General features: G+C 45.6%; 44 protein-coding genes and 1 pseudogene (1 of these 45 running past the window's edge). 9 read left to right on the top strand and 36 right to left on the bottom strand.

The window, feature by feature from the left end:
* Positions 1-19 carry the 3' portion of a hypothetical protein gene (locus tag NNC77_RS07125; protein WP_153084220.1) on the top strand. 401 nt of this gene lie to the left of the window's left edge, so 19 of the gene's 420 nt are visible here — the last part of the coding sequence; its start codon lies beyond the left edge, outside the window; its stop codon occupies positions 17-19.
* Here NNC77_RS07125 and NNC77_RS07120 read toward each other — a convergent pair.
* From NNC77_RS07120 to NNC77_RS07070, 11 genes are all read right to left on the bottom strand, one after another.
* Entirely contained in the window at positions 3-1433 is a 1431-nt protein-coding gene (locus NNC77_RS07120; protein ID WP_118081741.1) for an AAA family ATPase, read from the bottom strand. The genes NNC77_RS07125 and NNC77_RS07120 overlap by 17 nt on opposite strands.
* Positions 1434-1724: 291 nt before the next feature.
* Entirely contained in the window at positions 1725-2996 is a 1272-nt protein-coding gene (gene uxuA / locus NNC77_RS07115) for a mannonate dehydratase (protein WP_006847799.1), read from the bottom strand.
* Positions 2997-3029: 33 nt separating this feature from the next.
* A complete protein-coding gene (locus NNC77_RS07110; protein WP_254970618.1) occupies positions 3030-4619 on the bottom strand; it encodes a mannitol dehydrogenase family protein in 1590 nt (529 codons plus the stop codon).
* Positions 4620-4924: 305 nt separating this feature from the next.
* Positions 4925-6238, bottom strand: coding sequence for a DNA recombination protein RmuC (locus tag NNC77_RS07105; protein WP_254970616.1), 1314 nt, complete (start codon positions 6236-6238; stop codon positions 4925-4927).
* 192 nt (positions 6239-6430) lie between these two features.
* Entirely contained in the window at positions 6431-8749 is a 2319-nt protein-coding gene (locus NNC77_RS07100; RefSeq protein WP_118154673.1) for a glycoside hydrolase family 3 N-terminal domain-containing protein, read from the bottom strand.
* 51 nt (positions 8750-8800) lie between these two features.
* Positions 8801-9799 carry a hypothetical protein gene (locus NNC77_RS07095; RefSeq protein ID WP_254986866.1) on the bottom strand — a complete coding sequence of 333 codons (999 nt, stop codon included), beginning with the start codon at positions 9797-9799 and terminating at the stop codon, positions 8801-8803.
* Between the two features lie 77 nt (positions 9800-9876).
* Entirely contained in the window at positions 9877-11664 is a 1788-nt protein-coding gene (locus tag NNC77_RS07090) for a SusD/RagB family nutrient-binding outer membrane lipoprotein (protein ID WP_006847804.1), read from the bottom strand.
* Positions 11665-11688: 24 nt separating this feature from the next.
* Positions 11689-14865: a SusC/RagA family TonB-linked outer membrane protein gene (locus NNC77_RS07085; RefSeq protein WP_254970613.1), complete on the bottom strand. Its 3177-nt coding sequence runs from the start codon at positions 14863-14865 to the stop codon at positions 11689-11691.
* Between the two features lie 28 nt (positions 14866-14893).
* Positions 14894-16114, bottom strand: coding sequence for a glycoside hydrolase family 5 protein (locus NNC77_RS07080; RefSeq protein ID WP_254970611.1), 1221 nt, complete (start codon positions 16112-16114; stop codon positions 14894-14896).
* Between the two features lie 179 nt (positions 16115-16293).
* Complete coding sequence (locus NNC77_RS07075; protein ID WP_254970609.1) at positions 16294-19974, bottom strand: ATP-binding protein; 3681 nt, start codon at positions 19972-19974, stop codon at positions 16294-16296.
* Between the two features lie 2 nt (positions 19975-19976).
* Complete coding sequence (locus NNC77_RS07070; RefSeq protein ID WP_254970607.1) at positions 19977-20426, bottom strand: two-component regulator propeller domain-containing protein; 450 nt, start codon at positions 20424-20426, stop codon at positions 19977-19979.
* 124 nt (positions 20427-20550) lie between these two features.
* Here NNC77_RS07070 and NNC77_RS07065 point away from each other — a divergent pair, with 124 nt between their 5' ends.
* On the top strand, positions 20551-21837 hold the full coding sequence (locus tag NNC77_RS07065; protein WP_254970606.1) for a M18 family aminopeptidase: 1287 nt from the start codon (positions 20551-20553) through the stop codon (positions 21835-21837).
* Between the two features lie 148 nt (positions 21838-21985).
* On the opposite strand, the gene NNC77_RS07060 is transcribed toward NNC77_RS07065, so the two are convergent.
* The gene (locus tag NNC77_RS07060) at positions 21986-22396 is read right to left on the bottom strand and encodes an AAA family ATPase (RefSeq protein WP_119238567.1); all 411 of its coding nucleotides are present in this window, start codon (positions 22394-22396) and stop codon (positions 21986-21988) included.
* Between the two features lie 305 nt (positions 22397-22701).
* Here NNC77_RS07060 and NNC77_RS07055 point away from each other — a divergent pair, with 305 nt between their 5' ends.
* A complete protein-coding gene (locus NNC77_RS07055; RefSeq protein ID WP_254970604.1) occupies positions 22702-23856 on the top strand; it encodes an ATP-binding protein in 1155 nt (384 codons plus the stop codon).
* Positions 23857-24107: 251 nt separating this feature from the next.
* Here the strand turns inward: NNC77_RS07055 and NNC77_RS07050 are convergent, their stop codons facing one another.
* The 7 genes from NNC77_RS07050 to NNC77_RS07020 form a co-directional block, all read right to left on the bottom strand.
* Complete coding sequence (locus NNC77_RS07050; RefSeq protein ID WP_118190073.1) at positions 24108-24737, bottom strand: GNAT family N-acetyltransferase; 630 nt, start codon at positions 24735-24737, stop codon at positions 24108-24110.
* A complete protein-coding gene (locus tag NNC77_RS07045) occupies positions 24734-24895 on the bottom strand; it encodes a hypothetical protein (RefSeq protein ID WP_153112973.1) in 162 nt (53 codons plus the stop codon). The genes NNC77_RS07050 and NNC77_RS07045 overlap by 4 nt, the downstream gene beginning before the upstream one ends.
* A 250-nt stretch (positions 24896-25145) precedes the next feature.
* Positions 25146-25313, bottom strand: a complete 168-nt coding sequence (locus NNC77_RS07040; RefSeq protein ID WP_254970600.1) for a hypothetical protein — start codon at positions 25311-25313, stop codon at positions 25146-25148.
* Positions 25314-25337: 24 nt separating this feature from the next.
* Positions 25338-27608, bottom strand: a complete 2271-nt coding sequence (locus NNC77_RS07035) for a BspA family leucine-rich repeat surface protein (protein WP_254970598.1) — start codon at positions 27606-27608, stop codon at positions 25338-25340.
* A 39-nt stretch (positions 27609-27647) separates the two neighbouring features.
* Positions 27648-27908 (bottom strand): hypothetical protein, encoded by a 261-nt coding sequence (locus tag NNC77_RS07030; protein WP_022120788.1) that lies wholly within the window; start codon positions 27906-27908, stop codon positions 27648-27650.
* A gap of 117 nt (positions 27909-28025) precedes the next feature.
* On the bottom strand, positions 28026-28316 hold the full coding sequence (locus NNC77_RS07025; RefSeq protein ID WP_254970596.1) for a helix-turn-helix domain-containing protein: 291 nt from the start codon (positions 28314-28316) through the stop codon (positions 28026-28028).
* Entirely contained in the window at positions 28289-28420 is a 132-nt protein-coding gene (locus NNC77_RS07020; protein ID WP_254970594.1) for a hypothetical protein, read from the bottom strand. The genes NNC77_RS07025 and NNC77_RS07020 overlap by 28 nt, the downstream gene beginning before the upstream one ends.
* Positions 28421-28548: 128 nt before the next feature.
* Here NNC77_RS07020 and NNC77_RS07015 point away from each other — a divergent pair, with 128 nt between their 5' ends.
* Both NNC77_RS07015 and NNC77_RS07010 read left to right on the top strand, forming a co-directional pair.
* Complete coding sequence (locus NNC77_RS07015; RefSeq protein ID WP_147347541.1) at positions 28549-28809, top strand: hypothetical protein; 261 nt, start codon at positions 28549-28551, stop codon at positions 28807-28809.
* Positions 28806-29219 (top strand): type II toxin-antitoxin system VapC family toxin, encoded by a 414-nt coding sequence (locus NNC77_RS07010; protein WP_118082166.1) that lies wholly within the window; start codon positions 28806-28808, stop codon positions 29217-29219. Before NNC77_RS07015 ends, NNC77_RS07010 begins: the two co-directional genes overlap by 4 nt.
* A 97-nt stretch (positions 29220-29316) precedes the next feature.
* Here NNC77_RS07010 and NNC77_RS07005 read toward each other — a convergent pair whose 3' ends face one another.
* The 5 genes from NNC77_RS07005 to NNC77_RS06985 form a co-directional block, all read right to left on the bottom strand.
* Positions 29317-29460 (bottom strand): hypothetical protein, encoded by a 144-nt coding sequence (locus NNC77_RS07005; RefSeq protein ID WP_254970591.1) that lies wholly within the window; start codon positions 29458-29460, stop codon positions 29317-29319.
* 22 nt (positions 29461-29482) lie between these two features.
* Positions 29483-32962: a BspA family leucine-rich repeat surface protein gene (locus tag NNC77_RS07000; RefSeq protein ID WP_254986865.1), complete on the bottom strand. Its 3480-nt coding sequence runs from the start codon at positions 32960-32962 to the stop codon at positions 29483-29485.
* A gap of 39 nt (positions 32963-33001) precedes the next feature.
* Positions 33002-33262: a hypothetical protein gene (locus NNC77_RS06995; RefSeq protein WP_153118910.1), complete on the bottom strand. Its 261-nt coding sequence runs from the start codon at positions 33260-33262 to the stop codon at positions 33002-33004.
* Between the two features lie 116 nt (positions 33263-33378).
* The gene (locus NNC77_RS06990) at positions 33379-34530 is read right to left on the bottom strand and encodes an AraC family transcriptional regulator (RefSeq protein ID WP_254970584.1); all 1152 of its coding nucleotides are present in this window, start codon (positions 34528-34530) and stop codon (positions 33379-33381) included.
* A gap of 477 nt (positions 34531-35007) precedes the next feature.
* Positions 35008-36330, bottom strand: a complete 1323-nt coding sequence (locus NNC77_RS06985) for a RagB/SusD family nutrient uptake outer membrane protein (protein ID WP_254970583.1) — start codon at positions 36328-36330, stop codon at positions 35008-35010.
* Positions 36331-36635: 305 nt separating this feature from the next.
* Between NNC77_RS06985 and NNC77_RS06980 the strand changes: the two genes are divergently transcribed.
* Positions 36636-38996 (top strand): TonB-dependent receptor, encoded by a 2361-nt coding sequence (locus tag NNC77_RS06980; RefSeq protein WP_254970582.1) that lies wholly within the window; start codon positions 36636-36638, stop codon positions 38994-38996.
* 12 nt (positions 38997-39008) lie between these two features.
* Entirely contained in the window at positions 39009-39605 is a 597-nt protein-coding gene (pnuC, locus tag NNC77_RS06975) for a nicotinamide riboside transporter PnuC (protein WP_254970577.1), read from the top strand.
* 145 nt (positions 39606-39750) lie between these two features.
* Here the strand turns inward: pnuC and dnaA are convergent, their stop codons facing one another.
* The 5 genes and pseudogenes from dnaA to NNC77_RS06950 form a co-directional block, all read right to left on the bottom strand.
* Entirely contained in the window at positions 39751-41166 is a 1416-nt protein-coding gene (gene dnaA, locus NNC77_RS06970) for a chromosomal replication initiator protein DnaA (RefSeq protein WP_153082260.1), read from the bottom strand.
* 310 nt (positions 41167-41476) lie between these two features.
* Positions 41477-42376: an MlaD family protein gene (locus NNC77_RS06965; protein WP_118139295.1), complete on the bottom strand. Its 900-nt coding sequence runs from the start codon at positions 42374-42376 to the stop codon at positions 41477-41479.
* A 50-nt stretch (positions 42377-42426) separates the two neighbouring features.
* Positions 42427-43767, bottom strand: coding sequence for an N-acetylmuramoyl-L-alanine amidase family protein (locus NNC77_RS06960; RefSeq protein WP_254970575.1), 1341 nt, complete (start codon positions 43765-43767; stop codon positions 42427-42429).
* Positions 43768-43822: 55 nt separating this feature from the next.
* Positions 43823-44200, bottom strand: coding sequence for a dihydroneopterin aldolase (folB, locus tag NNC77_RS06955; protein ID WP_254970573.1), 378 nt, complete (start codon positions 44198-44200; stop codon positions 43823-43825).
* A gap of 66 nt (positions 44201-44266) precedes the next feature.
* Positions 44267-44725: pseudogene (locus tag NNC77_RS06950) on the bottom strand (adenosylcobalamin-dependent ribonucleoside-diphosphate reductase); the annotation flags it as partial.
* Positions 44726-45092: 367 nt separating this feature from the next.
* Between NNC77_RS06950 and NNC77_RS06945 the strand changes: the two are divergent.
* Positions 45093-45830, top strand: coding sequence for a nitroreductase family protein (locus NNC77_RS06945; protein WP_118190082.1), 738 nt, complete (start codon positions 45093-45095; stop codon positions 45828-45830).
* A gap of 229 nt (positions 45831-46059) precedes the next feature.
* On the opposite strand, the gene NNC77_RS06940 is transcribed toward NNC77_RS06945, so the two are convergent.
* The 6 genes from NNC77_RS06940 to NNC77_RS06915 form a co-directional block, all read right to left on the bottom strand.
* The gene (locus NNC77_RS06940; protein WP_254970571.1) at positions 46060-47523 is read right to left on the bottom strand and encodes an MFS transporter; all 1464 of its coding nucleotides are present in this window, start codon (positions 47521-47523) and stop codon (positions 46060-46062) included.
* A gap of 110 nt (positions 47524-47633) precedes the next feature.
* Positions 47634-48599, bottom strand: coding sequence for a 5-dehydro-4-deoxy-D-glucuronate isomerase (kduI, locus tag NNC77_RS06935; RefSeq protein ID WP_254970570.1), 966 nt, complete (start codon positions 48597-48599; stop codon positions 47634-47636).
* Between the two features lie 27 nt (positions 48600-48626).
* Positions 48627-49982 (bottom strand): PTS galactitol transporter subunit IIC, encoded by a 1356-nt coding sequence (locus NNC77_RS06930; RefSeq protein ID WP_117695507.1) that lies wholly within the window; start codon positions 49980-49982, stop codon positions 48627-48629.
* Positions 49983-50220: 238 nt separating this feature from the next.
* On the bottom strand, positions 50221-52698 hold the full coding sequence (locus NNC77_RS06925) for a bifunctional UDP-N-acetylmuramoyl-tripeptide:D-alanyl-D-alanine ligase/alanine racemase (RefSeq protein WP_254970568.1): 2478 nt from the start codon (positions 52696-52698) through the stop codon (positions 50221-50223).
* A gap of 27 nt (positions 52699-52725) precedes the next feature.
* Positions 52726-53547 carry a GSCFA domain-containing protein gene (locus tag NNC77_RS06920; protein ID WP_118063692.1) on the bottom strand — a complete coding sequence of 274 codons (822 nt, stop codon included), beginning with the start codon at positions 53545-53547 and terminating at the stop codon, positions 52726-52728.
* Between the two features lie 15 nt (positions 53548-53562).
* Positions 53563-56070: a YfhO family protein gene (locus NNC77_RS06915; protein WP_118190090.1), complete on the bottom strand. Its 2508-nt coding sequence runs from the start codon at positions 56068-56070 to the stop codon at positions 53563-53565.
* A gap of 239 nt (positions 56071-56309) precedes the next feature.
* Here NNC77_RS06915 and NNC77_RS06910 point away from each other — a divergent pair, with 239 nt between their 5' ends.
* Positions 56310-56987, top strand: a complete 678-nt coding sequence (locus tag NNC77_RS06910) for an outer membrane beta-barrel protein (protein WP_254970567.1) — start codon at positions 56310-56312, stop codon at positions 56985-56987.
* Here NNC77_RS06910 and NNC77_RS06905 read toward each other — a convergent pair.
* The gene (locus NNC77_RS06905; protein WP_254970565.1) at positions 56984-57085 is read right to left on the bottom strand and encodes a BRO family protein; all 102 of its coding nucleotides are present in this window, start codon (positions 57083-57085) and stop codon (positions 56984-56986) included. The genes NNC77_RS06910 and NNC77_RS06905 overlap by 4 nt on opposite strands.
* Between the last annotated feature and the right edge of the window lie 586 nt (positions 57086-57671).

The following is a 57671-nucleotide window of genomic DNA, read 5'->3' as shown; positions in this document are numbered from 1 at the left end:
GCTTAAAACAAATCATTAAGCACCACTTCATTCTGGGCAATGCCCGAATACATATTCCGCTGAAGACCGTAACTGCTGATAAACGTCAGCTGTATCGACTTTCGGGTCTTTGTTTCCTCCCTAAAGCGGACAATCTTGTTTCTCAGAATCTTCTCGTAATCCTTATTGATGGCAAACTCACTTTCCGAAAACTTCATTTCACAAAGATTAATGGTATTGTCACCACGCTCTATCACCATGTCTATCTGGGCTGCCCGCTCCGCCGCCCCGGCATCACTCTTGCTTCGCCAGGAATATAACTGGGTAGACACACCAGAAATTCCCAACCGCTGCTTCACCTGGTCGATATGATTCATCGCCAATATCTCGAAAGAGACTCCAGCCCAGGCATAAAAACGGGGCGTGCGCTGCAACTTGCTCCAATACAGAAGATTACGGAATGAACTATCGCGCAGGAAACGGAAATAGAACAAGGTGAAGAAATCTACCAACTGATAGAGAGACTTTCGGGTAGAACAGCCATAGTTGACATACTTTCTGATGAAACCGCAAGATTCCAGATTGTCGAGAATCGTAGTCAACGATTTGCCCGACTTCATCCCTGTAGCATCGGCTATTTCCGAGCGCATCATACCATAACCACGCTCGTTCAGGCATTCTACCACCTTGACGTATGCCTCAGAATCCTTAAACAGAGAGCGATAGAGAATCGTAAACTCATTGTACAACTGACCATTGGGATTGAACAGCAGACGGTCTATATTCTGAGCCAAACTTAACCGCTCGTCCAAAAGATTCAGGTAATACGGAATTCCTCCTAATATCATATAAAGTTCAGCCAGTTCATATCTGGACAACATCATCCCCTTGGTCTTCAGAAATGCTTCCGACTCCCCAAGAGAAAAAGGCTGCAGGAAAAGACGATGAGTAAGACGACCATAAAGTCCGCCATGGTTATTGATAAGTTTATCCATCATCCAGGAAGTGGCAGAGCCGCAGACAATGAGAACGATGTCGCGACGTGCAGAGGCCCATCCATTCCAAAAATGCTCCAGGGCAGAGATAAAATTAGAGCCTGCAGTATCCATCCAAGGCAGTTCATCAAGAAAAATCACCTTACGTTCTATCCCGTTTAAAGAATCAAGATAAGTGATAAGCATTTCGAAAGCATCGAGCCAGTCGTGGGGAACAGAGGTTACATTCCTATCATAACGTCGAAGCGTATAAAAGAAGTTTTTCAACTGCTCCTGTGTGTTTCCGCCCGCCAATCCTGATGTCTGAAACACCATTTCCTGCTCAAAATATTCGCGCACAAGAAACGTTTTCCCCACTCTGCGGCGTCCGCATACTGCCACAAATTCCGACTGCCTTGACTCGTATATACGTGCCAAGGTATCCTGTTCACTCTTTCTGCCTATGATATTATTCTTCATTTCTTATTCTCCTGCTTTAATTTCTAACCATTTGCAAAAATAGCAAGAAAAAAGTAATTATTGGCTATTTCTTATATAATTTTCAGCCAATAATACCTATTTTTAAGCATTATTGGCTAAAATGAGCGGCATATTTAGCCAATAGCCAAAAAATCAGCACAAAAAAGGCTAGCATGCAAAAACGCACACTAGCCTTTTCGTATTTTATCTAACCTGAATTTCAAATCACTTAATAGCCTAAGCCTATAACTATAAATTATAAACTATAAACTATAAACTATAAGCTATCAACTAATCATAGAATCCCGGCTGCTTGTACTCAATGCCCAGTTCATCATCTACTGTTGCGATGACACCCTGAATCTGCCCCATGGCAAACATACGGCCGAGGAGAGTGTAACCGGCATTGTGACCATGATTGCTCTCATCGAATACGCCACCTGGCTCATCAGTGAAGGTCATACCGTGGTCTACTCGCATTGGCAATCGACGGCCGGAATTGCACTTGCCTTCCTGCTCTGCCTTCTCGAAGATGCGGCAAAGTTCAATGAGATGGCCGCGACCACCCAAGTGAGAAGCCTCTGTAAAGTTGCCGTTAGGAAAGATGTAGCAAGAGCGCAGATGAACAAAGTGAGTGCGGTCAGCAAACTGCTTTGCCATCGCCACACAGTCGTTGTGCTCGCCGGCAGAGAATGAACCTGCACAGAAAGTCAAACCATTGTGCTTGTTTGGCACAGCATCGAGCATCCACTGGATATCCTCGGCACGACCGATGATTCTTGGCAAACCGAATACAGGATAAGGAGGATCGTCTGGGTGAACACACATATTGATATCGTACTCATCGCAGATAGGCATGATAGCCTCCAGCCAGTACTTCATGTTCTCCTGCAACTTCTTCTTGTCGATGCCATCATAAAGTTTCAACAGGTCGCGGAACTTCTGGACAGGAGCTGAATCGCCCTCGCTGAAGTTACCGGATACGAAGCCCTGGGTCTTGATGATGATGTTCTCTACCAAGGCATGATCCTGCTCTGGTGTAGAAGTCTTCTTGATTTCATCAGCCTCAGCCACGAGGTCTCTGCCCCACTTGTGCTCCTTAGAGAACTCAGCCCAATCCTCACGAGCGCCTTCACGCTGCAGGATATAGATATCAAAGTAGGCAAACTCGCCCCAGTTCATATAGAGGTTGTTGGCTCCGTTAGGATTGTCGTGAGACAAATCGGTACGTGCCCAATCCAAGACTGGCATGAAGTTGTAGCAGATGCATTTGATGCCTTCCTCGCCCAGGTTGCGGAGACTTTCCTTGTAAACCTCAATCTGATGATCACGGTCAGGACCGCCATATTTCAGGGTTTCAACCACAGGCAAAGACTCTACCACGCTCCATTTCATACCATAAGACTCGATGTACTCCTTGAGTTCATGAATCTTCTCGCGTGTCCAAACCTCGCCCAGAGGAACATCGTGCAATGCGGTAACAATGCCCTCAACACCTATCTGTTTCAACTGTGCAAGAGTGATCTTATCTTTCTTGCCAAACCAGCGCCATGTTCTTTCCATATATATTATATAATGTATAAGTTTAAAAATGAATTATCTTGCAGAAACATATTTATGCAATGTCTGTCTTACGGCACCCTTGCCGGCAAAGAGTTCCTTCACCATGCCCTCAATCTGCTCGCCGAAGCCAGCCTCGTAGAGATCGAGTCCGAATACATCCTTGCGGGAATAGAGATTCTTCAGGCAAGAATAGTCCTGATCTGCCTTGCCTACCTCCAGAGGAGCTACGATGGCCTGTAGCTCTGCCAACAATGGGTCAGAAGATGGCTCGAATGGCTTCAGGTTATCATCCAATGCCTTGAGATAACGGGCATAACCTGCCAATACCAAAGGAATCAACACGAGATTGCTCTTGTCGAGACCGCGGTCGATATACTTCTTGATAGTCTCACCGAAACGGATAGAGAGTTTCTGGCTGGTATCGGTAGCGATACGCTGAGGAGCATCTGGCATGAATGGGTTAGGCAGACGCTTGTTGATAACAGTGCCGATAAACTCGTATGGGTTCAATACACCTGGATCTGTTACTACTGGCATTGCCTCGATATAACCGATCTTCTGGATGAAGGCACGAAGGTCCTCATCAGCCATCTCGGCAGAAATCAAGGTATAGTCGAGCATGCAACCATAGATTGACATCGCTGTATGGAGAGGGTTCAGACAGGTGGTTACCTTCATGGTCTCAACCTCATCCACGGTCTTGCGGGTGGTATAGAGCGCACCGCCCAACTCCAATGGCGGACGACCGTTGGTATAAGTATCCTCGCAAACGAGATACTGCACTTCCTCGGCATTTACGAAAGGAGCGGTGAAAGTATGCTTCTCGGTGATAATCGTATTGTTATCCTCGAAACCATCCTCAGCGAGCATCGCCTGTACCTTCTCGTGTGGACGAGGAGTAATCTTATCAATCATAGACCAAGGATAGGTTACCTTGCTGCTATCGTTGATATAATCTACGAAACCAGCCTCTACGATACCATCCTGTGCCCAGCGCTCAGCATAAGCCTTTACGCCAGCCTTAACATGGTCGCCGTTGTGAGAACAGTTGTCGGTAGACTGAAGAGTAAGTGGCAACTTGCCTGCCTTATAACGCTCATAGAGAAGAGCGGTAAGCTTACCCATAGCAAATACTGCATCAAGACCACGTGCCAAATCGGCATCATTGAAAGAATATCCCTTCTCTGTGATGGTGAAAGTTACCATCTGCAGACTTGGAGCCTGGAAAATCTGAACCAATCGGGCCCAGTCCTCACCAAACTGCTTATCCGCCTTGAGGCTTTCTGTGATAGAAGCGATGACCTTCTTCTCGATGGTTCCGTTGCTCTGGAGGCTGACGAGAAGAGAGAGATTATTGTAAGGGCGATAAGCCTTGTCGATAATTTCGTAGTCGAAGCTTTCTGCAACAATAACACCCCGATCGTACTTGCCGGTGTTAAGTGCATCGTTAAGAATAGCAGCAGGGAACGCACGGAAGATATTACCTGCACCGAAGTGAACCCAAGTAGGCTCGTCGTGAGTCTTCTTAGCTACGGCTGCGATGTCATACTTAGGAAGCTCATAACCCTTAGCTTCCCATTCTGCAGCATTAAAGCTGTCTGAAAGAATTTCGTTCAGTTTCATGATTATACAGTTTTTTTGATTGTTTCATGTACTCGCCTATCTTTCCAAATAGGCGTGGCAAAAATACAAAGAAAAATCGAAACCCGCTCATTTTAAAGGCTATAATTTCATAAAATGAACGATTTGCAAATATATTTGAACGAAAAGGCAAACGTCACGGATCAGATGAACCAGTTTTTAACGATTATGTTACATCAAATAAAAAAGGGTTACATCAGAAAAACAGAAAAGAGGACGTAAGTTCTCGCCCCCACATCCTCTTCTTTTTATATTTTCCTCTTCTTCCAGCGATTTAATCTGCTTTTCTATTCTTCCAGCGATTTGATTTGTTTCTTCGGCGTAACGCCAAGTCCCTTCAGGCTTTCCACTCTTCTCATCACATTTCCTGTTCCGTCGTAAAGTTGCTTCTTTGCCTTGTCGAAGGTTCCGGACAGACGGGTTATCAAATCGCCGATGCCCAGGAAAGTATCTTCGAAGCCAGCCACCTTATCATACAGGTCAGCAGCCGTCTTTACGATTTTCTCCACATTCTTGTTCTGCCGGTCATACTGCCAGAGATTATAGGCAAGCTGGAGTGCCATGAGCAGATTGCTTGGTGAGATGATGATAATCTTCTTCTGATAAGCATAACGGCTGAGGTCAGGCTGCTGCTTCATGGCTGCGATATAGCTGGTCTCGTTAGGAATGAACATCAGTACGAAGCCGATGGCATCATCCACCAGTTTGGAATAGTCTTTGGCTGCCAGTTCATCGATGTGCTTTCGTACGCTCAGCGCATGTGCCTTCATCAGGCGTTCCTGTTCAGCCTCATCTTCAGCTGCCAGAGCATCGGAATAGGCGGTAAGCGAAACCTTGGAATCGATGACCACACTTCTGCCTTCCGGGAATCTGACGATGACATCCGGACGATAGTTCTTTCCCTCTTCATCTTTCGTATTCTCCTGAATGAAGAATTCCTCATCTTTACGAAGTCCGCTGTTCTCCAGGATGGTTTCCAGCACCATCTCGCCCCAGTCGCCCTGCATCTTGCTGTCGCCCTTCAATGCCTTGGTCAGGTTAGCAGCATCGGAGCCAATCTTCTCGGTCTGCTCCTTCAGGTTCAGTACAGCCTGCTGCTGTTCCTGCTGGAAGAGTTTCATCGTTGCCTCGAAGGTGTTCTGCAGTTCCTTCTTGTTCACCTCGTTCTGGGTTTTGCTCTCCTCTACCGATTTCTTGAAATCAGCAAACTGTTCCTTGATAGGTTTCAGGAGTTCATCCATCTGCAGACGGTTGTTTTCCTGCAGAGCCGACTGCTTGGCAGCCAACTGCTCAGCCGCCACCTTCTGCTGTTCTATCGTCATTCGCTGCATTTCCTGCTTCAGGCTCTCGAGTTTCTGTGCCCACTGCTGGTCGCTTTCCGCCCTGAGTTTCGCCGCATACAGCCGCTCGTTCTCCATTTGAGATTTCATTGATTGAAGCTCAGAAGCATGATGTAGTTTTATCTGTTCAATGTTAGCCGCCAGCACCTGAGCCTTCGCTACGAGCTGTGTTTTCTCCTCTCCCGCACATTTTGCTTCCATCAGTTTTCCTACGAAGAATCCGATGGCAAGCCCTATGATGATTCCAATTACTATTTCCATTTATCCTTGTTTTGAATGATTCTGTAAATCTGCAAAAATTATGATTTGCAAAAGTAATCATTTCAAGACATAACACCAAACATCATGGGGGATTCTTGTAGATATTTAACTCTTCTGCATTTTACGATGCAAACAAAAAGAGCGCACCACTCCTGGCACGCTCTTTTCTTTAAATCATCTTTTAAATATACATTATCGGTTGGCAGTAGGCCACTGATAAGTATCAGTGCAATGGATATCAGCACTCTGGTCGGCTATCATCAACTTGAAGTCGCCTTCCTCCAATCTCCATTTGCCATTCCAACCTACGAAGGCCAAATCGTCTGCCTTCAATTCAAATATCATGGTCTTGGTCTCACCAGGCTGAAGTTCCACCTTGTCGAAGGCACGGAGACGACGGCCATCAGGCACCATACTAGCGATGAGATCGCTACTGAACAGGAGAACACTCTCCTTGCCTGCCACCTTTCCCGTATTCTTCACATCCACGCTCACCTTGATGATGTCGCCGTGGCGGAAATCAGACTGAGAAACCTTCAGGTTGCTATATTTGTAAGAGGTATAGCTCAAACCATATCCGAAGCCCCACTGCTGGGTAATCTTCGCATTGTAGTCGTAAGCACCTTCCATCGTACCCACCTCCTCACTCTTCTTGAAGTCATAGTTGGCGAGCGAATTGATTTCCTTAGGATAGGTGTAAGGCATCTTGCCGCTGAAGTTTGACTTGCCCGATACCAGGTTTGCCAAGGCATCGCCGCCCATATTGCCAGGGATAAGGATGTTGACGATGCCCTGTGCCAATGGTTCGATGTCAGCAATGAGACGAGGACGGCCTTCATTCAGCACCAAGATGACAGGCTTGCCTGTCTGAGCCAAAGCCTTGACCAGATTGCGCTGGTTCTCTGAGAGCCAAAGGTCGGTCAGGTTGCCCGGAGTCTCTGTATAAGAGTTCTCGCCAATGCAAGCCACGATGACGTCGGCATCCTTCGCTGCAGCCACCGCCCCCTGAATCTGAGGTTCGTTCTCCTCCCAGTATTTTCCCTTCTCATTATAGGTAACACCCTGGTTCAAGATGACATTCTCCTTGCCATACTCATTACAGAATGCCTCATAGATGGTATTGTACTTGCCGGCAAACTCATCGGCACGATGTCCCTGCCAGGTATAGCTCCATCCACCGTCCAGGCAGCGCATCTGATTGGCATTAGGACCCGTAAGGAGTATCTTCTTGCCATGCTGCAAAGGAAGGATATTACCCTCGTTCTTCAGGAGCACCATACTCTCGGTAGCTCCCTCCAAGGCGAGCTTGGCAAACTCCTCACCACCAAACTTAGGATAATTCTTCAGTTTCTGGGTTGGGTTCTTGAAGAGGTCGAGACGGTACTTCATGCGAAGCACACGGCGACAGGCATCGTCGATGCGACTCATCGGAATCTTACCTTCCTTCACCAGTTCTACAAGATAGCCACAAGCATCACAAGAATAAGGTTCCATAATCATATCGATACCGGCATTGATGGCAATGCGGAGCGCATCCTTCTTGTCCTTTGCCACCATCTCACGAGTATAGAGATTGTTGATGTCTGCCCAGTCGGTGATAAGCACACCATCCCATCCAGTCTCTTCCTTCAGCCATCCTGTCAGGATGTCCTTGTTGGCATGCATCGGCATACCGTTGACGGAAGCGGAATTCACCATCACGGTCAAGGCTCCAGCCTGCAGACCCGCCAGGAAAGGAGCGAAGTGCTTCTCTCGCAAGTCGGCAGGAGAGATATAGGCTGGCGTACGGTCTTTACCGGTCCAAGGCACACCATATCCCATGAAGTGCTTCATTGAAGTAGCAATGTGATACTGGTCGATGTTGTTTGGGTCCTCACCCTGAAAACCATAGACCATCGCCTTGCCCATCTCTGAACTGAGGTAGCAATCTTCACCAAAGTTCTCCCAGATGCGAGGCCAACGGGCATCACGACCGAGGTCAACGGTAGGACTGTAAGTCCAAGGTATGCTCACTGCACGAGTCTCATAAGCGGTAGCCTCAGCCGAACGGCGAGCTATCTCACGATTGAAAGTGGCAGCCACATTGATGTTCTGAGGGAAGAGGGTTCCGCCCTGTGTATAAGTAGAACCATGATTCTGGTCGAGACCGAAGACACAAGGGATACCGATGCGCTTCATCGAGATCTTCTGGATTTGCGCGATGTACTTCTCCCACTGCTTGGCGGTTGGTGCGCAGGTATTTGGAGCGTTGAGGATAGAGCCGATCTTATAGCGGGAAAGGATAGAATCGGTCTTGTGCTCGTCGATATAGAACACACCGTTCTTGTCGTTGGCACCGAAGAGGTCGGTCACCAGCTCCATCATCTGACCTATCTTTTCCTCCAAGGTGAGTTTCTTCAGGGTTTGTTCTACCTGAGCCTCAATCTTAGGGTCGCTCTTGATAACCGGAACATTGGCACTGGCTGTATAAGCCAATGCCAACAATGAAATAGATAATAAAATTTTCTTCATAAATTCAAAGGTTTGACGTTTTATGTTAAAAACGGAAATCTTTCTAATATATTATTCAATAGTTACTTTATCTACATAATAGCCATGTCCCACACAGATGAACCCATCCTCTGCAGCCATCTTGTCGAGTGCATCCTGGGTCAACTCAAACTTCACGACATTGCCCTCACCAAACTCGTATGGAGAAGTCAAGTCGGTCCACCAGCCGGTGGCAAGCTTGATCTGATGGTAAGCATCGTCATCCTTCATCGAGCAGTAAACTCGGAGGGTCTGCCCCTCCTTCCACTTAGCTACCTGGTCCTTAGTGATGAGGTTGAAGCTCTTGTTAGGGTCACCATCTCCCAATTCCCAAGATACATAGTGATGACCTTCCCAGAGCACATTCTCCATAGAAGGCTTAGGCTCGGAGGTTACCTTGATGGTGCCGCCAGGGAACTCCACTCCATCGCCATCCACGAGCGTGATGGCATAGTCGCCATTCTCCAAATCGGCAGGAGCGGTGAGCTTCATGGCTGTGCCCTCTTCCAAGATTTCGAAGGCCACTTCCTTGCCGCCCACGAATACCTTGGTGATGGTACCGAGATTGCTACACTTGTGGATGGTGGTCTCCTCACCTGGAGCCACCCAAAGCTCGCTGGCATTGGTACCCAAAGCTGGGTCATCGGCAGCAGGAGTCACGGTAACTTTCAAGGTGCGGGATGTGGTCTTATTCTTGGTGGTGGTTGCCACAATCTTCAGTTCATGATCACCTAAAGGCAAAGGCTGGTCGATAGTAGTACCTTCGGCAATCTGAGTGCCGTCGAGCAACCATGTCACAGTGGTGTAGTGAACAGGAGTCACCTTGATTTCCAACTTATAATTAGTCTTGCGGTCTATCTTGGAATCAGCCAAGTCGGTGTTCAAGATACGTGGATTGTCATCTTCGCTGACAGTGAAGTATGGTTCATCGTCAGAAGAGCAAGAAGACAGTGTAGCAGTGCCTGCGAGTGCGAAGCTAATGGCGAAAAGCATCATCCATGACTTCAACACCTTACCCATATATTGATTCATTATCTTTTTCATCTTAATAATATTTATTCATAAAGGCGTCAGCCCCTAATTATTAATTCTTAATTATTAATTCTTAATTACTTAATGTAGCCCTTGCCGTAAGGAGGATTGAAGTCGCCCTGTACGTTGACATCCGACTTATCCCACCACAACTTCTTGTGCCAGTCATCAGTACCACCCATGCGCTCGATGGCAGCCTTATAGTTCACACTGTTGTACTGACCTTCCAACTCAGGATAGCGCAAGCGAGTAGGCATTGACATATTAGGGTCGTCATATACGAAACCATCACCAGGGAATGTCGCCAAACGACTGCGATCCAACAAGGCAGGATAGTCGGAGCGACGCATGTTCGCCCAAGCCTCAGATGGGTTCATCATGTGGAGAATCCAAGCCTGTGTGTTGATGGTTTGCTTTGGATTTTCGCCCAACTGATTGTTGGCGATAAACGCATTGATTTCATCCTCAGAAATCTTATTGGATGTAAGATAATAATTGTTGAGCATCTCCATGGAAGCACGCACACCAGCCTCGTAATGGCTCTCGGCATCACCGCTTACGTTCCATCCCTTGGTCTTAGCCTCAGCCAAAAGGAAATCCACCTCGGCAGAAGTGATGAGGATACCAGGGCATGAAGGCATCTCGAAATCGATGTTCAAGCAAGGACGCATCAAGCGGGCACGATAGTCGGAGTTGTCATAACTGTTGGCATCCTGCTCAGCAAGTTTTGCCAAGGTAGGGAACTCAGCAGCATCAGCAACATTCATCCAGTTCTCATACCACGCCGAACCTGTATTACATGGCTCCTCACCGATATTGTTGCGCTGGAAATAAGCCAACACCTCATCGGTAAGGTCGATGTTCTGCTCCTTGTCAGGCTTCACCTGGCTACGCTTGATATTGTAGTAGTGACGGCAGATGCGATAGAGACGAGGGTCGCCTGTATTCTGCAACTGATAGAACAATGTCGAGCTGACGAAAGTTGGCGACGATGGATCCTGACCATAGAGAATCTCGCCCAAGGCATTGGTACGGAAGTCGTAGTCGTTGGCACCATCATAATAGGTATAAGGTGAATCAGCATACTTGATATAAGCATCGTCAGCAGCTGATGCAATATAGCCATCGGCATGGTTCATCGCCTTCTCAAACTCTTCCTGGCCCTTGCTTGGATTTACATCAGAGATACGCATCGCATAACGCATACGCAGAGAGTTGGCATATTTTTTCCATTTAGCCACATCACCACCCATGCTGGTAACATCGCCAGAGATATGGTCGGTACCAGTACCCAACTGTTGCTCGCAAGCATCCAACTCGGTGAAGAACCAACCATACAAGTCCTCTACGGTATCATACTTAGGATTGGAAATACCTGAGATGTAACCCAAACCTGCCTCTGAAGCAGGAATGTCACCATAAGTATCTGCCAATACAGAAAGTAGATAGACACGATGGATGCGGAGGGCAGCATTCAGGTTAGCCTTGTCCTCAGATTTGTGGATGGCATCTACGAGATTCTTGATAGCCACCTCATAATAACGGTCCCAGATACGGCGGGCAATATCATCCTCATGATGTACGGCACCTGCGTAATTGGTCACATTCCAACCACCAGCAAAATGCTGAGTGAAACCAGTGATATAGTTACGATAGGTATCCATCAAACTAAAGTCACCATAAGTCTGCAACAAAGATGTTGTCAACTGCGCATTAGGGTCCAGCTGGTTCACCTTGGTCTTATCGGTGTTGGTGCGCTCCATCATATCGTCTGAGCAAGAAGTCATCACACCGCCAGTAGCCATCAACAGCATAGCCATGGCGAAACCGCCTTTGCCTATATATTTCTTGATTATATTGTTCATTTTTTCTTGTCTTTTAAAATAAAGTTAGAACTTCACATTCACGTTGATACCATAGCTCTTGCGAGATGGCAAAGAACCATACTCCAAACCGAGTCCAGAAGTATTATAACTTGAGTCTGGGTCGATGTTAGGAATGTTCTTCCAAACAATGAATGGGTTACGTGCCACGAAGGAAACATTCAAGCCCTTGACCCACTTGCCCAACAAACTCTCAGGGAAAGTATAACCGAAGGTAATCTCACGACACTTCACGTAAGAGTTGTCATATACAAAGGCACTCTGCACATTGTTGGCAATAGCCTTCCAATAAGTCTCTGGGTTGACTGCGATATCGTTTGGACGATAAGTTCCATCACCATTGTCGATGACACCTGGAGCCACAAAGCCCTTGGCATTGCCAGCAGCACGCCACTGCTCATCTGTCATACCAGCAGCCTCACGAGCTTCCTCAGAAGCATACCACTCATCACGACCAGCCAAGGTCTGCTTTGCCTTACCAGTCTTATAAGCAGAGTTCATAGACATAGAATAGATGTCGGCACCCACCTTCACATCGAAGGATGCAGAGAGTCGGAAGTTCTTGTAAGAGAATGTGGTATAGAAACCACCTGTCCAATCCCAAGAAGAGTTACCGATGGTCTTCACTGTTTGGTCAACCTCTGGCAAACCGCTTGTTGGATTGATAATCACCTGTCCATCAGCAGTGCGCTTAAAGTCCTTACCACGGATAGCACCATAATTCTCTCCTACCTCGGCACCTACAGATACGCCGCACCAGGTAGCTTTAGCCAACTCGAAATAGTCCATGCCATCTACAAGCGACTTCACCTTGTTGGTATTCTTGGAGAAGTTGACACCCATGTCCCAACCGAAGTCCTTGATCTGGAGCAGACGACCATTGAGGGCAATCTCGATACCCTTATTCTGAATCTCACCGGCATTTACCAAGCGGTAAGAGTAGCCAGAAGTAGTGGTAGAGGCAAGGCTCAAGATCTGGTCCTTGGAGTTCTGATTATAATAGGTGGCATCCAAGCCCAAGCGACCATTGAAGAACTTCATCTCCAAACCCAACTCATAAGAGCCTGTCATGGTTGGTTTCAAGTCCTTGTTTGGCTGGGTAGCATTGCTAATCATACCGATGGTATAGCCAGCATAGCTGTACTTGCCTGTGGAGTAGTTGAGTGCAAGCTGATAAGGGTCGGTATCGCTACCTACCTTAGCCCAAGATGCACGTACCTTACCATAGTTGATAATCTTCTTGTTCTTGATGAACTCAGAGAATACCAAGCTACCTGATACAGATGGGTAAACGTATGTATTATTGCTGGTAGGGAGCGTAGATGACTTATCGCCACGGATGGTTCCCTCCAGATAGTAAGTATGCTTGTAGCCGATGCTTGCGCTGGCATAGAGAGAGCTAATCTGCTTCTTGTACATGCTCTCACGAGTGTTCTGCTCCTGATAGTTCATGATGTTCTTGATGCCATTCATCTGCTGGTTGAGACCGGTGTTGGTGATGGTCTTGTTGTTCACCTTGAAGATGTTACCACCAGCTGTGGCATTGACATCGAAGTCGCCCCATGAATTGTTGTAGAGGGCGAGGAGCTCCGCATTCAGTGTGCGGTTATTGAAGATTTGGTCGGTAAGCTTTCCTGCAGGTGTACCAGGAGTGGTCTTGGCGATGAAGTCCTCGAAGTTCATATTGGTGATGTCAGTACCGATGGTACCCTGCAACTTCAAGTGCTTGTCGATGTTCCAGATAGCTTTACCTGTCAAGCGGAACACATCCTTCTTAGATGTATTGCTGTTCTTATAGAGATCCCAATATGGGTTCTTGTTATACTGATCGTTACCATTCCAGTTCTGGTAGTTGCCATCGGCATCCTCATAGTTCTTGAGCCATGCCTGGTTGTATGTACCAGCCAAAGTCATGAGGTTCTTACCTACATTGCTCTGAGAATCACCCAAGGCAGGACGGTTCTTTACATCCTCACGGGTATAGTTGGCAGTGAAATCGAAATCCACAGGACCAGCTGATGTGTTGACACGCAGGTTGAAGTTGTCACGACTCATGTTGGTGTTAGGCAGGATGTCCTTGTTGCGCATATCTGTGAAAGAGAAACGCATACCAGTCTTACCAGAGTTAACAGAGAGGATGGCTGAGTTCTGAGCGGTCAAACCAGTGCGGAAGAAATCAGAGGCATTATTAGGATACATCATGAAAGCATGCTCCTGACCATCAAAATACTTATAAACAAAGTCATCCGCCTTAGGTCCCCAACTGGAGTTGGTTCCAGAAGTACTAGAAGTAGGCAACTTGCCACCATATCCCATACCATACACTTCCTGGATGTCGTTCCACTTAGCCAACTGGGTATCGATGGTGAAAGAGCCATTATATTCTACAGCCACCTTATCCTTCTCCGCCTTCTTGGTAGTAATCAAGATAACACCGTGGGAAGCACGGCTACCATAGAGGGCAGAGGCAGCAGGACCTTTCAATACGGTCATCGTCTCGATGTCGTCAGGATTGATGGCAGAGATACCATCACCGAGGTCATAACCACCAGCTTCACCAGCACTGCCAAAGTTGGTATTATCCAAAGGCACACCATCCACCACGTAGAGAGGCTGGTTATTGCCTGCCATTTCTGTATTACCACGAAGAAGCACGCGGGTAGAACCAGAAGCACCGCCAGCGGTGTTCTGCACAACGAGACCAGCCACCTTACCTGAAAGAGAGTTGATGACGTTGGTTTCCTTCGCCTTGGTGAGTTCCTCACCTTTAACCTCCTCCAAGCCATAGCCCAAAGCCTTGCGGTCGCGCTTGATACCAAGGGCGGTAACAACGACCTCATTCAAGGCCTTACCATCCTCTTGCATCGTGATTTTCATGCCATTAGCAGCTTTCACGGTCATCGTCTTGTAACCGATGTAGCTCACTTCGAGCGTTACTCCAGGCTTGCAGTTCAACGTAAAGTTACCATCTATATCGGTAACGGCACCGTTGGTTGTACCAGCCACCTTCACGCTAGCGCCAATCAAGGTTTCGCCAGTGGCATCCACCACTGTACCCTTGATGCCTTGGTTCTGCTGAACGCTCATCGCAGCATTGTTCATCTGGGCAGCGAGAATGGCAGAAGCAGGCATCCACATCAAACCTGCACCGAGCAGGCCGAGAAACATAGTTTTCTTTCTCATAATTGATATTTTTGTTTTTAGTTTAACATTATTCTTTCCCAAAGATTCCTTCGAGAATCCAAGGAGCATTCACCTTCATACTCTTGAAACGGTCGAAGATGCCATACTTCTCAGAGCCGTTGCCGAAGTGGTTGTTGTCCCAAACGAAAGTAGAGAAGCCTCGTTTGCGAGCCTCCGTAGTCAAGAACTTACAGTAGTAGGTCATGTTTTCATGCACTTTCTCTGAGTTTGACTTATAGTGATCGGTTACTCCCCACTCTCCTATTACGATACCCAGTCCTTTGTTGCTCCAGGTATTCACCGCCTTGTCGAAGAAATCCGTCATCGTCTTCTCATTTTCTGCAGGTATCTTGCCAGCATCCTTATAGGCATCACCCCAGTAATCGTAGGTGCAATCGCCGGCGTAGCTCCATGGCTGATAGTAGTGAAATTCCACACTCATATAGTTGTTGCCATTGCCTTCGGCATCCTTCGGAATGATGAAATCTCCATTCTCGATGCCAAACCATGGGTTACAAACGTAAGTCTGTAAGATGAGGTGGCGCTTGACATTGTTGCCGCCTGTGGCACGAACCACATCCACGAATATCTGATTGTAAGCATTCTGCACTTCGAGGTTCTCGGCAGTAGGTTTGCCCCAGTTATCTTTGATATGCACTTCGTTAGTTCCTGCGAAAGCAAGACGATAATCATAATTGGCAAACTCAGAGGCGATATTCATCCAAAGAAGCGCAAGCTTCTGGCAGTTTTCTTCCTTATATTGATAGGTAGGACGACTTTCGAGCCATTTTTCATGATGCACATTGATGATAACCTTGAGGTCATTATCCAGGCACCAGCCCACCACCTCCTTGATGCGAGCAATCCAAGCCTTGTCGATGCTCATCGCCTGAGCGTTGGTAATGTGGCACTGCCAACGGATTGGAATACGGATGGCATTGAAACCAGCCTTCTTCACGGCTTGTATCATCTTCTTGGTAACAACGGGATTGCCCCAGGCTGTCTCTGCATGGATAGAACCATCAGGGTTGCCAATCTGCATCGACTCACCATCCTGTCCAGGAGCTGAGCACTCGAATTCATTGCCAAGATTCCACCCCACAACATCTTTATTCCATTGCTGGGCAGTAGGTATGGATTCGCCTACACCATCAGAACTGCTGGATGAGGGCAACGTACTTGCTTCGCATGAGAAACATGTGAAGACGCCTATTAAAAAGAGGCTAATTTTCAAAAAGTTCCTTTTCATTTTTATGTTTATATTGTTATTGTTTCGTTTTTTAAATAACTGTTTGACTTACTTAACAGAATCTGGTTGCAAAGATAAAGAAAAGGAACTTTCAGAGGGTTAGATAACAAACAAAAAAAGGTTTCAATTCAGACATATCGTCTAAGCAGAAACCTTTTCTTTGAATTTAAAACTCTAATTTACAGATACTTACTTGGAGAAACTCCAAAGTGCTTTTTAAATACAGTACTAAAGTACTTCACATTTACAAAACCGGCTTTCACAGATACATCCAGCACACTATCCCCCTGTTTCAGGAAGATTGCAGCCTGCTCCAGACGTATCAAACGCATAAAATCCTGCGGACTTTGACCCGTAAGAGTCTTCAGCCTACCATAGAAAAGCGTTCTGCTCATCGCCATCTCTCTACAGAGTCGGTCGATATTAAAGTCTGTGTCGCTCAGATGAGCCAACACCAAACGGGTAGCTTTATCTACAAAAGCCTGGTCTTGCGGATCCAGAACAGCTTCTGCCACATTTTCGAATGTCTGGCCTTGCTTATTCAAGATAGTATCATCCTTTTTCTCTTCAGAAGCTCCAGTAGGTTTCAATTGTTCATCGGAAGAATCAGAACCCACAATCTGCTCGGAAGAAGCAGACTCAGAAGCAACCTCTCCTCTAACAAGAGCAAGGCTTCTGTCCATATAATACAGACTCAACCGGCGACGATTCTTCAAAATACTGGCAACCTTACTCGCAAGAATAGCAGTATCGAATGGCTTGGCTATATAGTCATCAGCACCAAGTCCAAGTCCCTCTATCATAAAGTCACGACCAGCCTTAGCAGTCAGCAGGATAACAGGCAGCCATGATGTTTCCTTATTTTCCTTGATGCTGCGACAGAACTCATCTCCGTGCATTCCCGGCATCATGACATCAGAAACAACGATATCACATACCCCGCCCTCTTTCAAATATTTCAAGGCAGCCTCTGCACTCTCCACATCAACTACCTGATAAGAATCACCAAAAGTCATTCTGATATATTTGCGAAGATCTTCATTGTCATCGACAAAAAGAAGTGTATCCGTTGAAACATCAGCATCCTGCAGAACCGCAGAAGACACAGTCTGGCAAGTTTCATCATGCTTATCTTCAGCTAAAGAAGATTCAGTTGCAATATTTTTCTTTTCTTCTACAAGCCGAACTGAAGAATCTGTTACATGACCTAATGGCATCTTCACACAGAAAGTAGTACCCTTTCCTTCCTCACTTACGAAACTAAGCTTTCCTCCTAATTTCTCTACAAGCTTCCGTGTAAGCATCAGTCCTAATCCACTTCCCATTTCCTGAGAATTTATCGCATTAGAAGCCCTGAAGAAGGTCTTGAAGATACTCTTAATTTCGGCCTTTGGAATACCTATACCTGTATCACATACATGAATCATAGCCATCTTACCTTCAACAGAAGCCGACAACGTAACCTTTCCACCTTGAGGTGTATATTTGATAGCATTCGAGAGAAGATTTTCCAAAATCAGATCCATCATTTTGACATCAGAATGAATCTGTTGCTGCGGACACGTTTCAATACACAGTTGAATATGCTTCTCCTGAGCTGCCAATACAAACTTTTCCAACTGCACACGTAAAAGCATCGGCAATTCTATATCTTGCAGGCGAACCTGTTCGGCAGACTGCTCTACCTTTTGGAAGTCAAGCAATTCTGTAACCATCTTCAATAGTTTGTTGCCGTTGCGATGCGCCATATCCAAGAATCCACGGCTTTTCTCACTCAAACTGGAATCATTAGCCAGATTATCAAGAGGAGCCAACACGAGACTCAAAGGAGTACGTATGTTATGGGCTGTATTAACGAAGAAATTGATTTTCTCATCATAATACTTTCGCTGTAAGCGCTCTTTGTAATACTGCCAGACAAAATATAAGATGGCAGCAAAAATACAGAGATAGATAATCCATGCCCACCAGGTATTCCACCAAGGCTGGGCTATATGAATTTCCAAAGTTGTTTCTCCCAATTCTCTACCATTACTTCTGCAGATAGCCTTTACATGAAGCACATAGCTGCCCGAAGGCAAATTTACAAATCGTGCCAACTGATTAGAAGATGGTTTACTCCAATTACGGTCGTATCCTTCCAAATAATATTGATATTGAATATCATACTGGTATTGATAATTGATACTCTCGAAAGAAACAACCAGCGTATTCTCATTATGGCTAAGTTTCAATTTGCCTTCCTTCAACATTTCAAAGAGACATTCATTCCAGTAATCGGAACGTTCGACACCTTCAACCTCAACACTATGAATACGAAGTGGAGCGGCATAATTCAAACCTTTGGCAAACATAGGAGTCAAAGCGACAACTCCATCGTTGCTGCCAAAAAGCACCCTGCCATCTGAAGTACACGCAACAGACATCCGGTTATACTCACGTTCCATTCCCTTAAAGATGTTGAGGTTTACTATCTTCCCCTGTTTCATGAACGCCAATCCTTTATCCGTACTGATCCACAAATTGCCATTAATACCTTTTATAAGTCCATAAACAGTATTAGAAGGCAAAGCGTCCTGATTCGTATAACGCTTAAACTTCTTTGTCAGGAAATCATAATCATAGAGTCCTCCTCCATCCGTTCCAATCCAGATATGACGGGAATCCTGAAAAGACATACTGTTGACAAACAAATTAATGTCTTTACCGGGATACTGTTCAGGATAAAAGAAACGACGAGGATGCAAAGGTTCACGCTTATCAATCAAATAGCCTCCATGCGAAGTTCCTACAGCTATAAAACGCTTATCCAGTGATTCCGTGATGCATTGCACTTCGTTGACAGGCAGATAGAATACCGACTTTCCCGTTCCATTCAAATTATATTTATCTGAAGGGAAACAAGCCATATCTCCATCCAAACATCCCACCCAAATATTACCATCGCTATCAGTAAAAAGACTGAATACGTAATCACTCTTCAACATTCCTGTTTCCACAGAATAAGCAGGCATACTAGTGCCATCAGCATGAACCTGATATACGCCATTACCATAGGTACCAACCAGAATTCTGCCGTCTACAGTCTGACAAATCGTAAGCGCCACTTTATTATATAATCCATGATGCCAAAGACGAGTCTGCGCATCATAAACACTTACTCCTTTATCTGTGGCATACCATATTTTCCCATCACGGCTTTGGAAAACATCGTTCACACAATTATCTATCAGTGATTGACTGTTGAGATATTCATGTGTGATATATTCCAATGTATGTTTCATCGGTATTGCCAAATCTACTCCTCCCGAGTAAGAGCCTGTCCATAAATCGCCAAAACGATCGCAGCACAAGGTATATAATCCATTACCATTCAGTATGTTACCCGGACGCCCGTCTGTATCAAGCAAGAGCTTGGTTTGTTTATTCGAACTGTCATAAGCATATATTCCTGCTCCATCTACAGCCATCAGAAGAGTCTGTTTATCATATAAAATGATTGAACGTACTGGAATTTTAGGAATGTTTTGCAAAGATTGGAAATCAGCAGATTTTATCAGCTTCCAAGTACGATCATCCACTACTTTAACTCCTTCGTGAAAAGTACCCAGCCAGATACGATGTCCCGCAATATCATGATAAGAGGATACTACAGAACTGCCACTAATCTTCTTTTCTAACTTCCGGGCAGACATCGAATAGCAATAAACATCTTTAAATGTTCCTATCAAGAGTTTCTGACCTATAAATTGGATATGATTAATATAGGTATTTTTCAATACAAACCTCCCCTTAGCTGTCTCCCGAACTATCTCCTTTCCATCAGTAGCTGCTGATAAGCAATAAATGCCTCTATCCATAGCTAACCAGAAATTGCCCTTTTGTCTACCAACAGTTCGTTCAACACGATACTTCCACCTAAAATATGCTGAAGATTACATTTCAAGACAAATGCATCTTTCCTCTTATCATATATATACACCTTTCCCTTGTTGTCGTAGGCGTAAATCAGATGTTGCGTATCCTTAGTCAGTTTAATACATCTACCACTAGCATCACTATACGGCATCTCTGTGTATAAAGTATAATTGGTTACTTGTTGCCCATTATATCGGTCAACTCCACGCTTAGTACTTATCCACATGGCACCATCCTCAGCCTCGACAATAGAATAAACTCGAGGGCTGGAAAGACCAATGTCAGTATTGAGATTGGAAAGCATGAACATATTTCTGGAAATATGCGCATATGCCTGAAGAGCCGATGCCAACAGCAGCAATATAATTAGAGTACAGGATTTATATCGTTTCATAATTCTTTCATTGATCTTATTTGGGGACAAAGATAATACAAAAAAATGAAAAACAAATAGAATAATGAGATAAAATGAAAAAAATCTATTATCTTTGCAAGATATTAATATAAAGATATAGACTATGATCAAAAGATTATTATCCTTTCTAGACGCATCGCCAGTGAATTTCCTGGCAGTAAAGAATATCTCCGAGGAATTGGAGAAGAACGGGTTCCGCCGTATGAACCCACAGGAGCCTTTGGGCAAGATTGAAGCGGGCGAAAAGTTCTTCGTTACCAAGAACGACTCTTCCATCTACGCCTTCCAAATCGGAAAGAAGCCTTTGGCAGATGCCGGTTTCCACATGATCTGCGCCCACTGCGATTCGCCTACCTTCCGCATCAAGCCAAATGCTGAGATGCTTTGCGAGGGCGGTATCGTAAAACTGAACACCGAGGTGTATGGTGGTCCTATCATGTCAACCTGGTTCGACCGTCCGCTCACCCTGGCAGGTAGAGTTATCGTGAAGGGCGAGAATACGATGAATCCCCAGACGCTCCTTCTTCATGTGAAGCGCCCATTGCTGCAGATCAGCAATCTTGCTATTCACTTCAACCGTCAGGTGAATGATGGTGTGAAGTTGAGCAAACAGAAGGATGTACTCCCTATCCTCGGCATCATCAATGATGAACTGGAGAAGGGTAACCTCCTGATGAATGTGATAACCGGCGAACTGAATATCAAGAAAGAAGATGTTCTCGACTTCGATCTCTATCTGGCTGATGCCACTCCAGCCTGCACCTTCGGTGTACACGATGAGTTTATCTCTTCAGGCAGACTCGATGACCTGTCTATGTGCTGGGCTGGTGTAGAGGCGATGATTGCATCTGATGCCAATGATACCACCCAGGTTCTCGCCATCTTCGATAATGAAGAAACGGGGTCTCAGACCAAACAGGGAGCCGGAAGTCCATTCCTTTCATATATGCTCCAGCGCATCGCCCTGGCACAGAGCCATACAGAAGAGGCTTATTATCAGGCAGTAGAGCGTGCCTTCATGATTTCAGCCGATAATGCGCATGCCTGGCATCCTAACTATAGCGAAAAATTCGACCCTACGAATCATCCTAAATTGGGCGGTGGTCCGGTCATCAAGTTCAATGCAGCCCAGAAGTATGCGAGCGATGCTGTATCAGCAGCCATCTTCGCCAACATCTGCGATGCAGCCGGTGTACCATGCCAGCGTTTCGTAAACCACAGCGATGTAGCAGGTGGCAGCACATTGGGCAATATCCTCGCCTCTTCCATCCCATTGAAGGGTGTGGATATGGGCAATGCCATCCTCGCTATGCACAGTTGCCGCGAAACCGGTAGCGTTATCGACCATGAATATTGCGTGAAGGCTTTCACCAAGTTCTATCAGTTGTAAGCAATCCCGATTTATCTCTTCACTCTTCACCTTCTCACCCTTAACCCCTCTGTTTATCGGGGTTTCGGGAGGTGAAGAGTTTTCTTTATCTATTCACCCACTCTTCACCCCTCTTCACCCATATATCTTTTTTCTCATTAAAAATTATTTAAAAAAAAGAAAAGCCTTGATGACCAAAAGCCAACCCCAAAAGAGAACCAGCACAAGCCACAACATATTCCGGCGTCTTTTCGCAGAAATATTTCATTGCGCTAATGGCTTCCGGACAGTCTTGTATCTCATCAAGAATAAGCAAAGTCTTCTGAGGCAAAATAGGTTCTGAAGTAAGATATGACAATTGCTCGATGATTTGCAGCGGATTCTTGGTCTTGCGAAAGATATCGCAGACTCCCTCTTCTTCATTGAGACTAAAATATGCGCAATGCTCAAAATATTCTTCTCCGAACTTCTGAAGTACAGAAGTCTTTCCTACTTGTCGAGCGCCCAGCATAATCAATGGCTTACGGTCTTTTTTAGCTCTCCATTGTTTTAATTCTTGAATAATTATTCTATTAAACATTTTTTAGCACCTCCATCGTTAAAGTGCGGAAAATGTGTAAGTTTACACATTTCCGATACTTCTTTTGTGAAATTCTCCACATTTTCCACACTTGAGTTTTATTTTTCATCGCAAATGATACTAAAAAAGCGACAAGCAAACAAGCATTTACTACATTTTTAACCAACTTTATTACATCATTTATTTCAAGAGGAGCATAAGACCATCCGTAAGATTCTTTCTAGCTCATTAAAAAAAAGAGGAAAAGCATGGCGGTTTGGAAAAATAATCGTAAATTTGCAATTGGAAAACAAAGATTAGGAATTATGGTAGAGACTAACGATAGAAAATTGCCGGTAGGCATCCAGTCTTTCGAGGAAATCAGAAAGGGTGGATACCTTTATGTTGACAAGACAGATATCATCTGGCAACTTGCCAACAGAGGGAAAAAGTATAATTACCTGAGCCGTCCACGCCGCTTTGGTAAATCAGTGCTGGTCGATACGCTCGAAGCCTACTTCATGGGTAAGAAGGAACTCTTTGAGGGGTTGAAGATCATGCAGATGGAGACGGAATGGGTGAAGCGACCTGTCATAAGACTGGATATGAGTCGTGCGGGCGCAGAGCCGGAAAGTCTGAAAGGTTATCTAGACTATACCTTTCAGGAATATGAATCTTTGTATGAGATAGAAACAAGAGGTAATTCTCCGTTAGCTACTCGTCTGATAGAAATTATAAAGACTGCATACAACAAAACAGGTTTGCAGGTGGCCATTCTCATCGATGAATATGACTCTCCATTGCAGCATTCCTGGAAGACTCCGTTATACGAAAAATGTACGGCAATATACAGAGACGTATTTGTCATTCTCAAATCTATGGACAAATTCGAAAACTTTATTTTTATCACAGGCTGCACCAAATTTTCGCAATTCTCCCTAACCTCAGGTCTCAACAATTTGAGTTTCATTGGTTTTGATTCAGAATATGCTGCTCTATGTGGTATCACAAAAGAAGAAGCTATCTGTTATTTCAAACCGGAAATCAACAAATTGGCAGCATGTAAAGGATGGACATTCGATGAAGCTGCAATGCATCTGTCTTCTTATTATGGTGGCTATCACTTCAGTAGTAGAAACAAGGTTGATGTATTCAATCCTTTCTGTCTTATCAATGCATTGGCAGATTCTGATTTGGAGAACTATTGGTTTTCATCCGGGACATCGCCACTACTCTCTAAGTTTGAAGATGATATTAAAAAGAGGTTGAAAGATTTCGAGTATTGTCCGATAATTAGCGATACACTGGAGACTTCTGATGTGACTGATGGTGGAGCAGAACTTGTCCTTTATCAGTTGGGGTATCTTACGATAAAGGGATATATGGATGGAATCTATTTGCTAGGATTTCCGAATTCTGAGGTAAAAAAATCACTTTACGAGACGATATTGCCAGTGCTTACTTCAGAAGCAGAGCAATAACGGCGGTGTAGATGCTGCCACGGAGCAGATAAAAGCCAAGTTGTATGCCGAACCTTTCAAGGCTGATAAGCGAAAAGTAATTGCCCTTGCCATAGAACTGGATGATAAGGGAAAAGGATTGATAGATTGGAAGGAAGTATAAGGAAGAAAGCGGAAAAAGCCCCCGAAGCGTAATAGCTCCGGGGGCTTTTTCTGTTTTCTTCGTTTTCAACAGGCGATTCGGCGAAATTTCCTATTGAAGTCTGAGAACTTTATGATATATAGACGGTATCATCAATGTCTTCCATACCTAGGAGATCGAAATACATAAGGCGTGTATTTAGTGGCAATCTGCCAACACCTATTTCCATGTATTTAGCTTCGAAACGTTCATCTTCAACAAGATATTTAAAACCGTTCTTTTGATAATAGTGAATGGTAGAATCACTATTATAGGCATCAACAATAATGAAACGGCATCCGGTTTTGTTATTATATCTGAACCAGTTTTTTATCAAGTCCATAACAGCAGTTCCGATTCCTTTGCCTGCAAACTTTTTGTTGGTAGCAAGTCTGCCTATCAGAACAGCTGGGAACCTGCGAAGTCTTTTCCCTTGAAGATCTGTAAAGTCAAGAAATGATTTTTTTGATTCATCATTTAGTTTATTGGTAATCCTAATGCTATCATTGGATAGGGTAAATGCAGCCACAACAATATTAGGATTGTCACGAAGGCACAATAAATATGTTTTTCCAAGTAAACGCTTGGAATAAATAACGGAATCATTGGCAAAGAATTCGTCTAAGTCTTGATTGTCACAACAAAAAGGCTCACATGAAGCAAGCTTTTGAGGTGTTACGACAGTAAGGACGCACATCTCTAATAATTCTTCATATGTCATAGCAAGTTCATTTCGCGCAAGAATTTTCTTGTGAGTTCAACTTTTTTCTTGTCAACTTTAATACTTCCAGGATGGGCTTCTGTCCATTCTGCATTTTCTAAAAATTTTTCAGCTTCTTCACCTTGAAGAGTTGGAATGATTCTTATTGCTGTTGCCATAACTTTTCTTTTTTGGGATATTTTTGCAAAGATAAGATTTATATCTTTAACTTCCAAGTTTTTAGGCAACTTTTTTGTTTTTTTTATTTTTAAATTGTTATAGTCATGCGTGATAAAGAATCGGTCACGCAGATTTTTATTCTATACGGTTATGAAAAAGCCCCCGAAGCGTAATAGCTCCGGGGGCTTTTTATTTTGCCCCAGGCAGCAGATGTGCTGCCTGTAGGGGACTACGATAGAGAATCAGGGGCTAGTCTGCCCAAATTCTCTTATCAGTTGGATTATCCCAGAAATCCTTCACTTTTTCGTCGCTGTAATCCGCTTCTGACGCCTTCTGGATAACAGAGCCGGCGAGGATGGCTGTGGTTTCCATTTCCATGACGCTAACCACTGGCTTGATATATCTTTTCTTTTTCATATCTATTTTTATTACTATTTTTTATTACTTGATGATAACCTTCATGGTCTTGCCGCCACGCTTTACGATGTTCACACCCTTCTGCAAATTCTGGAGGCGACGGCCCTGGAGGTCGTAGTATTCAGCCTTGCTATCTGCTGTAGTCTCCAACTGCTCGATGGCTGTGGTGCTGCCGCCGACGCTGATGCTGAACATTCTGGCACCAGCTGCAGGAGCAGATGAGTTATCTACCATGTAAGCACGGAAAGGCGTGCTGCCCACAGACTCTGTTGTTGTTTCACCCAACAGCTTGGCTGGGTTCATCAGCTTGGCGCCCTTCACGATGTAGCAGTTGTTATCAGTATCCTTGCTGAACTCCTTTTTGGTGTAGATACCCTGGAGCTTGTAGTTGGCGTCAGCAGTTTCAGCAGTCTGAACATCTTTTGCTATCGCCTTGTTGGCTTCAGTGAAGTTGAGCTTTGTTGCTCCATCCTTTATCTTGATGATAACAGGAGTACCAGCTGCGATGCTTCCCTCAATCTCTTCGAGTTCTACGGTCTCAGTACCCTCATCAGCCGAAAGAAGTTTGAAGGCACGGAAGTTCTTGTCGGCGAGAGATACCTCGAATGGCAAGCAGAGCGTTGCCCAGGTAGTGCCTTCCTTCATCTTGCGGCTATAAGATGCAGCCTTGGCTGCGAATGGCTCGTAAGCCACGAAATCCTTATCGTCGTCAAGTACGAGATTATCCGTAGCAAGAGTTTCTCCCGTTGCTCCTATCTTCTCATCGCCATTCTTGCCTACCAGCTTGGTGAAGTAGCCAGTCTTGTAGTTGGCGCAATGAACGCTCGTTTTCATTTCATCGTAAGCATTGGCTCCCTTGAGCTGTTCGTCATCATCGAACATAAAATGATTCAAATTATCAACCTTGGTTGTTACAAACTTTTCGCTGGTGTAGATGGTTGCGAGATTTTTGCAAGAAGAGAACATAGCGAGCATATTTGTAACATTCTCTGTATTGAAATTATAGAGATTGAGCGAAGAGAGTTTTGTACAAGAAGAGAACATTAAAGACATATCCGTTACATTCGCAGTGTTGAAGTTGGTGACATCAAGCGAAGTGAGAGCTTCGCAGTGAGAGAACATACATGCCATAGTCGTCACCATCTCAGTGTTAAGATTTTCCATGCCTTCTATACGGGTCAAATTAAGGCATTCTCGGAACCACCAATAACAGCTCTTTGGTCTTGCATTGGCAAACGAAGCATCGAAGACCACCTTCTTGATTTTATCTTTTTTAGAATACCATTCAGGCATAGCTCTACCCTCAAATAAGACATAATAATAAGTTACGGGTTTGAACCCCTTGTAGCTGAATGTAAGAGTCTCTGTGGCATTGTCAAACATAGCATACTCAAATCCAGGATCAAAGTAACCAGGCTGGCTGCAGTTGGCATAGTTGTGGTCGATTTTGCTATCGTTGTAGCCTCTGAGGTTTTCGCAATCTTTGAACATATTATCACCATTAGTAATCTGGTCAGTAACAAACTTATCGCAGACGAAGATGCTTTTGAGAAGGCGGCAGTGCTCGAACATGGAGCTCATATCCGTCACATTCGCTGTGTTGAAGCTAGTGAGGTCGAGTGAGGTGATAGCGCAGTACTTGAACATGGAGCTCATATCCGTCACATTCGCTGTGTTGAAGCTAGTGAGGTCGAGCGGGTAGCCGCAAAGGCAGGACTGGAACATGCTGCTCATATCCGTCACATTCTCGGTGTTAAGATACTCAATGCCTTCTATTGCGCTCAGCTTAAAGCATGATTCGAACCACGAATAACAGCTCTTTGGTCTTGCATTGGCAAACGAAGCATCGAAGACTACCTTCTTGATTTTATCAAATAGAGAGGACCATTCAGGCTTATTTTTCCCCACATTTAAGTCATAAGCTCCTTCGGGCTTGTAAGTGTCGTATCTGAATGTAAGCGTTCCTGTGCTTTCTTCAAACACGACATAAGGCTGAGCTGAAAGGCTGGCATAACAAACCTCTTGAGTGGCATTCGCATCGCTGCAGAATTTGTCTTTTGTCTTTTTGCCATCAAAGAGATTGGCGTAAGTCTCATTAGTGTTGCCCTCAGGGTTACCTGCTAAGGCTGTAAACGTTACAGACTCGTCGTAATCTATCTGCGCTACCATACGTGTAGGCAGAAGCAACAACATCAACAACATCAATGGGAACAGGGCAAATCTACAGGACTTCGCCCCCCCATTGTAAATACGGCCGGCTTGCGACCCATTGGATTGATTGGTAAATCTTTTCATAAATTAATACTATTTTTGTTATTATTTTTTATCAAGAAATTACTGAATACTGATTGCCATCAGACTGACTACCAGACACACGAACGTGATAAACACTACGCCGAGAATGAGGCAGATATAGAAACGCCCTCTCCTGATGAAATCACCCAAGCTGAAATGATACATCGGGTAATCATCAAGATAGGTCCTGTATTCCCTCACCATGACATTAATCATGATGCCAACATAAATGAGAAGAAACAGAGCTACTATCAGGATAGCCTGTTCTTCTTTGGCTAATGATTCTATTATACTTTTCATGGTGCAAATATAGTGTTTTTCTTTGAAACAAGGTGTCGCATTCCCCCACATAGGTGTCGCATTCCTACAAAAAAGGTGTCTCATTCGTGGGGGAATGCGACACCTAATACATACTTTTTAACAATTTTTCTCTCTCCAAGCCGTAGGAGAACAGCCTTCTTTCTCTTTGAACATACGGTAGAGATGGGTACGGGAAGAGAAGCCACATTCGGCAGAAATGATGTCATTACCGAAGTCGGGGCTCTCCAACATCATCTTCTTGGCAGCCTCAAAACGCACCTCGGCAAGCCAAGGGCGGAAGGTGGTATTGAGACAGGATGAGAGGTAGCGCGACAACTCGTTCTTGGAGATGTTCAGCGAGCGTGACAGGGTGAACATGTTTACTGTGGTGTCTTTTCTTCGCACCACTTGTCAAGCTTTTCCTTGATGGCTGCCTGACGCTCCAGAGAAATTGGCTGTAAGTTTTCTTTACTGTCTGTATACTCTGCATTCTGCCTATCGGAGCTCTCCAAAGATACCCCCTTTCTAATTGAAATTAGCCAATTAAATTTCGCATTCAATTAAAATAATCAGCAAAATTCTTGGCTGTTTTAAATAAAAGTTGTAGTTTTGCATTTGGAATAATATAAATATGTATGATATGACAACATTAGCTATTTATAAATTGTGGAGTTTCTTGCAGTCCCTTCCTTTGACAGCAAGTAATGAGCGTTGGTTGGCCGAACGTCTGTTGGAGTCAGCTAATGCTAAGTCTGTTACAACTGTAAAGAAGCAAGAGAATGCGTGGGCTAACTATCAGCTTTCGCCCGAAATACTTAAGATGACGCTTAAGAATCGTAAGCAAGTTTCAGATGCGATAGATGACTCATTATATGAATCTTTAGAAGAAAAATACAAATGAAAGTATTCTTAGATACCAATATAGTCATAGATTTCTATGATCAGCGAGGTGATTTTTATTATCCCGCTGCCGTTATTTTTGACCTAGCCCATAAGAGAAAAATTCAACTTTATGTTTCTGCTATAACATTTGTCAATGCATTTTTTATCTTGCGCAAATCTTATTCTCGGGAAGAGTTGTATCAATCTATGTTAGGTCTTGCGTCTCTTTGTGAAATAACGGATGTGGATAAGGAGATTATAAAGAAGTGTCTATCATTTGAACGTAAAGATTTTGAGGATAGCGTGCAATATGAATCTGCTTTGCTCCATCAAGTAGATGTGATAGTAACAAGAAATGTAAAGGACTTTAGGGATTTTGCAGAAAATGTGCAGACTCCTGCTGATTTTTTAGAATCGATATTAGTTTAAAATAAGAAGGCTCAGGAAGGAAGAAAATGGTAAAAGCCCCCGATGCGTATAGCACCGGGGGCTTCCTGTATTATGCCGTTAGGCGTTATAATGACTGTTAATCACCATAATACCAGTCGTCTTCCATTTCTGGTCTACCACTGTCACCTCTTCCTTGCTGCATAGTAGATGCTGCAAGGAGGGTGCAAGAGGTGATGTTTACCACCTGTATCTCTGGCTTTGTATATTCTTTCTTTTTCATATCCTTTTGATTTTAAAATTCTTTACTTAACCATGATTTTATAAGTCTTGCTGCCACGCTTCACGATGTTCAGACCCTTCTGCAGACCATTGGTACGACGACCAATCGCATCATAGTATTCTGCATTGGCATCGTTGCTGATAGCGTTGAGGTTGTCAATGACAGTAGTGCCATCACCCTTTCCGATGCTCAGCATGGCTGCTCTTGCCTGAGATGCTGTGGTTGGATGGATGTATGCACGCATCGGTTTGATACCCACGCCCTTGCTATTGCCATCTTTTTTCAACTCAGAGACAAGCCAGAACTTATCCTTGCCGATGATGTAGTCGGTGTCTGTAAGACCCTGATTGTCTTTGCCGCCAATCTTGGTGAATGAACCTACGAGGTTGACTTCTTTGTTTGTTCCAGCTACTGGCTTGATAACGAGGTCTGCATTTTGTGCAGAAATTTCGAGCTCCGGCACACCCTCATTTATCTTGAAGAGCACCGGAGTGCCGGCAGGAATCTCTGCTCCTTCTTCATAACTCTCAAGAGTGATGCAATCATTATCATTGTCAATACCTGTGAGACTATAGAACTTACATCCTGTTTCCTGGCTCTGGGCAATGGCGAAAGGCAAGCAGAGCGTTCCCCATGCGGTGCCAGCATTCATTGTGCGGTTGTAAGATGCAGCCTTGGCTGCGAACGGCTCGTAAGCTACGAAGTCCTTGTTGTCGTCAAGAGCGAGGTTCTCCGCAGTAAGAGTTTCTCCCGTTGCTCCTATCTTCTCATCGCCATTCTTGCCTACCAGCTTGGTGAAATAACCAGTCTTGTAATTGGCGTAGTTATGGTCTCTCATGCTATTGCTATAGCCTTTGAGGCTTGTGCATCCAGAGAACATATCATAACCATGGACCTGGTCCGTTACAAACTTTTCGCTGGCGTAGATGGTTGTGAGAGTAGAGCACCCCCGGAACATAGCGTCCATATCCGTCACATTCGCAGTGTTGAAGCTAGTGAGGTCGAGCGAGGTGAGTCCTTCACACCCCTCAAACATGCCCCACATTTCTGTCACATTCCCTGTATTGAAATTAGTGAGGTCGAGCGAAGAGAGATTTCGACATAAAAAGAACATGTAACTCATTTTCGTCATATTCTCGGTGTTAAGATTCTCGAAGCCCTCTATTGTGGCCAGATTAGTGCATTTATAGAACCACTTATAACAGCCCGTTGGTCTTGCGTTAGCAAACGAAGCATCGAAGACCACTTCCTTGATTTCTTTGTTATGCGTAAGCCACCCCGGCTCGGATTCTCCCAGATTAAGCGCATAAGCTTCTTCGGGCTTGGAAAGGCCGTGTCTGAATGTAAGCGTACCTGTGCCTCCGTCAAACTCGGCATACTCAAATACAGGAGTAAAATAACCTTCCGTGCCGCAGTTGGCATACGTGTAGTTGGTCTTGCTTAAGTCATAGCCTTTGAGATTCGTGCAACCTTTGAACACATTACCACCATAATGTACATAGTCCGTAACAAACTTATCGCTGGCGTAGATGGTTGTAAGAGCTGAGCAGCCATTGAACATATTGTCCATCCACCACACCACCTTTGTATAGAAATTAGAGAGGTCGAGCGAAGTGAGAGCTGAGCAGCTAGAAAACATTCCTCCCATATTCGTCACATTCGTTGTAGTGAAATTAGAGAGGTCGAGCGAAGTGAGTTTTTTACAATTATAGAACATTTCTCTCATATTCGTCACATTCGTTGTATTGAAATTAGAGAGGTCGAGCGAAGTGAGAGCGTAGCAGGCCCAGAACATGCGGGACATATCCGTTACATTCTCCGTATTCAAGTACTTCAAGTCTTTAATTGTTTCCAACCCTGTTAAAAACTCAAAGAAACTTTTCAATGATGTTGGAGCGTATGTATTGAAACTCTTATCGAAAACGACACTCTTGATATCTGAGTCATCTATTCCTAAAAAATAGCATATATCACCCACCGTCCGATTGTTATACACTATAACTGCATGGTTTAAATCAAGGCTTTCTATATTGTTCGAAGTGATTTTCTTGAAAGTCAATGTGTTGTTAGACGATTCATAATCTGCGACATAGTCATCAATTGTGACTGGTGTTTTCAGATTGTATAAGAATGCGCGATCAGCATTTCCATATGAACTATAGCCTTTTTCATATTTTAACTTCAAAGAATGTTCGCCTGGAGATAATAAAACTTTGTATTCTGTTTGCTTTTTTCCTCTCATCTTCAGATTTAATTTGTCATCTAAATAAATAGAAAATGCATCACCAAATTCATCACCACCTATTTCTTCTGCCGAAATGATAACCTGAGATGTCAATAATATAGTTTTAGATACTTTGAACCTGATTACAGTCTCTGAAGAACTACTATCCACACGATAATTACCTGACATAAGTCCATTGCTACCCTTAGGAATAGTGAAGCCAAGATCCTGCATACCTTCAGCATTCGAGTCCAACATCTGCCAAGGATAACTACCATTGTCAGTAATGGTAACATCGGTTATACCATCCAAATTATTGAACAAAGCATAGCGATTTGCGCCACAGACAGTACAATTGCCTTCACTGTCTAATGTATGACCATTTGCTGGAATCACGAGGTTGGCAGCATCAGTAATCTCGGTAGTTGCGGCTTCATTGCTGAAGAGTTTGTTGCATACGTTGCATTGCCAGTATTCTATGATACCAGCCTCTGTACATGTAGCAGCTTTCAGTGCATGATGAGTGAGAGTGTGTGGCTTAAGATTCAAATATTCCTTCACAATTAAATGACAGAGAGAGCATTCTTTTGTGGTATAGCCATGCTCTGTGCAAGTAGGTTCAACGGTTTTGATTGCTGCGCCAAGAGCAGACGAGCCATCGGCTTTCAGGTGAGTACAGGTTTTGAGTTTGAGTTCAAACTCGCCTACCTGCAATAGGCTTCCACTATGAATAGCCGAGATTTCCCATTTAAAGTATTGATAAGAGGTAGAACATTCGCACTTGAAGTCGTACGAAGCATAGTTCTTATCCTGGAGCACCTTGTCATTTTCTACCTTATCGATAAGCGTCCAAGCGCCTTCTTTGCCTTCGTTGTTGCCATAGAGTTTCCATGACAACGGATTGCGACCTCCACATCTAGGATTTGCATTGTCATTACCCGTAGTGATGGTGTAGCCCACAGGAATTCCTACCTTGCTGGCTTCTAAGATGACATAGGCGCTGCCGCTAAACTCGCAGCACCACTTAGAGAAATTGCCGTCTTCCTTTTTGCCATCAAAGAGATTAGCGTAACTCTCTTTATCGTAGCCTTCAGGATTACCCTCTAAGGCTGTAAACGTTACTGTGTTGTCGTATTCTGTCTGCGCCACCATACGTCCAGGCAGAAGCAACAACATGAGCAACATCAATGGGAACAGGGCAAATCTACAGAACTTTGCCCCCCCATAGTTCATACGGTCGACGTGCGACCCATTGGATTGATTTGAAAAATGTTTCATAATTTAATAATATATTTGTTATTATATTTTATCAAGAAACTACTGAATACTGATTGCCATCAGACTGACTACCAGACACACGAACGTGATAAACACTACGCCGAGAATGAGGCAGATATAGAAACGCCCTCTCCTGATGAAATCACCCAGACTGAAATGATACATCGGGTAATCATCAAGATAGGTCCTATATTCCCTCACCATGACATTAATCATGATGCCAACATAAATGAGGAGAAACAAAGCTACTATCAGGATAGCCTGTTCTTCTTTGGCAAATGAATCTATTATACTTTTCATGGTGCAAAGATAGTGTTTTTCTTTGAAACAAGGTGTCGCATTCCCCCACATAGGTGTCGCATTCCTACAAAAAAGGTGTCTCATTCGTGGGGAATGCGACACCTAATACATACTTTTTAACAGTTTTTCTCTCTCCAAGCCGTAGGAGAGCAGCCTTCTTTCTCTTTGAACATACGGTAGAGATGGGTACGGGAAGAGAAGCCGCACTCGGCAGAAATGATGTCATTACCGAAGTCTGGGTTATCCAACATCATCTTCTTGGCAGCCTCAAAACGCACCTCGGCAAGCCAGGGGCGGAAGGTGGTATTGAGACAGGATGAGAGGTAGCGCGACAACTCGTATCTGCTGATATCCAACGAACGTGACAGGGTAATCATATTCAGCGACGTATCCCTATAACCCTTGGCAGCACACCATTCATCCAACCTCTCACGGACGATCTTCTGCCGTCTTTCTGAACGCAGTGATTGTAAAGTTTCTTTCTTATCATCAAGTTCTTCATCCTGCAGTTCTAAACAGGCATTGTCTTCCACACTTTCCATGGCAGCCTCCTCTTCTTCCTCCTTATCCAGAAGTTCTTCGGTAGGCATGTAATTATAGCCCAAAGCCATGAAACTGAGCGTGAAGAAAAAGACAGCAAGCAGTCCCAGAGGTCCGATTACATATAGAGATTTGGTGGAAAGAACTGCAAAAGGCAGGGCTACTGCAGGGAAAAAGACCATGAATACACTGGCTCGCGCATATCTCACGTAAGGCAGGATATCGTAACCAGCCATCACCTCAAGCATCCTTCTGCGCTTTCTGATTTCCACTATTATCATATAGATGCAATAGGCTACGCTGAAGGCGAACAGGACTATCATCACATAAATCCAGCTGCCGATATGGAAGTTTCCCCTCTGGATAAAGCCGATGCAGAAGGCAGCCAATATGGCGGCATAAATGCTGGCGCAAACGATGCTCATCTTCCGGCGGTTGGCATGAGTTGCCTCAATATTGTAAATGCCAATAGAGATGAGCGAGAAGCAAGGGGGATAGACCAGAATGTTGAAAACGGCTCCCACAGCAGCGTCTTGAGCCCGGAAGCCCAGAAGCATCTGCATGAGAAATTGTATGGCCAATCCTACCATGGCTCCGATAATCAGCCATCGTGACACTTCATATCGCCGGTTCATCCACTTCATGTGCAGTCGGGTAATACCCAGGATGAGGATATTGATAAACATAAATAGAAAACAGGCGAACTGCAATAAATATAATGTATCCATTTCGTTCTTATTTTTGTATTTGGCATCTGCCAAGATTATCGTTAACACGTTAAAACGTATGCAAAAGTACAAATTTTATTTTTAAATGGAGGGGAGAAATGGGGAAAAAGTGAATAAAAGGACGAAAAAAAATGGTTTTATTTATCGGAAACAGCAGACTGGCGAAACTAGAACAGCAGACTAGCGATAGGAAGAACAGTGGGCTGTCTGAGCCAAACAACGAACGAAAACCGGTTTGCCAGGTTTTTCAATAACCGAAATATCACACCGGTTCCGGCTGATATCAGAAAAGAAGGCGAAAATTGATTTTACTCTTCACTCTTCACCCAATCGCTGGGAATGCCTTTATATAAAGGGGATTCGAGAGGTGAAGAGTGGGTGAAGAGAGGTGAAGAGTTACAAAAAGCTCTTCACCCTCCGCAACGCCTTTATATAAAGGGGATTCGAGCTATCGGGTGAAGAGTGAAGAGTTTTGGGCTATTCCATTGCCTCATATCCTTTATTCTGTACCAACTTGCCATTGAAGGCAAGACTTCGCTGAGGTATCGGGAAGACGATGGAAGAGGACGTAAGAGCGGACTGAACAGAACGGCGAAGATGCGAGGACTTGAGGAACTTGCCGAAACGGATAAGGTCCTGACGATGACAGGTTTCGCCCGCCAGCATAACCTGACGGTCTTCCAGAATATTGGCAAGCGAGGACTTGCGCACAGGCAAACCGGCATGCGCACGAACCATATTATACTCTGCCCTGCCATCCCCATCGTTGCGCTCCATCGCCTCAGCCTTCATCAGCAACACATCAGCATAACGGAAACGGAACAGAGGTTTGGCTGGTCGGGAATGCAGAACAGAATCAGCCTCATCCATCACCAGCGCATCCTTCGGCATCTGATAACGCACAGAACTGTTGAAGATTTCATCCTCCTCTAAACTGCAGCCCTCATCAGCCAGTCTGTTGCAATAGAAGATGCAGGTTTCCCAAGCATTCAATATCTTGCTGCGGTTCTCACTCGCCTTGCCGCCCGTAATGAGCGAGGCGCCATCGGCTGTACGCACCATAAATTCCAGGTCCCTACCCTTCGGACGCTTCCTGTAACCCTGCGTCCAATCGTTATACATATAGATTTCAGCATTCAGCGCCAGTTTAGCCAGCTGGAAGTTAACCACAGGCTGCGTGATGCGCCCATAATGAGAGCCTTCCTCCAAACTGGACGTCTGAGGAAGATAAGGCAACACCTGCTGCAATTCGCTGAAGATGAAATGGAAGATTTCGCTCCGTTCGCTCTGAGCCGACAGCTTTTCATCGGTAACCGAAGAGCCCGAAGCCGGTTCATAGATGAGTGATTCTGCCGAAGACAGGAGTACCGGAATCCTGCCATACAAATCCATCGCTTCATAATACATCATGGCTCTGATGGCACGCACCTCAGCCTTGAACTGCGCCTTCTGGTTATCGGTAAGGCGTACTGACTGTAAATCAATCATATCCAGCGACTTGTTGCACATGCCGATAGCCCGATAAAGATATTGCCAGGAAGAATAAAGCTGCTCATCATCAGGAGAAAGAGAAAGCAGACTGTCCAGACGCTGAATATCGCAGATGCCTTCCCCATCTATCGTTCCACCCATAAAATCATATAAAGGAGCTATGGTCGTATCGAATATTTCAGACGCAGAACCATTGCTGCCACCCCCATCGAGCTGATCCTTAGGATGCTCATTCAAGCACGATGAGAATGCCAACAGGGTCAGGAAAGAGATGACCCACGTGAACAAATGTGAAATATACCGTCTCATAACCATATCACATGAAGTTTAGGTTTCAAACTGTAAGGACTGCGAATAACAGCAATCCGACTGCAAATATAAGAAAAAAGAATGATAAAAGGACACAAATATAGTAAAAATCTACGTAAATTTTGCGGGATTAAAATTTATTTGTACCTTTGCACCCGGTTAGCAGAGAGCTAACTAAGGGGTGCTACCGCCGGAAAAGAGAAAAAAGCGGATGCTGAGAATATACCCATCGACCTGAACCAGGTAATGCTGGCGTAGGAAAATAAGGCACATTCCCCCTTATATGATGTTTTTAATTTAAATAAATGAAAAGATTCAACGGGATCGCACTCAGTGTAGCGTTTTGCTCTTTGGCAAGCCAGGCTGCACTGGCACAGACAAAAATCGACACCTTGAAGGTGCAGAATTTGAATGAAGTGATTGTAAAAGGCGTACGTGCCGCAAAGGAAGCACCATACGCCGTGGCTAACATCAGGAAATCAGAACTCAAACAATTCTCTTGCTCAGGTCAGGAATTGCCATTTCTCCTTTCTCGTACACCGGGCATTCTCGCCTGGAGTGAGAACGGTATCGGCACCGGTACTACCTATATGCGCATTCGTGGCGCTGCCGGAAGCCGCATCAATGTAACACTCGACGGAGTGGCTCTCAACTCACCGGAAGACCAGACCGTTTTCTGGGCTAACATGAACAGTTATTCTTCGCTTCTGGGCAGCATCCAGGTACAGCGCGGCGTAGGCTCTTCTACCAATGGCGACGGTGCCTTCGGTGGAAGCATCTCTATGGCTACAGCTGCTCCTTCGCTCACCCCTACTGCAGAAGTTACCGGTTCTTTCGGTTCTTACAATACCTATCATACAGGCGCCAGCTTCTCTACAGGTCTGCTCGGCAAGCATCTGATTTTTGACGGTGCTTATCACGAGACAGCTACCGACGGTTATGTAGACGGCACAGCAGGCCGCTCAGGTTCTTACTATGGCGGACTGACCTGGCTGGGCGACAACTTCAAGATAAGCTACAAGAACATCGGCAACTTCGAGAAGACCGGTCAGGCTTGGAACGGTGTGCTGGGCGGAGATTACAACTCTAACTTCACCCTCCTTGAGGATGGCATCCGCACTTATAAAGATATGTATAAGGCAGGTCTGGATAAGTTTAATGTGCTGACAGGTGATTTGGTTCGCAACGGCAAGGGCGATTATACCATCACTCCTTATACCCTGCGCGACGGAAGCAAATGGGACAAGACTACTGATAACTTCTATCAGAACCACAACATCCTTTCGGCTACCTGGACACCAAGCAGCCACTGGAGCCACAGCCTCTCACTGCATTATACCTATGGCTACGGCTACTACAAGGAGTTCAAGAACAACGCCAAGTTTGCCAAGTTCGGACTCGTTTACAAGGATGCAGAGGGCAACAAGGTCAAGAAGTCTGACTTCATCCGCAAGAAGGGACTCACCCAGCATACCTACGGCATGGTATACAATACCAACTACAAGGATGAGCACTGGGATGTTATCGGCGGATTGAACCTGCAGCAGTTCCGTGGCAACCACTGGGGATACCTTACTTATATCGCCAACCAGGATGCCGAGAAGAAATTCTTCGGCAGCAACGGCCAGTATAAGTACTATGATTCTGATGCCCACAAGTATGACTACAGCGCCTTCGTCAAGGCAAGCTATCGCTTTGCAGACTACTGGAATGCCTTCGCTGACCTGCAGTATCGCCGTGTAGAATACAAGACCGACGGTATCAACGACAAGTTTATCGCCCAGGCAGATGGCAGCTACAAGAACCAGGAGCTGAACATCAACGAGAAGTACAACTTCTTCAACCCTAAGGCAGGTATCAGCTTCAACAAGGATGGCCACAAGGCATACGCATCTGTAGCCTACAGCAACCGCGAGCCAGAGCGTAACAACTTTACCGACAACTTCAACTATCCATTCCCAAAAGAGGAGAAGCTGCTCGATGTAGAGTTCGGCTATCAGTATCAGGGCGACAACTGGCATGCAGGCGCCAACTTCTACTATATGGATTATGACAACCAGCTGGCTCAGACCGGACAGTTGAGTGACATCGGCGAGGCGCTGACCACCAACATCAAGGATTCTTACCGTATGGGCGTAGAGCTGACAGCCGGCTGGGCACCATTGTCATGGTTGTCTGTAGAAGGAAATGCCGCTTTGAGCAAGAACAAGATCAAGGACTTTGATGAGTATGTAAGCAACTGGGATGATGAAACGAAGCCAGGCGTAGTACATTACGACAACTCAACCCTGTCTTATTCTCCATCAGCTATTCTGAACGGATTCATCGACATCCACTATGCCGGTTTCTCAGCTACCTGGCACACCAACTTTGTAAGTCGCCAGTATATTACCAACACAGAAGACCGCGACTTCTCACTGCCATGCTATTCACAGAGCGACCTGAGCCTGAACTACAGTGCTAAGGTAACCAAGGCTCTCGGCATCAAGGAGGTAAGCTTCGGTGTGGACATCAACAATATCTTCAACCGCCACTATGCAGCCAGCGCATTCACCTGGAGCAATGCTACCGGTTACGGATATACATTGGACAAACGATTCAAGCAGATAGCCTACATCCCAATGGCAGATACCACCTGGATGACGCATCTTACATTGAAGTTCTAATCAGAAATCATCATGATGGATTATATTGCATCACATGGTTTAGACATCTTTACCACGGTACTCGGACTGGTTTATATCCTGTTGGAGTACCGTGCCAGTATCTGGCTCTGGCTGGTAGGCATCATCATGCCCGCCCTGGACGTATGGCTCTATTGGAGTCATGGTCTTTACGGCGATGCGGGTATGGCGGTCTACTATACGATAGCCGGTATATATGGTTATGCCGTATGGAAATATGGCAAGAAACACAACCAGAAGGAGAAAGAAGAACTTCCGATTACCTATATGAAGAAGTCGCTCTATCTTCCTACTCTTCTGTTCTTCCTGGCAGCCTGGGGCATCACCTATTATATACTGATAACTTTCACCAACTCTACGGTTCCTCTGCAAGACAGTTTCACCAATGCCCTGAGCTTTGTAGGTCTCTGGGCGCTGGCACGCAAATATATCGAGCAGTGGTTCTTCTGGATTATCGTAGATGCCGTTTGCTTCTATCTCTATATCATCAAAGGCATCCCATTCAAGGCAGGACTTTACGGTCTCTACGTCATCATCGCCGTAGCCGGATACTTTAAATGGAAGAAGATGATGATGAAAAAGAGTTGCTAGTTAATAGTTCAGATATTATGAACGGAAAAAGGAAGCCAAGGCAAAAACAAACTTGCCAGGCTTCCTTTATTTCATTTATATAAACAAGAACCACTATACCAAGGTTCCGCGCTTAAACTTATCCTATCAGCGAAAAGCACATCCTTTATGCCCTTTTCACCTTTAATCCGTTTTCGATACTAACCAGTTCATCGCTGAATCCAGCATCAATCTTCAGCCTTTCTTCCACTTTTGTACAACTGTGGATAACTGTGCTATGATCACGATTACCAACGAGTTTGCCGATTCTCGAAGCAGGCATTTTGGTATATTTCTGTGCCAGATACATCGTTACCTGTCTTGCCACGACATAATCACGCTTACGGCTCTTGCTGTTCACGGCAGTAACCGTTACATTATAATGATGGCAAACCGTTTCAACAATATCATCGATGGTGAGCGGCTTATCATCCACCTTCACCGCACGCTTGATGACGCGCTCGGCAAGACGGATATCAATGCTGCTGTTATAAACAATGCTGTAAGCCAGAAGGCCATTGATGGCTCCCTGCAAATCGCGCACACTTCCGTTACAGGTCTGGGCGATGAAAGAGATGACATCTACCGGAATCTTCAAACCGTCACGACGGATCTTATTGCTCAGGATATCCACACACAACTGGATATTCGGCTTCTCCAACTCGCAGACCAGACCGCAAGAGAAACGGGTGAGCAGACGGTCTGGCATATCCTTCAACTCTACCGGAGGGCGGTCGCACGCCAGGATAATACGCTTTCCGTTGCGGAAAAGGTGGTTGAAGATATGGAAGAAGGTATTCAGCGTCTTCGCCTTACCAGCCCACTCCTGGATATCATCCACTATCAGCATATCGATAGACTGATAGAAGTTGATGAAATCATTGCTCGCATTATGGAGCACGGCATCAGTATACTGGGTCTGGAAAAGACGGGCACTCACATAGAGCACACGCTTCTGAGGATACATCTGCTTCGCTTTCAGGCCGATGGCATTCACCAGATGCGTCTTACCGCTACCCGAAGGTCCGTAAATGAACATTGGGTTAAACTGGGTGGTGTTTGGATGCTCGGCAATAGACAATCCTACGGAACGAGGCAGCTTATTGCTGTCACCCTCCATATAATTGTTGAAAGTAAGCTTCGGGTCTAACTGTGTATCAATGTCTTCCTGCTGCTGGGGAGCGGCAGGCTGGGCAGCCGTCTGCTGGGCACGCTCACGAGTTTGCTTTGCCATATCAGCATCGTCTGGATCTGCCTCTATATCTTGAGAAAGCTTATGCTCCTTATCGGTTACAACACGATAAGTGAGACGGATTCCTTCACCAAAATTACGATGCAGCACCTTACTTAACAAGTCAACAAAGTTCTGTTCCAAGTACTCGTATACGAACGGACTCGGAACCTGCACCAACAAAGTCTTTGTCGACGGCTTGTACGATTCAAAGACGATTGGCTTGAACCATGTGTTATATTGCTGCTCTGTTACACTGTCCTTTATGAGCAAAAGACTGTTGTCCCAGAGGGCTTTTGGACTTGCTAACATTGATTACTTATATTATTAATACTTTAATTCACAAATGACGGGACGCACCAAAAGATGCGAAATCACGTGCAAAGTTACAAAAAAAATAGGAGAAATGCAAATCCCCTTATTTAAAACATTTTAATAGATAGTCTTTAAATTACTGAATACCAAACACTTGCCTAAAATACAAATATAGCAGACTGAAATTCAGTGAAACAATAATGTAACGTCCCCGAAACGGCTAACAAACAAACAGTTTGCGAGTCATTTCGGGGCGTGAAACATACTGAATCTTATTTAGACTAAATTTATTTAGCTTTGACTCTTTTTACTTGTCTTTTCTACCGAAAACAGAGAAATGGACGTAGCGTTTCGGATGTGCCTTCAAGTCGATAACCAAGGAGTCGGCATGACTCATGGTTGACGTCAGATTGTCGTACAACTTGGTATCGTTCATCAGCAATCCGAGGCTTCCCTGGTTGCTGTTCAGCTTCTCAGTAAACTGATGAGCACTCTCCAAAGTCTGGTTCACCTTGTTCAAAGTGCCCTGCACATCAAGACTGGCCAGATTAGCTGTCAGACGGTTGGTATTATCCAGCACGCCATTCGCCTTTCTTACCATACCCGGAACCTGCTTGTTGAGACCCGCCATCAGCGTATTCAACTCACGTGTAGAAACGGTGAGGTTGCTTGTGATGGTTTCCACATTATGCAGCGAAGCAGCCAGAGCCGGGTCAGCCAGCAGCGCATTCACGCTGGTAAGGATAGAATCCAACTTAGGCAACATCTTTTCCACTACCGGAACCAGGTTGGCAGCCTTATCCATCATGCCTCCGTTTACAGCACCCGGAATGATACCACCCGGTTCTACTCTTTCGCGCGGATTGTTTGCCAGAAGCAGATTCACCTGCAGGTTACCCATCAGGTCTTTTACTATCTCGGCTTTACTGCCCTGCGGGATTCTCAAATCCTTGTTAATATCCACCTTTACTTTGATAGGACCATTCTCCTTGTAATCATATTCCAAGCCATCCACGGTACCTACCTTATAACCATCCGCATAAATAGGCGTAGAAGCACCCAGTCCCTGGATGTCATCAAACGTCATATAATAGGCGTTGTTGGTAGAGAACAGATTCATGCCTTTCAGAAAATTGATTCCGAAATACATAACCAAAATACCGACAATAGCTACAAGAGCTATCTTGATTTCTTTTGTTAGCTTCATATTTATCTCTTTATATATTCGTGCTTATATCTTATCCTTACTCAGGTCAATCAGCGGTTTCTGTTCTGTTTGAACTCACGTATAGCCTGATTCACATCATATTTCTTTCCATTCTTGAAAGCTATGATGAAAGCTTCCGGGAACTTCTCTGCAAGCGTCTTGCGCAAGCGGAAAATCTCATTATAGTTGGTAGAGGCTCCCATCGTATATTTCACCATATTGCCTTCCTGATAACTGTCATAACCGGTTTCGCCCTTGAAATGGGCATCGCCCTTGCGGAGCGTGCGGTTGCTGACAAATATCTGAAGCTTGAAGACAGGCGCATCGGCTACATTGGCTTTCTGCTGTGCCGGCTTGTTCTGAGCTACAGTTCTGTTCTGCTGCGTCTGTCTGTTCTGCTGCGTCTGTCTGTTCTGCTGAGCCGGCTTATCCTGCTGGTTCTGTCTTCTGTTCTGCTGAACCGTTTTAGCCTTTGTTGCTCTGGTTTCCACCTGCTTCACCGTTCTTCTCGGCGCAGTATCCGCCTCCTCAGCACGGCGCTCGTTCTTCTCCTGCTTCGTATCAGAAACTATCTTGGCAACCGGCACCGATTCGGTATCCGCAGCTCGATAAGGAACCGAGATGGATTTATCGTATTTATTGCGATATTGCGCAAAACCTTCGTAGATGCCTCGGGCGATATCATCCACCCTGCTGGCATCGTTGAGCAGTCTTTCTTCGTCAGCAGTGGTGATGAAACCGAGCTCTATCAGACAGCTAGGCATCGAAGTTTCTCTGAGAACCAGGAATCCAGCCTGATGCACACCCTTATCCGGACGGTTGGCACCGGAACATACCTTTCGCTGGATATTGCGCGCCAGTTCTACGCTTCTCTCCATATTCTTACCCTGTATAAACTCGAAGATGATGTAACTCTCAGAAGATCGCGGGTTGAAACCCTGATAGGTCTGCTGATAGCCCTTCTCCATCGAGATAACGGAGTTCTCTCGCATAGCCACATCGAGATTATCCTTGGCACGGTGCATACCGAGCGTATAGGTTTCAAAACCGCGGGCTATCTTACCGGCTGGCAGCGCATTGGTATGTACCGAGATAAACAGGTCGGCATTGGCGCGGTTAGCAATGTTGGCACGCTCTTTCAGAGGAATAAAGACATCCGTCTTGCGGGTATAGATGACTCTCACATCCGGCATATTGCGCTCAACATATTTGCCAAACTGCAATGCCACAGAGAGATTGATATTCTTTTCTTTGGAAATAGCACCAAGTGCACCCGCATCATGACCGCCATGACCTGGGTCGATAACGAGCGTGAAACGGCGGTTGGCGCCTGTCGCTGTCAGCACCAACATACACAATAGGGTCAATATGAATGTTATTTTCTTCAACATATCTTTCTGATGATTTTGCAAAATTACTACTTTTGTATCAGAAAACCTAAATCTACTATAAAGTTTTATCATTTGTTAATACAACTTCAACCCCTGCGCCGTCACAATCTGCTCCAAAAGGAGGATTAACTTTGGTAATGGCGAGTTGTATTTTCTGAATAGTCGGATATTCTGCAAAGAGTCGCTTTCCTATCCTTCCGGCTACATGTTCCAGCAGTTTGCTAGGTATCTCCATCTCCTGTTTCACGAGTTCATAGAGTTCTGCATAGTTGAGGGTTCCAGCCAGATCATCGGTTTCCATGGCTCTGGAGAAATCATAGCTCACATCCAGATTCACCACATAATCGTTGCCCACCTGGGTCTCCTGTGGCAGAACGCCGTGATATGCATGGAAACGGACATTCTTCAGGTATATCTTACTACGTAAAAGCATAGTTTATATCAGTTTCTATCTTGGGGATTAGGATTCGGAATCGCTATCATCGTAAAGTTTCATCAGGCTACCATCCTTCAGATATCTCTTCAGGGCTGTCACAACACCTTTCTTCCAGGTATTGATGTTATCTGAAGTAAGCTGGAGCTGATAAACGAGCTTGATGACATGTTCGATAGGCATACGGTAGCGCAGCACACCGGAAATCAGCTTGGCATAGTTCCAGTATTCAGGATTAAACTTCTCGCTCAATCCCTCAACCGTAATCTTATAGCCTCGCTTGTTCACAAACTGGAAGTCGTATCGCTTCAATCCTCCATCCAGAATGGTCTTCACAATCTTGCCTTTGCTTACAGATTTAGGCAGCATGATACCCTCGTCCTCATCCTGCAAACCCGTGAAGATTTCGTATGGATGACCATCGAGCAGTCCTACCAGAGCCACCCATTTCTCCTTATTATTCTGGAATCGCACCACATCGCATTCCAGTTCTCGAGGTCGCACCTCCATCACTTCAGGAGAGAAAACAGGAAGATGAGTTTCCTCTGAAACAACATTGGCTATCTGATCATAGAGTTTATTCCAATCAGACTGTTCTACATGATAATTCTGATGAAGTGTTGCCAGATTAGCATTCAATTCATCTATAAGAGCCTTGGAAGCCTCTTCAAAAGTCATATTTTCAGTATATTTCATATCAAACGTTTCATATTTAGGTGCAAAATTAAACTTTTATTTCTAAAATCTGAAACGTTTTGGCATATATTTCACTAAAAAAGCGAAAGAAAGACAACTTTTTGGGAAACTTTCACTAACTTTGCAGCAAAATAGGGTTTTGAAATGGAACAGAACTCCTATATATAATAAGGTATAATGATAAAATAAAAAAGATATGGAATCGATTAAGAACAGAACAAGCATCAGAAAATATGCAGAGAAGGAAGTTTCTGAAGAACTCCTGAACCGCCTTTTGGAAGAGGCAGAGCGCACCCCGACGATGGGAAACCTGCAGCTTTACAGCGTTGTGGTAACAAGAAGCGAAGAAGGAAAGAAGGCGCTGGCGCCAGCCCACTTCAACCAGCCAATGGTAACAGGAGCCCCTGTCGTCCTCACCATCTGTGCCGATTATCGCCGCACAACCCTCTGGGCAGAGAACCGCAAAGGAACCCCGGGCTATGACAACATTCTCTCTTTTATGAATGCAGCTACCGATGCCCTTCTTTTCACCCAGACCTTCACGAACCTAGCAGAAGAAGCCGGTTTAGGCACCTGTTTCCTGGGAACTACGGTTTATATGCCAAAGATGATCATCGACACCCTGAAACTCCCTAAGCTTGTAATGCCAGTAGCCACATTGACCATCGGATGGCCGGCAGAACATCCAGCCCTGAGCGACCGTCTCCCTCTGCGCAGCATCATCCACCACGAGCATTTCGAGGATTATACCCCAGAGAAGATTGACGACTTCTATGCTGAGAAGGAAGCTCTTGAAGAAAACAAGGAGTTCGTTCGCATCAACAACGTAGAGACCCTAGCCCAGGTTTTTACCGACATCCGATACACAAAGAAGGATTGCGAGGCGATGAGCCAAGGTTTCCTCGAAGCCCTCAAGCAGCAAGGATTTATTTAAAGGTAAAAAAGTAAAAGGGTAAAAGGGTAAAAGGGTAAAAAGCCCCCTCTCCCTCTTTGCACCCCCGTTCCCTGCGATTCCATCGCAGGTCCCCCGTAATATTAAAAGCCCCTGATGTAATAACACACCAGGGGCTATATAAATTTACGAGGGAATGGGGTTATAAAGGGTTAAGGCTTTTTTACCTTTTTACTTTTTTACCTTTTTACCTTTAAAAAGTGCCTTTTCATTATTCTACAACGATTGGCTTGTACTTAGGAACCAATGCCTTCATGATGCACCAGCCTACGAGGTAAGCAACACTACAGATGCAGAATACAATCATGTAGGCACCTGGCTTGCCATCGAAGCCCATGAAACTGAAGGCTGAACCCTGACCCTCTGCATAGGTGAAGAGCATACCGGAGCCCTTGTTAATCAGGAAGGAACCGATACCACCTGCCATTGCACCAATACCGGTGATAGTAGCTACAGTTGACTTAGGGAACATATCACCGATGGTAGAATAGAGGTTAGCTGACCAAGCCTGATGACCTGCACCGAGCAAACCGATGATAATAGCTGGCCACCATGCACTGTACGCACCCATAGGCTGGGCAATCAGACCAAGCAATGGGAAGCAAGCGAAAATCAACATCGCACGCATTCTACCGATATATGGATTCATACCCTTCTTGTCTACAAAGTAAGTTGGCAAGTAACCACCACCAATACTCAATACGGTTACAATAGCATAGAGAGTGAAGATGAGGGCGATACCCATACCAGAGTCTGAAGAGTAACCATACTGATCAGAGAAGTAAGCTGGTGCCCAGAAGAGGAAGAACCACCAAACACCATCAGTCATCAACTTACCTACGATGAATGACCAGGTCTGACGATAGCTGAAGCACTTCAGGAAACCGATAGTTTTCTCCTCAGCGGCAGTCTCTGTCTCTTTCTCAGCCTCAACCTTTTCGAGGTCCTCATCCTGCTCAATATAAGTAAGCTCAGCCTTATTAACATGCTTGCTCTTAGATGGTTTGTCATAGAGCCATACCCAGAGGCCCATCCATACGTAACCGAGCACACCGATGATGATGAAAGCCCACTCCCAGCCCATACTGCGAGCCAACAATGGAATGGTAGCTGGAGCTGCCAAAGCGCCTACTGAAGCACCACTGTTGAAGATAGCGGTAGAGAAAGCACGGTCTTTCTTAGGGAAATACTCTGCTGTTACCTTGATGGCTGCAGGGAAGTTACCTGCCTCACCCACAGCAAGAATCAAACGGCAAGAGAGGAACAGCCATACACTGATTGTAGCAATCGCTACGGCTGCATCACTACCAGCCTGCACCATGCGAAGCGCCTCGATAGAATCATATCCTTCCATCTGCATAGCTACCCAACCGCAACCGGCGTGCATCACAGCACCTGTTGACCATACGAAGATAGCGATGAGATAACCTTTCTTGGTGCCCATCCAGTCAACGAACTTACCTGCGAAGAGGTTGGCGATGGCATAGAAGATTGAGAAAAGACCGGTGATGGTACCATAGTGATCATCTGTCCAGTGGAATTCTGGAGCAATAAAGTCTTTCCATGTTAAAGAGAGAACCTGACGGTCCATGTAATTGACTGTGGTTGCAATGAAGAGCAGCGCACAGATTACCCAACGGAAGTTGGACATTTTGCTTGTTGTAATAGGACTCATTTTGCAAAAAGTTTTTAAGCGTTATACTTATTTTTATTTTAGATTACTATTTAGACGGCAAAGCCTGGCTCATATTAATCATAAGCCAGGTTGCCATTTACTGTACTTCTTTATTCCAATGTAGGAATCTTCACTACCTGCATATCGTTGTAGATCAGATTCTCACCTGCCATACCCCAGATAAAGGTATAGTTGCTGGTACCTGCTGCACAGTGGATAGACCACTCTGGAGCAATCACAGCCTGCTCGTTGTTCAACCAGATAGGACGTGTCTCCTGTGGTTCACCCATTACGTGGAGAATCTTCTGACCCTCTGGTACATTATAATAAAGGTAAGTCTCCATACGGCGGAGATGAGTATGAGCTGGCATGGTGTTCCATACAGAACCCTCCTTCAACTCAGTAACACCCATCTGCAACTGGCAGGTACGAACACCGGCTACACCGTCGATAATCAACTGGTGGATTACGCGGTCGTTGCTCTCCTTCAGGCTACCAGCCTTGATGTTGTTGGCATCCTTCAGGGTAACCTTCTTGGTAGGATATGTCTGATGAGCACAAGCGCTGTTCATATAGAACTTGGCTGGCTTAGCTGCATCCTTGCTGCTTACCTCGATGTTCTTGGCACCACGACCTACGTAGAGAGCCTCCTGGAAACCGAGTGTATACTTCTTGCCGTCAACGGTAACAGTACCCTCGCCACCGATGTTGATGATACCCAACTCGCGGTTGTCGAGCAGATTCTTCTGATCGTTTGGCTTGTCTGTATAGAGAGGAGCGATAGAAGTCAGCTTCAGAGGAGCGGTTGTTGGCTCAGCACCACCGATGAGGAAGCGGTCGAACATGGTGTATGTCCAGTTTACCTCGCCTGGAGCAAACACCTTCTCGATAGCGAATTCACCGCGAAGACGGTCTGTTGTATAGAGCTTTGCATCCATCGGATTACTTGCATAACGAACATTGTAGTTAGTGTAGGCATTTTCAGCCTTCACTTCATAACCACATTTTCCACACTGGCCAAAAGCCTGACTTGCTGTTAATACCATTGCTGCTAATATTAATGTTAATTTCTTCATTGTTATCTTGTTTTTATTTTTACCTTTTTACTTTTTTTCCTCCTTCACGATGCGCTGACGGTTGATAACCATCATGGCTACTGTGATGACTGCGAGAACACCCATACCTACGTATGAAAGCTTCACACCGCGATAGATAACCCATCCGAAGAGAGAGGATGCGAAATCGAGTGCACCGCCTGAGAATCCGTCAGGGATATGAGCAGCATTATCGCCTGTTGCTGCATAAACCTGGTTGGCTGCCAGCGTAAAGTCTGGTGCCATATCGGTAACGAAGTAGAGACCGATGACGAGGGTTACCAGACCGATGATAAGCGTCTTCACCACATTACCTCTTGTAAACGGCAGAATCATTGGGAAGAGGTAGAACATACCTGCCAACGAAGCCAAAGGCAAGAACTGGTTACCTGGCAGGAAGACTGCGATAGCAAGGATAACCGGAATCAGAATCACAGATGCTACCAGGGTAGTAGGATGACCGATAACCAGGGCAGGACTCATACCGATATGAACCTTCTTGCCGTTAAACTTGGTCTTCACCAACTCCTGTGTCTTCTCTGAGATAGGCTTCAAACCGTCGATAAACAGGGCTGTAATACGAGGAATCAACTCCATCACAGCACCCATCGTTACACCCAGGAAGAGAATCTTCTTGATATCGAGCTGGGCTGCCCAACCTATCAGGGCACCTACGATAACACCGAGTACCAGTGGCTCACCGAGCACACCAAACTTCTTCTTCAGTCCCTCTGCATCGATATCGAGCTTAGAGAAGCCCGGAATCATATCGAAGAGTTTATTGAAAACGATTGCGAATGGCATGAAACTCTGGCAGAATGGCTGCGGAATTGAGATACCATCCAAATCGTAATATTTCTGGAATCTGTCGGCTGTCAGGTCTGCACAAACCAGCGTGTTGATGTAGCAGACGATAGCTGCGAAATAGCCCCAGAGCAAACTCTGGCCCATCACGAAGTAAGCCACCGCACCGATAAAGGCGAAGTGCCAGTAGTTCCAGAGGTCGATATTTACTGTACGTGTTGTCTTGGTAATCAACATCAGAAAGTTGACACCCAGACAGATTGGGATAATCAATGCGCCCACTGCTGTATTGTAAGCTACAGCTGCAGCTGCAGGCCATCCCATGTCAAAAACGTTTAGCTGTAGGTGGTAGATGTCAGAAATAGCCTTCAATGGGTCGTTGAAGTTGGTAGTCAGCAATGCTGTTACCACGCCCAAGCCTACGAAACCCACGCCTACGAAGAGTCCCGACTTCAGAGCCTTTCCGAATTTCATGCCAATACACAGACCGATAACCGTGAAGATGATAGGCATCATCACGCTCGCACCGAGACTGATAATATAGCTAAATACTTGTTCCATTTTAATTTTTTGAATTGTTTAATTGTTAGAAAATACTCGACAAGGAGCACCCTCTTTTGTCTTTAGATGATTTGTTGTGTGCAAAGATACACTTTTTTCTTCAATTACAATACGTTTTAAAGGAAAAATTTACGCAAAAAAAAATCCTATCAGAACATTTCTGATAGGATTTCTCTATTTTTATACGTTTTTAAATGATTTTTTACCGAATCGGTCTTCATTCTTCCCTCTTCACTTCCTAGTCCTGGAAGTAAACTCTCTTCACACGGTTGCTGATGGTGGTCAGCACCTCGTAAGGAATCGTCTCGAGGATGTCGCTCAGTGTCTGGACAGGCAGATGCTCGCCGAAGATTTCTACCGAATCTCCTTCCTTGCAAGGGATGTCGGTCACGTCTATCATCGCCACATCCATACAGATGTTGCCCACATATTCTGCCTTCTGGCCGTTCACCAGACAGTAGGCATGACGGTTGCCCAGACGGCGGTTCAGTCCGTCAGCATATCCGATAGGGATGGCTGCGATGACGCTGTCTCTGTCGAGAATTGTCTTGCGGCTGTAGCCCACACTGTCACCTGCCTTCACGTTGTGCATCTGCAGAATGGTTGTCTTCAGGGTGCTCACGCAGTTGATGGTCTTGTTGTTGCGCGAATTGATACCGTAGAGTCCGAGTCCCAGACGGCACATATCCAGCTGGCGCTCCGGGAAGTGCTCGATACCTGCCGAATTGCAGATATGGCGCAAAATCTTATGGTCGAAGGCTGCCTGCAACTGCTTGCTGCCCTTGTCGAAGAGTTCAAACTGATGAGCTGAGAAATCATCGAAGCTGTCGTCATCGCTGCCCACGAAGTGAGAGAACACAGAACGTGGGATGATGGCATTCTGGTGCTTCAGCTTACCGATGAGTTCCTCCATATCGTTCTCAGGGTCGAAGCCCATGCGGTGCATGCCGGTATCCAGTTTGATATGGACAGGGAAACCGGTTACGCCCTCTTTCTCGGCTGCCTTGATGAGCGCATCGAGCAGACGGAAAGAGTAAACCTCCGGCTCCAGGTCGTAATCGAACATGGTCTTGAAGGCGGTCATCTCCGGATTCATGATCATGATATTGCTGGTGATGCCGTTCTTGCGCAGCGTAACGCCCTCATCGGCTACAGCCACAGCCAGATAGTCTACACGATGATCCTGCAGGGTCTTGGCTATCTCCACGGCACCTGCACCGTAGCCGTCTGCCTTGATCATGCATACCAGCTTGGTTTCCGGCTTCATGAACGCACGGTAGTAGTTCAGATTGGCTACCACGGCGTTGAGATTCACCTCCAGCGTTGTTTCGTGTACCTTCTGTACCAGCAGTTCAGTGAGCTGGTCGAAGCCAAACTGGCGGGCGCCCTTCAGCAGAATCACCTCATCGCGCAGGGAAGCAAACACCTCGCTGGCGATGAATTCATCTACATTCGGGAAGAAGAACTTCTCTGAAATCTGAATCACATCGTGCTGCTTGCAGAGCTCAGGACCGATACCGATGAACTTTACCACGCCACGTTTACGGGCTAAATCGCTCACCTCTTTATATAAAGCCTCCGGTTCCTGACCGCTCTGGTAGATGTCGCTCAATATCAGTGTATGGCGACGACCGCGATGGTCTGGACGGCGGTTCATGAAGTCGAGAGCGATATCGAGCGAGTTGATATCACTGTTGTAGCTGTCGTTGATCAGCGTACATCCGTGCTGTCCTACCTTCACCTCCAGTCTCATTGCCACAGGTTCGAGCTGTGTCATGCGCTTGTCGATATCTTCAGCCGAAAGACCGAGTTTCGATGCCACGACGGCAGAGATGATGGCATTCTGTACAGATGCATCGTCGATGAACGGGATAGAGAAGCTGTCTTCCTCACCTTTATATATATAGGTAATCACGCTCACGCTCTGCTGCTTCTCGATGTTCTTTACATAGAAAGAAGCCTCCGGGTTCTTGAGCGACCAGAAGAGTTTCTCGCCTTTATAGTCGGGATATTCGGCTATCACCTTGTTGATAACCTCGTCATCGCCATCATAGATTACGGTCTCTGCGTCATGGAAGAGGATGAGTTTCTCCCGGCATTTCTCCTCCAAGGAAGAGAAGTTCTCCTGATGCGCAGCACCCAGATTGGTCAGTACGGCGATGGTTGGCTGGATGATGTCACGCAGGGCAAGCATCTCGCCAGGCATACTGATACCTGCCTCGAAAACGCCCACCTGGGTCTGCTCGTTCATCAGCCATACCGACAATGGCACACCTATCTGAGAGTTGTAACTGCGCGGACTGCGGGTAACAAACATGCTTGGCGAGAGCAGCTGGTAGAGCCACTCCTTGACCATGGTCTTGCCGTTTGAACCCGTGATTCCTACGATAGGGATGTTAAACTCGTCACGGTGGCGCTCAGCCAGACGCTGGAGAGCCTCGAGCGTGTTTACTACCTTCAGGAAGTTGGCTCCCGGATAATCAGAAGCATAGCCCTTAGGCACATTCGTTACAACAAAGTTTTTCACACCTCTGCGATACAACTCAGGGATGTAGTTATGACCATCATTACGCTCCGACTTGAGCGCAAAGAACAGAGTTTCCTCTGGGAAACAAAGTGAACGACTATCGGTCAGGATAAAACCGATGTTGGTATCATTGTCTCCATAGCGACGCGCACCTATCAGTGTGGTTACCTTTTCAATAGTATATGTCATTGTCTTGTTATTTAAATATTCTTTATTTTATAAGAGATGATATTTCTCCTCAAATTGTCTTTTCTTCTCTTCCGTCCTGGCGATGAACTTCTGGTGTTCCTCGCTCTCGGGATGGAAGGGCTTGTGGCCGAGTGCTTCGCGGATAGGCCTCCAGTCTTCCAGAAACTGCTCCGCTGCCTTGCCGAAGTAAGTTGCCCGGAACCGCTCCCAGATATATTCCACAGCCTGTTCGCTCGGGTGCAGCATGTCTTCCTTGTAGAAGCGGTAGTCACGAAGTTCATCGTTCATAATCTCGTAAGCCGGAAAATAGCTCACCACTCCGGGATTCTCCTTCACCAGCTTATCGGCTGCCAGCAGGAGCGTAGCCTTCGAAAGCTGACTCCCGTGATAGCCGTATTTCGCATAGCGGATAGGGCTTACCGTGATGATTACCTTCAGAGTGCCTTCACTGCCATCAGATGCTGCGGTCTGCGATTTCAGCAGATTGATAGCCTTCTGCAGATAGCCGGCACATTCGTCCACGCTCAGTTCCCGCTCTTCGAAGAGGCGCTGCGGGCGCTTCTGGCAGTTGTCCACTATCTCGCCCGTCTCCTTCAGGATATACACATGGTTGGTACCCAGCGTAAAGACAGCCACACGGGGGCGGACCTCGGAACATTTCTCTACCGTATGGAGAATGCTTGCCGGATTATACATCACCCCGAAGGGATTCACCGTAGCCCGGAAGCGGTTCTCCACAAACCGCCTACCCAGATTGTCGGCAAAGCAACTGCCCACAAAGAGCATCCGCTCTGCCGCCCCTATCTCGAAGTCGGCCTTCGGAATATCTATTTCTGTGCGAAACAGCATAAGTCTTTCTCCTTTTTATTCATTCACTTCCGGAGAAGCCTTCTTGCGTTTTCTCACCTCAACCACTACACCTATTATAATAAGGAGAGCCAGAACGCCATAACCGATGTAAGCCACCGTCTCGGTATTCTTGAGCGACTGAGGATGGAAATCGAGCACAACCTTATGGCTTCCTGCTTTCACGTTCAGCGCACGCAGAATATAGTTCACTCTGCCCAGCTCAGCCGGCTGTCCATCAACCGTAGCCGTCCAGCCCGGATAGTAAATCTCAGAGAATACGATCACGCCGCCCTTGCTCGACTTCACCTCGTAAGTCAGGTTGTTCGGCTTATACTGAATCATCTTCACCACCGAAGTATCATCCTGCTTTACGCTCTGCGCCAGCTGTTCCTTAAACTTGGCATCAGCCACAGCCACGTGTCGGAGGTTTACCTTGCCCACACCATCGATTTCCTCGTTGGCATTGTTCACATACTTCACCTCGTCTACGAACCATGCATTGCCGTAGGCATACGGATTCTGAACCGGAACGGTCTGTCCGCCCTGCAGCGGCATGATGAAGTATTTGGTATTCAGCATGTTCAATACCGGATAGATACTGTCGCCGTTCACCTTGGTCATATCGCCGCCCGCAGCAGCTACCGCCTGCATCGTCTTCTGCATCTCAGGAGCGATATGTGCATCAATCATCTCCTGGTAGCGACGGAGCTTGGCTGGATGATAACCGCCGATGCTCTTGTGGTAGTAAGAGGTCTCGTTCTCATTGAATGTATTCGATGCCAGATTCAGCACACGGTAGTCGAGTGCCTTGTCACGGCAGATAATCTTGTCGGTCTCGGTCATCTGCTGCGGTGTATCGCGCTGCGCCTTGTCCACGAACATATCATCGTAGAGATAGCGCTTGTTCACCATCCACATATCCACCAGACAGAGCACGGCAATACCGGCAATCATATATTCCTTGCCCAGCTTCTTCATCTTGAAGAGCATCAGCAGTGCCGAACCGATGAGGATAATCCAGAACGAACGCCAGCAGTCGGATGTGAAGATGCCCTTGCGGATATCCGTCAGATTGCTCATGATTGGAGAGATATACTCCTGAGGCAACTGCTGCAGCGCCTGTGTCTCCTGTACCGATACGAAATCTGGGAAGAATACGCCCGGCATGATGGCAAAGAGCAGACAGAAGCCTGCTGTCAGACCAAAGCTGGCATATACATATTTTATCTTCTCTGTCAGAATTTCCGGCTCATCCACAATCTTCTTCAGCGCCATCATCGCCAGGAGCGGGATGGTGAATTCTGCGATGACCAGGATAGATGCCACCGTTCGGAACTTGGCATACATCGGCACATAATCGAGGAAGAAATTGGTAAACGGCATGAAGTTTCTACCCCAAGCGAGCAGGATGCTCAGGATGGTGGCAGCGAGCAGCGCCCACTTCATCGGACCCTTCACGATAAACAGACCGAGGATAAAGAGCATGCAGACGAAGGCACCTACATATACCGGTCCGCTCGTTCCCGGCTGGTTGCCCCAGTACTGTCCCAGCTGCTGGTAAATCTGCACGAAGTTAGGATCCGCCTTCTCCATCGCCTTCTGGTTCTGCGCCAGCGGAACGGAGGCGCCGCCCTTGGCATCCGGAATCATCAGCGTCCACGTTTCGTCGATACCGTAACTCCACTGTGTGATATAGTCTCTATCCAGACCGCTGCTGGTCTGATTAGCCACATTTTTCTTTACAAGTTCACTCTTTCCACGCATGGTTTCCTGACCGTACTGCCAGGTATGATAAAGGTTCGAGAGGTTGAGCGAGATACCGATGAGGGCACCCACCACGCATACCGCCGTAGCCTTTCCGAAACGTGCGAGTTCACCTTTCTTGATGGCATCTACCAGGAAGGCAATCACCATGAAGAGGATGATAAAGAGGTAGTAATAAGTCATCTGCACGTGGTTAGCCTGCACCTCGAAAGCCGAGAAGATGGCAGTAAGGAGCAGTCCCTTGAGATACTTGCCCCGATAGGCAAGCACCACGCCCGCAATCATCGGAGGCAGATAAGCCAGCGCCCATACCTTCCAGATATGTCCGGCAGCGATGATGATGAAAAAGTAGGACGAGAATGCCCAGATGATACTTCCCAGCGCTGCCAGCGACTGTCTGAAGTTGAAGGCACGCAGCATGATATAGAAGCCCAGGAGGTATACAAAGACATACCAAACATAGTCTGGCAACCACAGATGATATGCCTTCACAATCTGGCTGAGCACCTGATTACTGTCATACGAAGGCGACATCTGATAGGTAGGCATACCGCCAAACACCGAGTTCGTCCATCGTGTAGTCTCTCCCGTCTGCTGCTGGAAGAGTTCCTTTTCATGTCCCAGTCCCTTTCCTGCCGCTGCATCATGTCGGAAGAGGATTCGTCCGTCCATATCGGCAGGCATAAAGTAGACGAAGGAGATGATTGCAAATGCAATAACTACCAGAATATCCAGTAGATACTTCTTCAAAAATTTCATATTTCTATATAAACGTTTATAATTTGAAGGCAAAGATAGCACAAATTGGAGACAAAACAAAAAAATATAGCAAAAATTTATATTTTTTTTGTTGAGAAAGTTGTATTAGGTCAGAAATAGGGGTTCCCCTCTATCATTTAGGGAAACACTCACTGCCGTTTCGTTTTTTATCCCTACCTTTGCACCGTAAAACAAGTTTCTTCAAACAGAATATATTAATGTATAAAAGAATAAGAATTATGAAAAGATTAGCATTCATCATGATGGCATTGCTCCTGGCTCTGATGCCGGCAGCAGCACAGAATTATCGTGACAGCAGATATTATAACAAGCAGACGGGGCATCTCGACTACCGTTACAACCACAACTACGGCAGTCCGTATTACGGATTCCGCATCGGTCCTGCCTTCACCTTTGTCAATTCCGACGATTCCCGTCTGGATGGTGGCGACTGGCAGACCGGCCTGAATGTGGGCGTAGTAGCCGGCATTCCATTGACCAACAGTGCCCCACTCTATCTCGAAACCGGACTTTCATATATAGAGAAAGGTGGCAAGAAGGATCTTCCTGAAGGCAAGAAGATGACCTACGACCTCAATTATCTTGAGATTCCAGCCGTACTGAAGTACAAGTACGAAGTAGACGACCACTTCTCCATCCAGCCTCAGGTAGGCGGCTATTTTGCCGTTGGTGTAGGAGGCAAGATCAAGAACTTTGCCGAGCGTGAAGCAGAGAGCTCATTCAAGGATGCAAACTTCCGCCGCCTTGATGGTGGTATCCGCATCGGCTGCGGCATCGGCTACGACATGTTCTATGCCGATCTCACCTACGATATCGGTCTTGCCAACATCTGCCACGACAGTTTCGACAAATCGCGCAATGGAGCCCTCCAGCTCAATTTCGGAGTTAACTTCTAGGAAACCTCAGCCGTAACCCAGTTCTTGAACTTCACGGCAGTAGGAAGTTTGGAGCCGAGAACCAAAGCATAGGAACCGCTCTCGTTGACATAGAGCATCTGTTGGGCACAGAACTGCGGTTCTCCTTTTTTAAAAAACTACCCATGCACCCTAAAACAGGGGGCATGGGTAAGACCATCCGTATTCAGTATTCAGTTATTCAGTTTTTTTTTAAACCCTTACATGGATAAAGGGTTTGAAAACCCGAAAGAAAGGGATTGGTTATTTTGTAATGTATTTTTATTATTATATTATATTATATATATTATATATTATATATGTAGATATATAGATAGTATATAAACTTTACTTTTTAGGGGGGGGGAAGCAACCCCTTAAAAAAAAACTGAATAACTGAATACTGAATAAGGTGCTGTGTTTTCTTCTCTTTAACTCTATGTTTTCTCTTCTGAAAAAGTATGAGTTGCGGGGCGCAAAACGGCGAGTTAGATTGTTTAACATAAAGCTCTAAAGCAGCCAAAGGAGAATAAGAGAGGTTGGAACGTAAACAGTTGGGAATGAGCATATTTGCACAAAGTTGCCAAATCGGCATAAAGCAAGCGAGTGAGGAATATTGAAGTAGTTCAGTTACTAAATCGTGAGCCACAGTTACCTATGCAAAGCAGGTAACAATGCGGAAAGGCA

This window comes from Segatella copri (assembly GCF_024330485.1).
Classification (GTDB): domain Bacteria; phylum Bacteroidota; class Bacteroidia; order Bacteroidales; family Bacteroidaceae; genus Prevotella; species Prevotella copri_L.
Note: the sequence above shows the minus strand (reverse complement) of the source record. Positions and strands in the feature narration are given on the sequence as shown.

Bases quoted from the DNA above. Each gene is read 5' to 3' on its own strand.
- NNC77_RS07030 (WP_022120788.1), bottom strand. From the start codon at position 27,908: ATGAAAAGTATAATAGAATCATTAGCCAAAGAAGAACAGGCTATCCTG.
- NNC77_RS07105 (WP_254970616.1), bottom strand. From the start codon at position 6,238: ATGGAAATAGTAATTGGAATCATCATAGGGCTTGCCATCGGATTCTTC.
- NNC77_RS07110 (WP_254970618.1), bottom strand. From the start codon at position 4,619: ATGAAACTGAACGAAATTCTTTCAGACAGCTTTAATGCTGCAGAATGG.
- NNC77_RS06960 (WP_254970575.1), bottom strand. From the start codon at position 43,767: ATGTTGAAGAAAATAACATTCATATTGACCCTATTGTGTATGTTGGTG.
- NNC77_RS06910 (WP_254970567.1), top strand. From the start codon at position 56,310: ATGAAAAGATTAGCATTCATCATGATGGCATTGCTCCTGGCTCTGATG.
- NNC77_RS06965 (WP_118139295.1), bottom strand. From the start codon at position 42,376: ATGAAGCTAACAAAAGAAATCAAGATAGCTCTTGTAGCTATTGTCGGT.
- NNC77_RS07065 (WP_254970606.1), top strand. From the start codon at position 20,551: ATGATCAAAAGATTATTATCCTTTCTAGACGCATCGCCAGTGAATTTC.
- kduI (WP_254970570.1), bottom strand. From the start codon at position 48,599: ATGAAGAAATTAACATTAATATTAGCAGCAATGGTATTAACAGCAAGT.
- NNC77_RS06925 (WP_254970568.1), bottom strand. From the start codon at position 52,698: ATGACATATACTATTGAAAAGGTAACCACACTGATAGGTGCGCGTCGC.
- NNC77_RS06995 (WP_153118910.1), bottom strand. From the start codon at position 33,262: ATGAAAAGTATAATAGATTCATTTGCCAAAGAAGAACAGGCTATCCTG.
- NNC77_RS06985 (WP_254970583.1), bottom strand. From the start codon at position 36,330: ATGAGACGGTATATTTCACATTTGTTCACGTGGGTCATCTCTTTCCTG.
- NNC77_RS07000 (WP_254986865.1), bottom strand. From the start codon at position 32,962: ATGAAACATTTTTCAAATCAATCCAATGGGTCGCACGTCGACCGTATG.
- NNC77_RS07045 (WP_153112973.1), bottom strand. From the start codon at position 24,895: ATGGCAACAGCAATAAGAATCATTCCAACTCTTCAAGGTGAAGAAGCT.
- NNC77_RS07120 (WP_118081741.1), bottom strand. From the start codon at position 1,433: ATGAAGAATAATATCATAGGCAGAAAGAGTGAACAGGATACCTTGGCA.
- NNC77_RS06915 (WP_118190090.1), bottom strand. From the start codon at position 56,070: ATGAAATTTTTGAAGAAGTATCTACTGGATATTCTGGTAGTTATTGCA.
- NNC77_RS07090 (WP_006847804.1), bottom strand. From the start codon at position 11,664: ATGAACAATATAATCAAGAAATATATAGGCAAAGGCGGTTTCGCCATG.
- uxuA (WP_006847799.1), bottom strand. From the start codon at position 2,996: ATGGAAAGAACATGGCGCTGGTTTGGCAAGAAAGATAAGATCACTCTT.
- NNC77_RS06920 (WP_118063692.1), bottom strand. From the start codon at position 53,547: ATGCTGTTTCGCACAGAAATAGATATTCCGAAGGCCGACTTCGAGATA.
- NNC77_RS07005 (WP_254970591.1), bottom strand. From the start codon at position 29,460: ATGAAAAAGAAAGAATATACAAAGCCAGAGATACAGGTGGTAAACATC.
- NNC77_RS07100 (WP_118154673.1), bottom strand. From the start codon at position 8,749: ATGAAGAAAATTTTATTATCTATTTCATTGTTGGCATTGGCTTATACA.
- folB (WP_254970573.1), bottom strand. From the start codon at position 44,200: ATGCTTTTACGTAGTAAGATATACCTGAAGAATGTCCGTTTCCATGCA.
- NNC77_RS06980 (WP_254970582.1), top strand. From the start codon at position 36,636: ATGAAAAGATTCAACGGGATCGCACTCAGTGTAGCGTTTTGCTCTTTG.
- NNC77_RS07040 (WP_254970600.1), bottom strand. From the start codon at position 25,313: ATGAAAAAGAAAAGATATATCAAGCCAGTGGTTAGCGTCATGGAAATG.
- NNC77_RS07050 (WP_118190073.1), bottom strand. From the start codon at position 24,737: ATGACATATGAAGAATTATTAGAGATGTGCGTCCTTACTGTCGTAACA.
- NNC77_RS06930 (WP_117695507.1), bottom strand. From the start codon at position 49,982: ATGGAACAAGTATTTAGCTATATTATCAGTCTCGGTGCGAGCGTGATG.
- NNC77_RS06945 (WP_118190082.1), top strand. From the start codon at position 45,093: ATGGAATCGATTAAGAACAGAACAAGCATCAGAAAATATGCAGAGAAG.
- NNC77_RS06940 (WP_254970571.1), bottom strand. From the start codon at position 47,523: ATGAGTCCTATTACAACAAGCAAAATGTCCAACTTCCGTTGGGTAATC.
- NNC77_RS07070 (WP_254970607.1), bottom strand. From the start codon at position 20,426: ATGAAACGATATAAATCCTGTACTCTAATTATATTGCTGCTGTTGGCA.
- NNC77_RS07060 (WP_119238567.1), bottom strand. From the start codon at position 22,396: ATGTTTAATAGAATAATTATTCAAGAATTAAAACAATGGAGAGCTAAA.
- NNC77_RS07055 (WP_254970604.1), top strand. From the start codon at position 22,702: ATGGTAGAGACTAACGATAGAAAATTGCCGGTAGGCATCCAGTCTTTC.
- NNC77_RS06905 (WP_254970565.1), bottom strand. From the start codon at position 57,085: ATGCTCTATGTCAACGAGAGCGGTTCCTATGCTTTGGTTCTCGGCTCC.
- NNC77_RS07080 (WP_254970611.1), bottom strand. From the start codon at position 16,114: ATGAAAAGGAACTTTTTGAAAATTAGCCTCTTTTTAATAGGCGTCTTC.
- NNC77_RS07010 (WP_118082166.1), top strand. From the start codon at position 28,806: ATGAAAGTATTCTTAGATACCAATATAGTCATAGATTTCTATGATCAG.
- pnuC (WP_254970577.1), top strand. From the start codon at position 39,009: ATGATGGATTATATTGCATCACATGGTTTAGACATCTTTACCACGGTA.
- NNC77_RS06990 (WP_254970584.1), bottom strand. From the start codon at position 34,530: ATGGATACATTATATTTATTGCAGTTCGCCTGTTTTCTATTTATGTTT.
- NNC77_RS07075 (WP_254970609.1), bottom strand. From the start codon at position 19,974: ATGGATAGAGGCATTTATTGCTTATCAGCAGCTACTGATGGAAAGGAG.
- NNC77_RS07035 (WP_254970598.1), bottom strand. From the start codon at position 27,608: ATGAAAAGATTTACCAATCAATCCAATGGGTCGCAAGCCGGCCGTATT.
- NNC77_RS07015 (WP_147347541.1), top strand. From the start codon at position 28,549: ATGACAACATTAGCTATTTATAAATTGTGGAGTTTCTTGCAGTCCCTT.
- NNC77_RS07085 (WP_254970613.1), bottom strand. From the start codon at position 14,865: ATGAGAAAGAAAACTATGTTTCTCGGCCTGCTCGGTGCAGGTTTGATG.
- dnaA (WP_153082260.1), bottom strand. From the start codon at position 41,166: ATGTTAGCAAGTCCAAAAGCCCTCTGGGACAACAGTCTTTTGCTCATA.
- NNC77_RS07095 (WP_254986866.1), bottom strand. From the start codon at position 9,799: ATGAATCAATATATGGGTAAGGTGTTGAAGTCATGGATGATGCTTTTC.